This is a genomic window from Novipirellula rosea (assembly GCF_039541335.1).
Classification (GTDB): domain Bacteria; phylum Planctomycetota; class Planctomycetia; order Pirellulales; family Pirellulaceae; genus Novipirellula; species Novipirellula rosea.
This window is the reverse complement of sequence record NZ_BAABGA010000012.1, coordinates 1-57,671: the sequence shown is the minus strand read 5'-3', so window position 1 is coordinate 57,671 and position 57,671 is coordinate 1. Positions and strand designations below refer to the sequence as shown.

39 protein-coding genes (1 of these 39 running past the window's edge) are annotated in these 57,671 nt (G+C 56.7%); 16 read left to right on the top strand and 23 right to left on the bottom strand.

What is annotated here, in order from left to right:
• The 15 genes from ABD971_RS04760 to ABD971_RS04690 all read right to left on the bottom strand — a co-directional run.
• On the bottom strand, positions 1-419 hold the 5' portion of the coding sequence (locus tag ABD971_RS04760) for a DUF58 domain-containing protein (RefSeq protein ID WP_339944851.1). 463 nt of this gene lie to the left of the window's left edge; only the first 419 of its 882 coding nucleotides appear in the window; the start codon lies at positions 417-419; its stop codon lies off the left edge, out of view.
• Entirely contained in the window at positions 416-1,390 is a 975-nt protein-coding gene (locus tag ABD971_RS04755; protein WP_345319933.1) for an AAA family ATPase, read from the bottom strand. Before ABD971_RS04755 ends, ABD971_RS04760 begins: the two co-directional genes overlap by 4 nt.
• A 365-nt stretch (positions 1,391-1,755) precedes the next feature.
• The gene (locus ABD971_RS04750; RefSeq protein ID WP_345319931.1) at positions 1,756-3,270 is read right to left on the bottom strand and encodes a sulfatase family protein; all 1,515 of its coding nucleotides are present in this window, start codon (positions 3,268-3,270) and stop codon (positions 1,756-1,758) included.
• Positions 3,271-3,542: 272 nt separating this feature from the next.
• Entirely contained in the window at positions 3,543-4,865 is a 1,323-nt protein-coding gene (locus tag ABD971_RS04745) for a metal ABC transporter permease (protein ID WP_345319929.1), read from the bottom strand.
• Positions 4,862-6,328, bottom strand: a complete 1,467-nt coding sequence (locus tag ABD971_RS04740; protein WP_345319927.1) for a metal ABC transporter permease — start codon at positions 6,326-6,328, stop codon at positions 4,862-4,864. Before ABD971_RS04740 ends, ABD971_RS04745 begins: the two co-directional genes overlap by 4 nt.
• A complete protein-coding gene (locus ABD971_RS04735) occupies positions 6,325-7,131 on the bottom strand; it encodes a metal ABC transporter ATP-binding protein (RefSeq protein ID WP_345319925.1) in 807 nt (268 codons plus the stop codon). The genes ABD971_RS04740 and ABD971_RS04735 overlap by 4 nt, the downstream gene beginning before the upstream one ends.
• On the bottom strand, positions 7,128-8,129 hold the full coding sequence (locus tag ABD971_RS04730) for a metal ABC transporter solute-binding protein, Zn/Mn family (RefSeq protein ID WP_345319923.1): 1,002 nt from the start codon (positions 8,127-8,129) through the stop codon (positions 7,128-7,130). Before ABD971_RS04730 ends, ABD971_RS04735 begins: the two co-directional genes overlap by 4 nt.
• A 663-nt stretch (positions 8,130-8,792) precedes the next feature.
• A complete protein-coding gene (locus tag ABD971_RS04725) occupies positions 8,793-8,957 on the bottom strand; it encodes a hypothetical protein (RefSeq protein WP_345319921.1) in 165 nt (54 codons plus the stop codon).
• 85 nt (positions 8,958-9,042) lie between these two features.
• Positions 9,043-10,260: a DUF1559 family PulG-like putative transporter gene (locus ABD971_RS04720; RefSeq protein WP_339944836.1), complete on the bottom strand. Its 1,218-nt coding sequence runs from the start codon at positions 10,258-10,260 to the stop codon at positions 9,043-9,045.
• Between the two features lie 599 nt (positions 10,261-10,859).
• Complete coding sequence (locus tag ABD971_RS04715; RefSeq protein ID WP_345319918.1) at positions 10,860-12,371, bottom strand: DUF1559 family PulG-like putative transporter; 1,512 nt, start codon at positions 12,369-12,371, stop codon at positions 10,860-10,862.
• Between the two features lie 74 nt (positions 12,372-12,445).
• On the bottom strand, positions 12,446-13,972 hold the full coding sequence (locus tag ABD971_RS04710; RefSeq protein ID WP_345319916.1) for a hypothetical protein: 1,527 nt from the start codon (positions 13,970-13,972) through the stop codon (positions 12,446-12,448).
• On the bottom strand, positions 13,969-14,658 hold the full coding sequence (locus tag ABD971_RS04705; protein ID WP_345319914.1) for a hypothetical protein: 690 nt from the start codon (positions 14,656-14,658) through the stop codon (positions 13,969-13,971). The genes ABD971_RS04710 and ABD971_RS04705 overlap by 4 nt, the downstream gene beginning before the upstream one ends.
• A 4-nt stretch (positions 14,659-14,662) precedes the next feature.
• Positions 14,663-15,151: an RNA polymerase sigma factor gene (locus tag ABD971_RS04700; protein WP_339944829.1), complete on the bottom strand. Its 489-nt coding sequence runs from the start codon at positions 15,149-15,151 to the stop codon at positions 14,663-14,665.
• Between the two features lie 1,670 nt (positions 15,152-16,821).
• Positions 16,822-17,829 carry a 2-hydroxyacid dehydrogenase gene (locus ABD971_RS04695; RefSeq protein ID WP_345319911.1) on the bottom strand — a complete coding sequence of 336 codons (1,008 nt, stop codon included), beginning with the start codon at positions 17,827-17,829 and terminating at the stop codon, positions 16,822-16,824.
• Positions 17,830-17,954: 125 nt separating this feature from the next.
• Entirely contained in the window at positions 17,955-20,207 is a 2,253-nt protein-coding gene (locus tag ABD971_RS04690; RefSeq protein WP_345319909.1) for a TIGR00730 family Rossman fold protein, read from the bottom strand.
• A gap of 752 nt (positions 20,208-20,959) precedes the next feature.
• On the opposite strand from ABD971_RS04690, the gene ABD971_RS04685 reads away from it, so the two are divergent.
• Positions 20,960-22,660 (top strand): hypothetical protein, encoded by a 1,701-nt coding sequence (locus ABD971_RS04685; RefSeq protein WP_345319907.1) that lies wholly within the window; start codon positions 20,960-20,962, stop codon positions 22,658-22,660.
• A 44-nt stretch (positions 22,661-22,704) separates the two neighbouring features.
• On the opposite strand, the gene ABD971_RS04680 is transcribed toward ABD971_RS04685, so the two are convergent.
• Genes ABD971_RS04680 through ABD971_RS04670 form a run of 3 tightly spaced genes read right to left on the bottom strand, consistent with a single transcriptional unit; the run spans position 22,705 to position 24,836 of the window.
• On the bottom strand, positions 22,705-24,378 hold the full coding sequence (locus ABD971_RS04680) for a cation:proton antiporter (protein ID WP_345319905.1): 1,674 nt from the start codon (positions 24,376-24,378) through the stop codon (positions 22,705-22,707).
• A gap of 32 nt (positions 24,379-24,410) precedes the next feature.
• Entirely contained in the window at positions 24,411-24,650 is a 240-nt protein-coding gene (locus ABD971_RS04675) for a hypothetical protein (protein WP_345319903.1), read from the bottom strand.
• Between the two features lie 51 nt (positions 24,651-24,701).
• A complete protein-coding gene (locus ABD971_RS04670) occupies positions 24,702-24,836 on the bottom strand; it encodes a hypothetical protein (RefSeq protein WP_345319901.1) in 135 nt (44 codons plus the stop codon).
• Between the two features lie 709 nt (positions 24,837-25,545).
• On the opposite strand from ABD971_RS04670, the gene ABD971_RS04665 reads away from it, so the two are divergent.
• The 11 genes from ABD971_RS04665 (at position 25,546) to ABD971_RS04615 (ending at position 43,242) form a co-directional block, all read left to right on the top strand.
• Positions 25,546-26,889 (top strand): redoxin domain-containing protein, encoded by a 1,344-nt coding sequence (locus ABD971_RS04665; RefSeq protein ID WP_345319899.1) that lies wholly within the window; start codon positions 25,546-25,548, stop codon positions 26,887-26,889.
• Positions 26,890-27,085: 196 nt separating this feature from the next.
• Positions 27,086-28,111, top strand: coding sequence for an AAA family ATPase (locus ABD971_RS04660; RefSeq protein WP_345319897.1), 1,026 nt, complete (start codon positions 27,086-27,088; stop codon positions 28,109-28,111).
• Between the two features lie 43 nt (positions 28,112-28,154).
• On the top strand, positions 28,155-29,045 hold the full coding sequence (locus ABD971_RS04655) for a DUF58 domain-containing protein (RefSeq protein ID WP_345319895.1): 891 nt from the start codon (positions 28,155-28,157) through the stop codon (positions 29,043-29,045).
• A gap of 260 nt (positions 29,046-29,305) precedes the next feature.
• Positions 29,306-30,265, top strand: a complete 960-nt coding sequence (locus ABD971_RS04650; protein ID WP_345319893.1) for a hypothetical protein — start codon at positions 29,306-29,308, stop codon at positions 30,263-30,265.
• Positions 30,262-31,311, top strand: coding sequence for a vWA domain-containing protein (locus ABD971_RS04645; protein ID WP_345319891.1), 1,050 nt, complete (start codon positions 30,262-30,264; stop codon positions 31,309-31,311). Before ABD971_RS04650 ends, ABD971_RS04645 begins: the two co-directional genes overlap by 4 nt.
• Positions 31,305-32,300 (top strand): vWA domain-containing protein, encoded by a 996-nt coding sequence (locus ABD971_RS04640; RefSeq protein WP_345319889.1) that lies wholly within the window; start codon positions 31,305-31,307, stop codon positions 32,298-32,300. Before ABD971_RS04645 ends, ABD971_RS04640 begins: the two co-directional genes overlap by 7 nt.
• Complete coding sequence (locus ABD971_RS04635) at positions 32,300-33,388, top strand: hypothetical protein (RefSeq protein ID WP_345319887.1); 1,089 nt, start codon at positions 32,300-32,302, stop codon at positions 33,386-33,388. The genes ABD971_RS04640 and ABD971_RS04635 overlap by 1 nt, the downstream gene beginning before the upstream one ends.
• A gap of 122 nt (positions 33,389-33,510) precedes the next feature.
• Positions 33,511-37,566 (top strand): hypothetical protein, encoded by a 4,056-nt coding sequence (locus ABD971_RS04630; protein WP_345319885.1) that lies wholly within the window; start codon positions 33,511-33,513, stop codon positions 37,564-37,566.
• Between the two features lie 468 nt (positions 37,567-38,034).
• Positions 38,035-40,536, top strand: a complete 2,502-nt coding sequence (locus ABD971_RS04625) for a DUF1592 domain-containing protein (RefSeq protein WP_345319883.1) — start codon at positions 38,035-38,037, stop codon at positions 40,534-40,536.
• 76 nt (positions 40,537-40,612) lie between these two features.
• Entirely contained in the window at positions 40,613-41,968 is a 1,356-nt protein-coding gene (locus ABD971_RS04620) for a DUF1552 domain-containing protein (protein ID WP_345319881.1), read from the top strand.
• Positions 41,965-43,242 carry a hypothetical protein gene (locus ABD971_RS04615; RefSeq protein ID WP_345319879.1) on the top strand — a complete coding sequence of 426 codons (1,278 nt, stop codon included), beginning with the start codon at positions 41,965-41,967 and terminating at the stop codon, positions 43,240-43,242. Before ABD971_RS04620 ends, ABD971_RS04615 begins: the two co-directional genes overlap by 4 nt.
• An 834-nt stretch (positions 43,243-44,076) precedes the next feature.
• On the opposite strand, the gene ABD971_RS04610 is transcribed toward ABD971_RS04615, so the two are convergent.
• The 4 genes from ABD971_RS04610 to ABD971_RS04595 all read right to left on the bottom strand — a co-directional run bounded on the left by ABD971_RS04610 (position 44,077) and on the right by ABD971_RS04595 (position 50,811).
• A complete protein-coding gene (locus ABD971_RS04610; RefSeq protein ID WP_345319877.1) occupies positions 44,077-44,394 on the bottom strand; it encodes a hypothetical protein in 318 nt (105 codons plus the stop codon).
• A 74-nt stretch (positions 44,395-44,468) separates the two neighbouring features.
• The gene (locus ABD971_RS04605) at positions 44,469-44,891 is read right to left on the bottom strand and encodes a hypothetical protein (RefSeq protein ID WP_345319875.1); all 423 of its coding nucleotides are present in this window, start codon (positions 44,889-44,891) and stop codon (positions 44,469-44,471) included.
• 69 nt (positions 44,892-44,960) lie between these two features.
• On the bottom strand, positions 44,961-45,227 hold the full coding sequence (locus ABD971_RS04600; RefSeq protein ID WP_345319873.1) for a hypothetical protein: 267 nt from the start codon (positions 45,225-45,227) through the stop codon (positions 44,961-44,963).
• A gap of 130 nt (positions 45,228-45,357) precedes the next feature.
• Positions 45,358-50,811 carry a PAS domain S-box protein gene (locus ABD971_RS04595; RefSeq protein ID WP_345319871.1) on the bottom strand — a complete coding sequence of 1,818 codons (5,454 nt, stop codon included), beginning with the start codon at positions 50,809-50,811 and terminating at the stop codon, positions 45,358-45,360.
• Positions 50,812-51,599: 788 nt separating this feature from the next.
• Here ABD971_RS04595 and ABD971_RS04590 point away from each other — a divergent pair.
• The 3 genes from ABD971_RS04590 (at position 51,600) to ABD971_RS04580 (ending at position 55,614) form a co-directional block, all read left to right on the top strand.
• Complete coding sequence (locus tag ABD971_RS04590; RefSeq protein ID WP_345319869.1) at positions 51,600-52,028, top strand: Hpt domain-containing protein; 429 nt, start codon at positions 51,600-51,602, stop codon at positions 52,026-52,028.
• 718 nt (positions 52,029-52,746) lie between these two features.
• On the top strand, positions 52,747-53,832 hold the full coding sequence (locus ABD971_RS04585; protein WP_345319867.1) for an HD domain-containing phosphohydrolase: 1,086 nt from the start codon (positions 52,747-52,749) through the stop codon (positions 53,830-53,832).
• A gap of 15 nt (positions 53,833-53,847) precedes the next feature.
• The gene (locus ABD971_RS04580; RefSeq protein ID WP_345319865.1) at positions 53,848-55,614 is read left to right on the top strand and encodes an HDOD domain-containing protein; all 1,767 of its coding nucleotides are present in this window, start codon (positions 53,848-53,850) and stop codon (positions 55,612-55,614) included.
• 121 nt (positions 55,615-55,735) lie between these two features.
• Here the strand turns inward: ABD971_RS04580 and ABD971_RS36015 are convergent, their stop codons facing one another.
• Positions 55,736-56,158 (bottom strand): ankyrin repeat domain-containing protein, encoded by a 423-nt coding sequence (locus ABD971_RS36015; RefSeq protein ID WP_425571257.1) that lies wholly within the window; start codon positions 56,156-56,158, stop codon positions 55,736-55,738.
• Between the two features lie 192 nt (positions 56,159-56,350).
• Between ABD971_RS36015 and ABD971_RS04575 the strand changes: the two genes are divergently transcribed.
• Positions 56,351-57,671 (top strand): hypothetical protein (locus ABD971_RS04575; protein ID WP_425571252.1); only part of this gene is annotated, 1,321 nt, incomplete at its 3' end.

Here is a 57,671-nt window from a genome sequence, read left to right as displayed (position 1 = left end):
CCCTTTCCAGCCGGGATCACCATTTCGACACGATCGGTAAACAGGATCAGACTGACGCGGTCGTTGTTCCGCACCGCGGCCATCGTTAGCAGCGCACACAGTTCGGTGATCAGCGCGCGTTTGCGACCGCCGCTCGACTGGATCATCGACGCCGAGACGTCGACCAACAAATACAGAAACTGTTCTCGCTGTTCGATGTAGCGTTTGATGTGCGGTTCGCCCGTCCGTGCGGTGACCTTCCAGTCCATTGATCGCACATCGTCGCCCGGCTGATATCGCCGTACATCCTCGAATTCAATTCCTTGACCACGGAAAACCGAGTGATATTCGCCCGCCAGCAGATGTTCGACTGGGCGACGGCATTTCAATTCTAATAGGGAAAGTTGAGCGTCGGTGTTGGAAAGCGAATCAGGAATCATGACTCGACAACCGGCACCGTTGATAACATTTGATCCAGCAAATCATCGGACGTGATCGACTCGGCTTCCGCGCGATACGAGATCGCCAATCGATGCCGCAAAACATCATGGGCGACGTCCTTCACATCCTGAGGGACGGTGTAGTCACGCTGCTGCATCATCGCGTTCCCGCGGGCCGCCAGTGACAAGTAGATCGATGCGCGTGGTGACGCTCCGAATCGGACATAACGCTCGATATCCAGTCCGTACTTTGCTGGATGACGTGTACAGTCCACCAACCGAATAATGTAACGTTCGATCTTTTCGTCCAAGAACGTCGCGTCGAGTGTGCTTCGCATCTGCATCAATTCATCAAGCGACAACACCGGTTGGATGTTCACCTCGGAACGAGTCTTTGCCATCCGCTGCATGATCACGAGTTCTTCGTCCATGCTGGGGTAGCCCACTTTTAACTTGAACATAAACCGATCGACTTGGGCTTCGGGAAGCGCGTAGGTCCCCTCTTGCTCGATCGGATTCTGAGTCGCCAAGACAAGAAATGGCGACGGCAGATCAAAGGTCTCTTTGCCCAGCGTGACTTGTTTTTCCTGCATCGCTTCGAGCAGCGCCGATTGCACCTTGGCTGGCGCCCGGTTGATTTCATCGGCCAGTAGCAAGTTGGCGAACACAGGCCCTTTCTCAGGGGTAAAGACATGGTGCCGCGGGTCGTACACCAACGTGCCGGTGAGATCGCCCGGCAACAGATCGGGAGTGAACTGGATGCGGCTAAAGTCTGCGTCGATCGCCTTGGCCAAACAATTGACCGTCAACGTCTTGGCGATCCCAGGCACCCCCTCTAACAACACATGGCCATTACACAATAGCGCCAACATCAACCGGTCGATCAGCGGCTGCTGGCCGACGACATGTTTGGCGATTTCGCTCTTTATCTGGTCCAGCTTTTCGCTGGTTTCGGTCGATTGTGTCGTCAAAAGCCTGTCAAATCCTGGTTCAAGGCCACGTCAAGGGATGCGATCAATGTACCGATTTGGCGTCGAGGTCGCTACCATCGCTAACCTCGTTCCAACGTAGCGAAACTCGCCAAGAGTTTCGGGGAGCGAACGTCATGGAACGAAAGTGTTGACGACTTGTTGATTTAGTGAGCCGCGACGCGTCAGCGGCCGGGTCCCACGCGTTACCCGGTGCCTTACGGCCCACGGCTCACCATTTCGATTTGCAATTGGATTAATTCAACAAGCCGTTGACGACTTCCGCTACGGTAAAAATGCTTCACCGCGTTGGAGCGAAACGCTAACGCGGCATAGTCCCCATCCCTTTGATTCGTCGACGAACCCCCCTATTCCCCTGCGGACTTGTTGGCTTTGCGTTTCTTGCCGTTACCGCCTTGCTGCTTTCCTTTTTTGGAATTCTTCGTTTCCCATGCCTTGCGAGCCTGTTCACGCGTCATGCCCTTGTAGGCGTGTTGGTGCAGGATCGCGTCGTATTCGGTTTCGATTCCCTCGTCGCCTTGCGACGCCATCCACTGATCAAGGTTGCTCTTCAATTCCTTGATGACGCTGGCGTACTCGGGGTTTTCGGCCAGATTGTTCATTTCCAATGGATCGGCATTACAGTCGTACAGCTCTAGTTCGGGACGATAGTAGTAGCGATTGACCAGCTCTTTTGCGTTGCTGTCGCCGGCTTTGGCCGCCTCGACCATCGATTGAAAGTAGGGAGCCTGGGTGCACGCATTGGTGAACTTAGTTTCGTGATTCAGATTCCAAATCAACCGGTACTGTTGCCCACGCACCGTTCGGATTGCGTACGCGTCGCTGCCATTGATGATGCCTCGCGTCGTCATGATGCCGTAGCTAAACGATTTGTGCTGGTCCGTTTCGCCGGCCAACACAGGGATGAAGCTCTTGCCGTCTAAGTCAGGTTGCGGGGCCGCTCCGGCTGCGGCGATGAAGGTTGGCGTCACGTCGACATATTCGACCATCGCATCGGTGACCGTGCCCGGTTGGACCTTGCCCGGCCAACGGACGATCATCGCGGATTGCAGCCCGTTGCCGTAGCAAGTCCACTTTGCAAAGGGAAACGCGTTGCCCTGTTCCGACACCACCATCACCAACGTATTGTCGCTGAATTGATGCTTATCGAGTAGCTGCAAAATTTGGCCGACTTGGTCATCAAAATAGGTGACTTCGGCGAGGTAGTCGCTGAAATCCTCACGCACTTGCGGCGTGTCGACGATGTAGGGCGGCAGTTTGATTTTGGCAGGCGGGTATTGCGACGCGTCCCCCATGTTCCAAGGCGAATGAGGCTCGTTGGAACAGGCGAACAGACAAAATGGCGTTTCCGAATCACGACACTCCGAAAACAGTTTGTCAATCTGCTTCATATCCGGATTCTTTTTTCCGATGTATTCAAACGGGAATACCTGTTGGGGGCCAATGTGGGTTTTGCCCGAAAGTGCGACTCGGTACCCCAGCGGTTTCAAATAGTGAACGATGCTCTGCGTTCCATCCGCCGCGAACGTGTGGTTTGGGTACGCGCCCGACTTCACCGGGTAGAGCCCCGTGTACAAGTTGTGCCGCGTTGGCGAACACATCGGTGCCGCCTGGAAACAGCGGTTGAACTTCATCCCCGACTGGGCCAATTGGTCGATGTTAGGCGTGTGAGCCTGGCCTCCGTAACAACCAATGTCACGAAACGTACAGTCATCGGCAATGATGAAAACGATGTTGGGCCGATTCGCCGAAGCGTCGGCGGCCTCCGTCTTTGTCACCCCTGAAACCGAGAGCAGTAAAACAAGGCTCAAGGCAAACGTTCGCACTACCGTATGGGGAATCGCAAGGGTGGGGGGCCGCATAATGTCTCTCGTTGGGTTTTGTTGGGGAGGGGGGGGGGCGTGGGGACCGTCGCAGATAGTACTATGAATTCTAGCGTGGGAATCATGCGTTTTGCGTCATAATCAAAAGATTCCGGTAGTGGACGAGGCCACGAGTCCCGTCGCAATTCTACCTTCCTGCACGAACTCACGAGAACGCTCGCTGAAATGAGCCACACGGGATTCGTTGCCTCATCCACTACCGATAATTCGTGAGGCGGGCACCACTTGGCAGCATGCCCTGCCGCACGCTCTTACTCTTGTTCGCTCGGGATTTCGCTGCCGTGCGGGTCGCGTGAAGGCGATTCCGTGGCGTCGCATAATTGGTCACGCAATTGGCGGTCGGTAAAGTGCTCGAGTCGCTCGGCCTTGTCGTGAATTCGGGTTGCGTCCAAGCTGACTTCCGAAACCAAATACTGCTCCCACAAACGGTGCGAACGCACCAGCTCGCGGGCATGTTGCCGGCCGTCGTCGGTCAAGCAGTAGCCGTTATCGTCAAGAGCCAACTCGTTGCGCCGCCACAGTGTTAGTAGGGCCATGCGAAGCTGCCAGCGTTTGGCGAACAACTCGTCGGCGAGTTCACGTTCGTTTGTCGAGGGCACGGTGTCCACTGGTTCGGATCGCTCTTGTTGCCGATACAGATAGGCGACAATATCATCGCACAATATTTGCAATGACAACGCGCGGTTGCGAACCCAGCGGACGATCAATCCTTGACGCGGCGCAAACAGTAACGCGATCACGAAAAACACACCAACCATCACCGCCATCATACTCGCGGTGGTTGTGCTGTGATAGCCAAACCAAGTGGGAACGACGACGGCGGCGACATGACCGCTGGCCGCACCGACCGCCGCGATGATGCTTGACAGCACGATCATGCGGCCCAGTCGATCTGTTAATAAGTTCGCAGTCGCGGGAGGAACGATGAACATCGCGACGACCAAGATGTTGCCGACACTTTCAAAGCTCGCCACCGCGGTTACCGCCACCAATACCATCAAGGCGTAGTGCATCACGGTAGCCGAAAATCCCATCGATGTCGCTAGTGACGGATCGAATGAGCTGAGCTTGAGTTCTTTAAAGAAGATGACGACGAACAAAAGATTGACGATCGTCACGCCAAGCAGCACTGCCACCGCTCGTGGAATATCGAAGCCCAAAAGTTCGACGCGATCGAGATGCGTCGATTCGATTGCACCATACAGCACACAGCCAGCGTCCAAGTCAACGCGATCCGCTGCCTGCACAATCATGACCAACCCTAGCGCAAACAGCGACGTGAAAACGACGCCCATCGACGCCCCTTCATCTACCTTGCCGACACCGCGAATCCATTCGGTAAACAATGCGGTCAAAATACCGACAATCACCGCACCCAAGAACATCGGCAAACTGCTGCGGCTGTTGCTGATGAAAAACGCGACTGCCAAGCCTGGCAAAATGGCATGCGAAACCGCATCGCCCAGCATGCTCAATCGACGGAGTACCAAGAAATTTCCCAACAGCGCCGAAGCGATCGCGCACAACATCCCTGCCGCCACAATCCAGCCATCAAGTTGCCACTCCCAGATCATCGGCGCAACCTCCGCGTATCGGACGGTTCGCTGATCGTGGCGTGCGGACTTGCAGGAACGGAAATCTGCAGGGGCTCTTGATCAAGCAACGCCTCAAGTTCATCGACAAGCTCGGGTTCGAGGACATGTTCGATATCGTCGGCATCACGATCGACGCGGCCGGGAGCCACTTCTGCATACGTTATCAGATACAGTTCCCACAATCGGTGTTGCCGCGTCAAGCGAGCGGCTTCAGCGTAACCCGCTTGGGTTAAGCGAACGGTGCCATCGCGTTGCACCAGGTACTGATCGCTTTCTGCCTGAGCAATGGTGCGTCGCAACTGGGGGCTGGACCAACTGCGAATCGACAGCAGTTCCTTGGTCGGGACGGACATATTGCGTTTGGCTTGCTCCATCGCCGGTTTGGATTCCAGCAATTCGTAGATGCCTCTCAGTAAATGCTGTTTTCGCACCCGGCGATTCAAGCGATGTCGTCTCAGAAAACGCACCAACACGCCTCGCGCGGTCCCGAACATCATGCTAAACAAAAACAACACGGTACAGGTCAACACGATCATCGCGCCTGAGGGTAGGCGGGGGAATAATGCACTGGATGCCGCACCGACGACGCCGCCAATTCCCCCGAGTAACGCCGCCAACCCGGCGACCGCCCACATTTTTTCGCTCCAAAAACGCCCCGCAGCCGCGGGAATCACCATCAATGCAACCATCAGAATCAAGCCCACCGCTTGCAGTCCCACGATTGTCACGAGCACCACCAGTGCCATCAGCGTCATGTCTAGTAGCACGACGGGCATGCCCCTAGATCCAGCGAAATTCTCGTCAAAGCAAAGCAGCTTGAATTCTTTGAACAGCAGCAAGCATCCGAGGGTCGCGAAAGACGAGACAGCGGCGATCAGTCTCGCGTCGTAAGCGTTCATCGAAGCGGTCTTGCCATAGATAAAGCTCTCCAGTCCTGCGGCACTTCCCTTGTCCATTTGCTGGACCACACCCAGTAACGCCATCCCGGCGCCGAAAAAGACACTCAATGCGATCCCTAATCCTGCGTCCTCCTTTAGTCGTGTCTGACGCTGGATCACCACGACTAATCCGACACCAAGCAATCCAGAGACGGTGGCGCCGAACAGCAAGATTGGCAATGTTTTGCCATCCATCCCCATCACACTGGCGATGATAAACGCCACGGCGATCCCCGGCAAACTGGCATGCGAGAGGGCATCGCCCAGCAGCGCACGCTTTCGCAACAGCGTGAAGCTGCCGACCAAACCTGAGGCCACTCCTAGCACCGCGACACCGAAGATCACGACGCGAGTGTTGTAGTCCTCCAGCAGCACGACTCGTCGCCACTGCTCGCCACTAGGCCACTCGATACGTCGGTCGGTGATCGATTGGGCAGACGTTTGTGTCGGTGCCGCAAATGCGGAGATGAATGCGAGCAGCAAGAACAACACGATCCGATTCACAGCGATCGCTCCCGGCGCCGCATTGCCTCGCTGACTTCGTCCAATAACGTCAAGCGTCCCCCGTAGGTCTTGTTCAGGTTTTCCGAGGTAAAGGTCTCTTCCACGGGGCCGTGGGCCACGACCCGCATGTTCAACAGCACGACGTAATCAAAATATTCGGGGACGGTTTGCAAGTCATGGTGAATCACGACCGCCGTCTTGCCGCGTGATTTTAGTTCACGCAGGATCTCGACAATGGCCTTTTCTGTGGACGCGTCAACTGCGGCAAAGGGTTCGTCCATCAGATACAGATCGGCGTCTTGAACGAGGGCTCGCGCCAGAAAGGTTCGCTGTTGTTGGCCGCCTGATAATTGGCTGATTTGGCGACGCGCAAGGTCCGCGATTCCGACTCGGTCGAGCGCTTCCATCGCGGCTTGGCGATGTTTCTTGCGAACCGGAAAACACCATCCGATCTTGCTGTACAGCCCCATCGCGACCACGTCGAGTGCATCGACCGGGAAGTCCCAGTCGACACTTTCTCGCTGGGGCACATAACCAACGCGGTTCCGATTGCGACGGTAGGTATCGCCGAAAACTTTGACGCGGCCCGACGCGACCGGCACCAAATCCATGACCGCTTTTAGTAATGTGCTTTTGCCCGCCCCGTTGGGGCCAACCACGCCGATCAGCGAACCAGCGGGCAAATCGAAACCGACATCCCAAATCACCGGTTTGCGGTGGTAAGCGACCGTCAAGTCATCGACCGACAATGCAATCGATGACGGAGGGTTTTCTGGTTTCGGCGTTGCGGCAGCTTGGCTCATGGGCTCAGTTTACCTTGGAAACCTTTCTCGGGGGCCTCGCCACCTAAGCCGCGAGCCACCGCGGTCATGTTGTGGTCGAGCATTCCGATGTAGGTTCCTTCATAGGTCCCGGACGCTCCCATTGCGTCGCTAAATAATTCTTTGTCACCGACGCGAACGTCGTGGCCTCGCGAATGAGCTCCCTCGACTAACGAGTCGATGCTCTTTCGAGGCACGCTGCTTTCGACGAACACCGATTTCACTTTTTTATCGACTAGTAGGTCAACCAGTTCATTGATCTGTTGCAGTCCCGCTTCGGATTCCGTCGAGATCCCTTGCACTCCGATCACCTCCAAGTCATAGGCACGACCAAAATAATTGAATGCGTCGTGCGACGTCACCAAAATGCGACGGTCCTTGGGGATCGTCGCAATCACTCGTTTGCCGTAGGCATGGAGCTCGGCAAGTTGTTCTTGCAATGCTGCGGCCCGCTCTTGGTATGCCGAGGCTGACGGAGGGTCGATCGCAGCCAATTCGTCCGCGATCACCGTGGCACATTTCGACCACGCCGACACATCCATCCAGACGTGCGGATCGTAGTGACCGGCGAAATCATCGGGTTCCAGTAGGGCTGCCGGATCGATGGCTTCGGTGACCGCGACGACCGGCTTGTTGCGGGCCATTTTGACCAGTGTGTCGGTCATTTTGCCTTCCAGCATCAGCCCCGAATAGAAGATCACGTCGGCTCGCATCATCGTTGCGACGTCGTCACGAGTCGCCTTGTACAGGTGCGGATCGACACCCGAGCCACAGATTTGCGTGACGTTGACGCGGTCGCCGCCGACGCTGCGGACCAGGTCGGCCACCATCCCGACCGTCGTCGTGACGGCAATCGGTGAATCGGGATCCACGGTTGCGGTGGCTCGATTCACATCGGTTGGCGCGGAGGTTTCATTCGAGCTGTCACAACCAAAAGTCGCCGCGAACAGCAGTAAGACGAGAGAGAGGGAACGTTTCACAGCAGTTTAGGCTCCAAGTATGACGCAACCGCACACTTACAACGATCGACGCAATCTTCGGCAATTAGCTGCGGCTAACTTTTGTCCAGTCTAACAGTGGCGATGCTAGCCAACCAGTGCCCATCGCTGAACCGTCGCGTCGGAGCAAGCGGTGATTCGAACCCGGGGGTGGGGATCGCCGGGGCGAGCAAGTTGGCGTCGCTAGCCCAATGCCATCTGTTTTGGCACTAAACGGGTGGTTTTCTTAGCGGAGCGGCGCGGGGCCTCGCCCGGTCAATTTCGAACGCTTTGCTCGCTGCAACCGGGCGGGCCCTGCGCCACACCGCTACCCAAAGTAGATGGCATTGGCCGCAAGCAATGCAGGCCGTTAATCAAAAAGGCCCTTCAATTGAGAGGGCCCCGGCCATAAGAGAGCGTGAACGCCAGCGGTCCGTTTCACACTGCAGCGAAGTTTGTCATCAGGATCATGCGACCATATCGATGTGACTGCGTATCAATGTGACTGTGTATCAATGTGACTGTGTCGCGACTCGAGCGATCGAGTCATTCGCTTTCCGTCCGCATGCTTGCCTGCGGAGCAATGGCTCCGCGACAAGCAATAATGATGGCCGAGACAAACGATGGCGAACTCAATGTCAACGATACCGCCATCGATGCCGAGTGCTACTCATCCGCAACGGGGACCGTCGGAGGTGCGGGGTTCTCTTCGGCAAATTCATCAAACGCACCTTGAGGTGTCTGAGATGTCGAAGAGTCCGAGCCACAGCCGAGGGTGAATCCCATGACGGTCGCAGCGATCAGGAGGCTAAAGAGTTTAAGCGTATTCACGGTAAGTCGACCTGTTGTGAAGTGGGTGAAATTGGTCCAGAAAAAAACGGGGACGAGAGAAAGGGAGGTGGGGGAATCGAGACCGTTATGGAATCGATGATTCGGTTTCTTTCGCAGCGCGTGTTCCCAACGCACCCCACAATCCATATGGACTTTGCGTGCCTGGGGGCAACGATCCTGACACGTTGCCCACATTGGCACTTGTCTGGTTGCCGGCTTCGATCGATTCGGTGACGAACTTCACCGCGCCGTCGGCCATCAACACATGGCATCCGCCTTGATGGCGACTGCTTGGTGGACAGAGCCCCGTATTGAAGTTGTTGTTGTTCATGCACAACGGGCTGTTCGGTGGACTGATGGTGTGCATGTGTCCCCACAGTGTTCGCATCATGAACCACTTGTAGCCACGACGTTGCTCGGATTCGGTTCCGCCACCCTGGTGAAGCGCGAAGGCGGCTGACGCACTCCAGAACTGAGGACGCTGAGGGTCGATGTGGGCATCGCATGCCTGAGCACCACCCGCAAACCCAGGGTTGGTTCCCGTCGTCATCGCCGCACGCGTGGTTACGTCGTTGTCGCCCAGGTCGGTGTTACATTCGCCTGCGGCGATCGTATTGGCCAAGCCGTCCAAGATATCACGGAAACCCATTTTCGCGCGAGGGACAAAGACGCCTCGGTTTGCCGCTCGCGATTCTTCGAACGTCGCCGAGCTCGAGGAGCCGTCATCACTGAGCGGTCCAGCGGGCCGGAACACCGAGTCACCAACACAGGCAACGTAGTTGGTCCGTGCCGCCGCGGGTAATCCAACGCCGGGGTCGCTCGGGCATCGCAGAGCCGCAACTTCGGTCGCCCATGGCTCGTAGCGAGCGATCGCTTGCTCACCCGCCCATCGCCGAGGGCTTGGCCCCATGGATGGAAAGATTGCGCCGGTAATTGGGTCCTTTAGCGGATTACTGATCTGTTCCCACAACGCTTGTTGTTCGATGAACGGCATCAGCCCAACAAGCCAGCTCAATTCCAGCCGGTTATTGGACGTCGGCACCTGAGCCGCGCTGGTGGCGTCCGGCGTTCCGCCGGAACGATGGTTCGTCCCGGTGCCGTGGGTGGGCAGTTGATTGTAGGCCGAATGGTAGTTGTGGATTCCTAAGCCAATTTGTTTGAAATTATTGCTGCAACTCATCCGGCGAGCTGCCTCGCGGGCTGCTTGAACGGCGGGCAACAACAAGCCAACAAGGACGCCAATGATGGCGATGACCACCAATAGTTCCACCAGGGTAAAACCTGGGCGTTTTTGAGCGGACATGGGAGACTCCGAAAAAGGAAAGTAAGGACAATGGGATCCGGTCGCTTCGCCATCCCGAATGGATTCGAGTAACCTCGTTCGGTAATGCGAGGTCGGCTTGGCAAAGGGAAAGGAAGGTTCGGTAAAACGAAGCTACGCTCCGCAAGAAGCAATGATCTCCACACGCGTGAGGCTACGCTCATGACAAAGGGGACAGAGGGGGAGTGGCGCGGACGTCGCTAGACTCCACCGCACATCACTACACACCGACGATCGTCGCTGATTTTTAATTCTAGCTGTCCATTAGGGAGTGGAAAGCCACGTTCGCGCCGCGGGAGGGGAAAATGTGACACAATTTGTCGCTTGGGATCATCCGGATGGGGGACAGGCAGGGTCCGGCGTGTCGCCTGATTCGAAAACTGTCACTGGTGTAGGTGGAGTTGCTGCCCGCCGTTGGGTGGGCGGCGACGTTTCTGAAAGTGGAACCGAGGTTGGCTGTTCAGCGAAATACTGGATACGATGAGCCAATTTGGCCAGGCACGATCAGGTCAAGCCAGGAATCGGCTTGATGATTTTCGCAGTAAATCAGAAGACCATCTGAGAGCTCAGCGAAACCGATGTCACTTCACATCGTCTTGCTGAACGACTTCTCTACCTGCCATCGTCAGCAGGGCTTTAAGTGTCTTGGCGGCGATGGCGGGCGTTAGAACGTGCACCGAGCCGTCGGCGTAGCCTGACACGGCGTAAGGTTGATCCCCAAAGAACTGTTCTTTCAACTTGGCTTCGTCCAGTTGCCAGTCGTCCGGTTTCGTCCAGGCAACCGCCGCCGATTTGGGGGCAGTTGCGATCCAAACCGTTGCGCTCGTGCCGTCGGTGATGTCTCGTAAGGTGCGTGGCGGACCCTCGCCCGACCATAGACCGCCCGCAATCACGGGCAGCCGAATACGGCTCTTGCCTGCTGGCAGATCATCTCCGGCGATACTGAACACCTCCGGCATCTGTTCGGCCAACGGGCGATTGTGCTCGCTGTCCCACGGTTCATCCAGTTTGAACTTGGCATACAGCGGTGCCTGTTCCAAATAGGGCAACAGAGCGACGCGCCAACTGAGCAGCGGCCGACCCTTAGCATCGACCGTGTACTTGCCAGGCAGGAAACCTTGCTTGGCGTGAAAGTTATGCATCGCCAACGCCAACCGTTTGAAGTTGTTCATCGTTTGCTGTCGGTGGGCATCTTGCTGGGCCTGCTTGACCATCGGTGCCAAAAATGCCTGCAGCTTTTCGGGGTCGGCTTTGATGACCACGCTCGCCCCATCGACACTTAGCGTAGGGCGTGGCAAGCCAGGTGGGATCGCCTTCAGCAGCTTGGACGTCTCTTGTTCGCAAGCGACCGCTCCAGCAGGGTCGACCGACTGGATTCTCAATTCAAACGCCGTCTTCGGTGGTAATGACCAACCGATCGCGATCGAGCGAACCGACGCGATCCAGCGGCTTGGCGAAAAGTCGGTAGGGTCGTGGTTGCCGAGTTTGTCGGGCCACAGGTTCGCTAGTTCTTCATGGATATCCTCTGGCAAACTGACCACGGTTTGGTGTGGAAAGTGAGCCATCGACTGCAGGCTTGCATTAAATTCGGGGCGATCAATCGAGCGGGAATCAGGGACGCCTTTCTGGAAATGTTCCGCCATCATTGCCGGACAAACGACGACCGCTTGGTCGGTGGTCACGACGCGAAAATCAAACGGCAACGAGACTGAATCCAGCAGTTTCGTTAATCGTTTGCTGACGGCATCTCTGTCATCGCAGGGCACGACGATACACACGCCGCCTTGTATTAGCACACGGCCGGGAACGGAAACGTACAAGTCGTTCGCGCCGGCGTCACGCAGCGATTCGATGACGCTTTCGGCCAACGAAACAATCGGTGATTCTCCAGGGCCGCCAGCGAACTGCGACGTAAGTTGCTTGATTGCTGGAACGTCGATCTGCGACAAATCCAGGTGTGCCGCTAGGATCGTGTCATGCATCACAATGCCAACTGGAAAAACCTTTTGCGAAGCGGCAGAATTCTCCTGGGCTGTGGCAGTGAGCGGCAGCGTCGTGAATAGTACGACTGCGATCCATTTTGGGTTGAACATGAGGACGGGTTCCTTGTCGGGGGGAGATGTTTGGTGCGATCAACCGATGGGTGACAACACGCGGGCGAGTGTGCCTATTGACGAAGCAGTTCCAACACGATGGTGGCGTTGGGATCCGACGAGTACGCCGGTTCGGCAATCAGCTTGGCGCGCGTCGCGGTTTCTCGTTCGTACCCAAACGCTTGCTGCGTAAACGGATCAGGCCAAGCTGGCAGATGGGTAAGCTCTTCGAGCGATTCCGGAAACTCGCCGTGAGCGGCCGCGTAGTCACGGATCGCTTCGATGGTTGCCAGGCGAGCGATCGTTTGCCGCGTTCGCAGTCCAGCCTGGTTAGCCGCCTTGATGCCTGGCATCAGAATGCCCGTGGCCATGGCAGCTAAGTTTATCGTCGCCGAGCCAGCACGCGTGTTGGATTCCAAACTTGCTTCGGATCGATCGATATAAGTCATCCGAATCGGTTCAGGCAGGAACATCCACTTGGCAAAGTCATCTTGGATTCGAGTGATTTGTTGGGCGGTCGCACGCACGACCGCTTCGCTGGGGCTCATCGCTTGCACGTATTCTTTGTCCATGCCACTTGCGATCAACTCAGCTCGCGACGGTTCGGTCAGCGCGATCATCAGAGCGCCTGCGATCAAACGAGCGGGTGCATCACCGTTACCGAATTCCGAGCCGCCAAGCGATTGCATGTCTTTGACCGCTTGTGTCAATCGGCTTCGCCAGACGGCGGGTTCGACATCATCGGCCGGCAAATGGGACAGTCCGGGAAACACACGCGAGGCGATCGATACTTCAAACTTCAATGCCTCGTCCATCTCGGCGATCGAATCCGGCAACGTTGCAAGCGCCCAGTAAACATTCGGACTGTCCTGCAGCTGCATCAGCTCTTCGACTTGGTTCAGCATGATGCCGCTGATTGCCACACCCACCAATCGCGAGATCAATAGGTCCGACGCGTTGCCGGTGGCTTCGCCCATACGGAAGCCGACCCGGATGGAACGAATCGCGTCCTCCGTGCGTCCTTCGGCGAGCGCCAAACGGGTTTCGAGCACCAACAATCGAGCCAGCTGACGCATGTGCTCAAATTCGGGCAGCAGCAGCTGAATGGTTTCCAGACCTCGCAGGTCGTCGATGCCCAATTCGTAATGGGAATCACGCATCCGCATCGCGCGATGAAGCTCTGACAACACGTTTTGCTGACTGTCGAGATATTTCGAGACTTCCTGCTTGGGCAGCTCGTCCAGCGAACCTTCCATCCATTGGTCATAGTTTTTGAAGAACGGATCCTCCGCACCAGCGGAACGATTCTTTTCCAGCGACATGATCGTGGCACGCTGGAAAGGAACAAAGGTATTGCCTGCGACCATTTCGAAACGGTCCGGCCAAAATCGAATCTTCAGTGCTGGAACCGGTTCGGCAGCGGGATGAATTTTCAAAACCTTCGGTGCGATCTTCGCCGCGTTGGGGGCGGATGGATCCGCCGATGCTGATGCCGCCGGGATTTTGTAATCAAGCGGTTGCACTTGCGCCACGGCGGGGAGCGTCGTTACCGAGCCCATGCAGCCGATCCATGCGAGTAACGTCAATGTTTTAGCGTTCATGATTGGAACCATGTTTCCCAGATGTGCAAAGTTTTTCGAGAGGGTAACGAGGGCAAACGATAGGGGCCGGAGTCCTCGTTGCGGATTTCCGGTGATTCATGTTTGGTAGCGTCCTGCGCCGGATTCGCATGATTGGGGTGCGAAGCGATCGCCACAGGTGACTGTTCCAACCACGCCATCATGTCCGCCGAAGGTGGATGCGACGTCAACACCACTGCGCTACTTGCAGAAGCGTCCGAGTACGGTTCGAGCGGCGACGGTACCCCGATCAGCCAGCTGGCAAAAATCGACGGTCCTGATTGGGTCGCAACGTTTCGCTTGCGAGGCTGGTCGTTCGGTGGCTCCGGGGGATCGCTCGGGGCTATCGGCACTGATTCCGCGGCGACGACTGATTCGTTGCTGGGGGCCGTTTGATGGGACTCCTGTTCGGCTACGGTGATGCCCCGATTGGGATCCTCGGACTTTGAATGGCCCAGCCGATACGAAGCGGGGCCCACCAGGATCGCCGTGACGCAGGCCGCCACCGCTAACTGCAGCCATTGTCGACGCGTGGTGGTGTCCGAGGTGGATCGACTCGCCTGTCCGGCAGCGAACCCGCAGCGGTACATCATCGTCGAGGCATCGGTTTGGATCGAGGCGGGAACCAACGCGGAAAGCTGTTGTTCAAAATTCGATTTGTCGTTCATCGCATCATCTCATTTGGTTTTGGTTGGCACGCGCTTGCAATTGTGTCAACGCGTTTTGGTAGCGACGGTTTGCGGTCGCTGCGGATCGCCCCATGACGTCGGCAATTTGGCGAAACGTCAGCCCACCCCACAGGTGCATCACGATGACTTCGCGATCGGCGGCGTCGAGTTCCTCTAGCCACTCGGTGACATGCTGGCCGTCGAGTTGCTGGTCTTGGTATTCACTGGGCTGAACGAACCAGCAGCGATGGCGGGCCGCCACCTGTTCCCTGGCCGCACGCCGCTGTTTGCCCCGATTGACTTGCAGGATTTCATTGCGTGTGGTTCGCACCAGCCACGCCAGCGGCTCGTCGGGCAGCGTCGACTGCTGGGCCAGTGCCACAAAGGCTTCCTGCACTGCATCTTCGGCCGGTTCGCCGACGGCGCGGGCGATCATCAGCAGACGATTGGCATGCTGTTGCCACAGCTCGGAAAGGGTTTCCGCATCGATCACGCGCTGTCTCGGGTTGGGACGAACTCGGAAGTGAAGTCGATCGACGTGTCAATCACGTCCTCTTCAATACAACAAGGATGCCGCCAGCCGCCCCCTGTTTCAAAGAATTTCCGATTAATTCTAGTTCGAAAGCAATTTTGACGAGGTTTGCAGGCGTCCCGACGCAATCGCTTCTTGCGAAGCGATAGCTGGTGTCGCTACGGTCAACCCAGAGTTGTGCAGAAAACACGGTTGGGCAGGAAAATAGAGAGGGGGCAGGAAAATGTTCGAACTTTAATACGATGCTGCATTTCCATAAACAGGTGTTTTGCGAGGGGAAATGCGATGAACGGTAAAAAAAATGGTAGGTTAAAAGATGGGAAAGGGACGGATGGTTTGAGCTCGGGGCGCCGATAGCCACCGCCATCTTAGTCGTTCTGTCGCACCCATTTTTCTGACGAGCCGTCCGCATGACAGTGACCGAACGAAAGTCGCTCGGGGACCCATACACCTCGCATGCCGTCAATCGGTAAGTGTCGGCCACGCGTCGTTGCGGTACACCGCGTTTAATCGGTACAGATTTAAAGACAGAAAGATTGGTGTGACAGAAAAATTATAAGCAGGGAGATTGGAAAACCTATCCTGTGGTCATTCAAGTTAACCGCTTTAACTTGTCTTCTCGCGTCGCAACGTGACGTCACGTGATCGTTGCCGAGCGTGAGTCGGCGCCGCAGTCGGGGCAGCATTGCGAAGCGATGGCAGGTGTTGCTACGGTCAACCCAGAGTTGGGCAGGAAACACGGTTGGGCAGGAAAATAGAGAGCGGGCAGGAAAATGTTCGAGCCCCAATACAATGCGGCATTTCCAAAAACAGGTGTTTTGCGAGGGGGAATGCGATGAACGGTAAAAAAAATGGTAGGTTAAAAGATGGGAAAGGGACGGATGATTCGAGCTCGGGGCGCCGATAGCCACCGCCATCTTAATCTTTCTGTCGCACCCTTTTTTCTGTCGAGCCGTTCGCATGACAGTGTCCGAACCAAATTCGCTTGGGGACCCATACACATCGCATGCCGTCAATCGGTAAGTGTCGACCACACATCGTTGCGGCACACCGCGTTTAATCGGTACAGATTTAAAGACAGAAAGATTGGTGCGACAGAAAAATTATAAGCAGGGAGATTGGAAAGCCTATCCTGTGGTCATTCAAGTTAACCGCTTTAGCTTGTCTTCTCGCGTCGCAACGTGACGTCACGTGATCGTCACCGAGCGTGAGTCGGCGCCGCAGTCGGGGCAGCATTGCGAAGCGATGGCAGGTGTCGCTACGGTCAACGCAGAGTTGTGCAGAAAACACGGTTGGGCAGGAAACACTGTTGGGCAGGAAAATAGAGAGCGGGCAGGAAAATGTTCGAACTTTAATACGATGCTGCATTTCCAAAAACAGGAGTTTTGCGAGGGGAAATGCAATGAACGGTTAAAAAATGGTAGGTTAAAAGATGGGAAAGGGACGGATGATTCGAGCTCGGGGCGCCGATAGCCACCGCCATCTTAATCTTTCTGTCGCACCCATTTTTCTGTCTACCCGTCAGCATGACAGTGTCCGAACGAAATTCGCCGGCAACGAAACTCAGGAGTAAAGCCTCTCTCGTAACGAAACTCGCCAACCGTTTCGGATATCGTCGATTCTTCCTGCCGCTAGGGTTGTGAATGGTCTCCGGCGACTTCATTTTTGCTGCTGCCGACACGGTCGATGTCGGCGATGTTTTGTAACGTTGTTTCGGCAATGCACTGCAATGCTTCTCGCGTGAAGAAGGCTTGATGGCCGGTGATGATGACGTTCGGGAAAGTCAACAAGCGAGACAGAGTGTCATCCGGGATGACTTCATTCGACAAATCTTCGAAGAAGAAATCGGCTTCTTCCTCATAGACATCGAGGCCGAGATGGCCGATCTTTCCGCTTTTTAATCCCTCCACGACTGCTTGCGTGTCAATCACGGCACCGCGGCTGGTGTTGATGATCATCACGCCATCTTTCATACCTGCAATCGACTGGGCGTTGATCAAATGATGCGTCTGCGGCGTCAGCGGGCAGTGCAGCGAGATGATATCTGATTCGGCGAATAATTTGGTTAGATCGCAATACTCCATGCCAAGTTCGCGGCATTTCGCATTGGGGTATTCGTCGTAACCCAATAACCGGCAACCAAAACCCGACATGATCTTTGCAAACACGGTGCCGATTTGTCCTGTCCCGATCACTCCCACCGTGCGACCGCTGAGATCAAAGCCAAGTAGCCCACCGAGATAAAAATTGCCGTCGCGGACCCGTGCGTAAGCACGATGGATTTTTCGGTTCAGCGTCAGGATCAAACCGGCCGTATGCTCGGCGACCGCGTGCGGCGAGTAGGCGGGGACGCGAACCACTTTGATGCCCACTTCGCGAGCAGTCGGGAGGTCGACGTTGTTGAAACCGGCACATCTCAAAGCAACGACGCGCACGCCTTGCTCGGCAAGCGAGCGAAGCACCGCCGCGTCGAGTTGATCGTTGACGAACACACAAACAGCTTGATGGTCGTTTGCCAATTGGACCGTTTCGGATGTCAAACGCGGCTCGAGGAAGGTGAGTTCGTGCCCAAGGGGTTTCGCGGCAGCACTGAGAAACTCGCGATCATAGGACTTTGTGCTAAATACAACGATCTTCATTGATTCTCTTTATTGCGTCTTAAAAAAAATGGTCCGGGATCTCAGTTCGCATTCACAGTGTGGATGACGCTGCTATTTAACCACGCGTGGAGACTTGTAAATCCAGTCAGGGATTAAACACGTCGCTAAGTTTTGGTGGAAGCAGACTGTCCGTCAATGATTTGGTCGAGCCAGCGAGCGATTTCTTCGGGATCGTCCATGACTCGGAATCGTTGAACGTCTTGAGAGTCGATACAGCCTTTCTCAAGCACGGTGGTTTGTAACCAATCGACGATAGGACGCCAAAACTCGCTGCCCACCAGTACCACGGGGAACTGCGCCAGCTTGCCCGTCTGGATCAACGTCAGTGATTCAAAGAACTCGTCGAACGTGCCGAATCCGCCAGGGAAAATCAGAAAGCCACGAGCGTATTTGGCAAACATCATCTTGCGGACGAAGAAGTAGCGGCAGGTGTAGGACGCGTCGCAGTAGGGATTGATCGTCTGTTCGTGCGGCAGTTCGATGTTAAGCCCAATCGAGGGGCTGCCAGCGTCACGCGCCCCGCGGTTGCTGGCTTCCATGATTCCGGGGCCGCCGCCGGTAATGATCGCGAACCCTCGTTCGCCCAACCGCTGACATGTTTGATGGGCGAGTTGATAAGAAGGATCGCTCTCGGGCAATCGTGCGCTTCCAAACACGGCCACCGATCGATGGCGACCTTCCAAGGCACGTGTCATGATTTCGATGCCTTGGATCAGGTCGCTTTGGATCCGTAGGACTCGCCAAGGGTCCTCGTGCAAAAAGCTAATCGGACGGCGAGTTGCGCTATCTAAGAATTCCAGATCTGGGTCTTCCGCCGCAACCGGGAAGATTTCGTCGACCTTGACCGATTCAGTCGCCGCGTCACCCGTTGCTTCGCTTTCGGGGGTATCGCTGATCGCGTCTCTTTTAACCGCCACCGCATTCGGTTGGCCGGCGTCGACAAGACTAGGTCCCTGATCATTGAACTCGTGCACCTCACCGTACGAGGGAACAGATACATCAAACCCGAACCGCGTCTGGATGCTGCGTTTCAGTGCGAGTGCCGAGCTTTCCTCGCCGTGAGTCAAGAAGACCTTTCGCGGTGGTTGCTCGAAGTGATTCAGCCACTGCAGCAATCCGGTGCGATCGGCGTGCCCCGACAATCCGAAGACCTGCTGGATCTTGGCGTCAACGCTGTACTGGCGACCGTGAATCCGGACTTCTTTTTCGCCCGCCAGCAGCCGACGTCCCAAGGTGCCTTCGGCCTGAAAACCAACAAACAGGATGGTGGATTCGGGGCGACGAATGTTGCTTCGCAGGTGATGTTTGATTCGGCCCGCGTTACACATTCCCGCCGGCGCCATGATGATGCAGGGCTTCTTGTGGTGATTGATCGATTTTGATTCATCAACCGTTCGCGTCATCGTCAAACCGGGAAAGTGAAGCGGCGGTTCGTCACACTCCACTGCCCGCACGGTCTCATCATCCAGCCAACTGGTGAATCGGCGGAAGATATTTGTGACGTCGTACGCCATCGGACTGTCAAGAAAGATGGGCACGTCGGGAATGCGATTCTTGTGGACCAAACGACTCAGGAAATACATCATCTCTTGAGCCCGTTCGACGGCGAACACGGGGATAATCAAATTACCGCCACGCTTGGTGGTGTCGTTGACAATCGTTATAAGCTGTTCTTCGACATTCCCCCTAGCTTCGTGGTCGCGGTCGCCATAAGTCGACTCCATCACGACATAGTCGGCACGCCGAAAATAGGTGGGATCATGAATCAGCGGTTTGTCGTGTTGCCCCAAGTCTCCTGAAAAAAGGATCGTTCGCTCGCGGTCAGGCTCTTGGACTCGAATCTCTAATGACGCCGATCCAAGGATGTGTCCTGCATCGTGCCAAGTCACGGTGATACCGGACACGATTTCGGTGGCAACGCGATAGTCGACTCCGCGAAACAGCTCAATCGCTTTCTCAACGTCCTTGTCTGTATAGAGAGGCACTATCTCGTGCGGTCCGGTGCGTCCCTCCTTGCGATGACGTCGCCGCTTGTATCTGGCGTCTTCGGCTTGAATCTTGGCCGAGTCCTTGAGCATCACATCGGCCAGTGCGACGGTCGGTCTTGTGGCAAAGATTCGGCCTCGGAAACCATCCGCTACGAACTTGGGAACGAGTCCGATGTGGTCGATATGAGCGTGCGTGAGAACCAAGGCATCGATACTGCCCGCGGGAATCGGACAGGCATCCCAATTACGCGACAGAAAATCGCGTTCTTGGACCATGCCGCAATCAATCATGATCCTTTTGCCGCATGCTTCCAAACAATAACGTGAACCGGTTACGTTTCGATTGGCGCCCAGGAATGTGATTTTCATCGTCGGACTCCATTTCTCGTTTGGCGTTATCCGCGGGCAATGAGATGGCATCCCCACCACGATTTCCGTTTCGACCCAGGTCGATTATATCACAACTGGGTTGATGGCCGCTGTGAACCAGAACGGCGATCGTTTCGCAGTCCGCCCTGCGAAACGATCCGATGCGAGTCATGCTCCTCGCATCAAACGTTCAAGATGCTTAGGATGAACAGCAGGGCCGCGATGATACCGATTAGCAAACCGGCAACGCGGTTGTGATGCTTGTCAGTGGCAGAATCCATGCGAGTGCCGAATCCCAAGGGGCTGCCAACAGCGACCACGGTGCGGCGAATCCTCCAGATAACCGATCGCGTAAACGGTTGGCAAAAACCACAACACCCCCCACAGCATCATCGCCACGAGGAACAGTTTCGCCGACGCACTACCGAGATTGAGAATCGTGCGGGCCCGTCGGTTTTCATCGCCGATGCTAAAGTTGAGGGGAGCCGCACCCAGGCTGCGCACCTACGGCATGTCGACTGGAGCGTTTGCAACGAATTGGCATGCGTAATGCACGCATGTTTGCTCGGTCGGTCGGCAGCTTGGTCTTCCCCGCATTGGGCTGCACAATGAACTCAACGTGTCTCGAACCCCGCTCGCAACGTTTTTAACGTGAATTAGTGACGAAAAGTCCCATGCGACAACTAGAATCAAAGGGGCGGGGTCTGTGTGACACGCTGCATCGGGGACTCAATTTACATCTTGGATCAAACATGTCTCAACACCCACCCTCTGCCATCACCACCCTTCGCACGCTGGTCTTTGCCACAATGGGGCTATGCTGGATTGGGAACGTCGATCCGGTGCTGGCCCAAATCGAAAGCGGCGTGGTCCAGCCGCCGCCACCCCCGCAGGCTACCGCTGACAATCCGGCAACAGTCGCGGCAGGCAACGTGATCGATAGGGACGCTACGAACGAACTGGAATCGAATGAGCTGGAGTCGAACGAACTGGGGTATCGGGCGTTGCTCCAAGGCCCCGTGCACGAGGCATTTGCATCGCAGGCCGATTCCGGTGCGATCCTGCATCCTCGCGTCCACTCGGAAAAACCGCCAGCGAATGTTCGCGAGCAACCACCAGAAGATGGTCCCGTTGGCGATAATCTGTTGTGGATCCCCGGCTATTGGTCTTGGGATGATCAAGCCGCAAAGTATGTCTGGGTGAGCGGCGTCTATCGCAAGGTGCCTCCGGGGCGAACGTGGGTGCCCGGCTATTGGAGTACTCGCGGCGAGGGCTATCAATGGACCAGTGGCTTTTGGTCCAGTACGCGTGCGGGCGTTGACGACCAAGTCTATCTGCCTCCGCCTCCCCAATCGATCGATAACGGACCGAGTGTTCCTCCGCCCGATAATGATTTCTTTTGGCTGCCCGGGTCGTGGGAGTATGGCGATGGTGGTTACTGGTGGCGCAGCGGATACTGGACCCGTCACTACGAAGGCTGGGTCTGGCAACCGGATTGCTATATCACGACACCGCACGGTTACGTTTACAACACCGGGTATTGGGATTTGCTGCCGCCTGATCGCGGGGTGCTGTACTCACCCGTCGAATTCGATCGACCGGTGTACCTGAATCCAGGCTTTGTCTACCGACCGCGCTTGCCGCTAGCGAATTCCGCCGCCTTACTGCTGAATCTGTTTGTTCGGCGAGGACATCCTGGATTCTACTACGGTAATTACTACGGACCGTCGTATGCTTCGCAGGGATACCAACCCTGGTATGACCTGGGCTATGGATCCGGTGGGTTTGGATCACGTTATGCGATGCCCTGGCTTTCCTATTACGACTGGAACTACGGTCAACGTGGATTCGATTTCCGAGGCAGCATGGGACGCTACAAGAATTATTACGGCAAAGCGGATCGCGGCGGTCCCAAATCGGTGAAGATCGATGTCGACATCGCCAAGTTTACTAAAAACGGAAAACCAGAGCGTCGATGGGGAGACAATGCGGTCAGGGGTTCGCTGGACGACATTGTGCTGCGAGATTTCAATGGGCAATCACCGCCTCGTGTCGACCGCCAGGCGAAGGGCAAATCGTCGAAGCACGTTGACAATCTCAGTACCGCGAAACCGAAAAACAATTTTGATCCGCAGCGCGGATCCAATGCGGTTTTCACACCTCCTCAACCCAAGCACGACAATCCCAAGCATTCGACCCGTGGCATGACAGTTGAGAATCAAGGCAAGAAATCGCAAGCGACGTCAAACTCGACGCAAGCGTTTGATCGCGGACGTTCTCCGTCCTCTATCGAACATCCCCAGGCATCTCGCGGCCCGGGTTCGTTCGGCCGACCTGACAAAGGCAACGGCAAGTCGGTTGGCGGTGGTAACAGCGGAAAAGGCGGGGGCGGTAAAGGCAACAGCGGAAAAGGTGGTGGCAAGGGAGGTGGCAAAGGCGGTGGAAAGAAGTGAGCTGATCTGTCACGGCATCATTCTTCCAGCGTCTTACTGCTCACTTAAATTCTGTCCTGTGGCTGGTCATGTGGTTCTGCCCGTTCAGGCCCGCTGAGTTGGTCGATGGCTTCCTTGGCGGCGTCCGCGAATGGCAACAGGATCAAGTGGACTCCCGCGTTTCTTAAGGTTGCGGCGTCACGTTCATGGTGCGCGGTTGCGGCAACCGATCCGGTATAGCCGTAGCGTGACAGCGCGTGCAGCAAGGCGAGATTTACCGATACCTGTGGCACCGAACTGACCACCCAACGCGCGTGCGAGAGCGGCAGTGTCGATGCAAACTCGGGGTCTTCTGCATCGCCGTAGACGACCGAGTGTCCCGACTCGCGAAGCCGATGCACCACATCCGGATCAAAGTCGACTCCCAACACTCGTTGCCCGCGCTCGGTCAGTTCGCGTGAAAGATGATTCCCAAAACGCCCCAGACCAAACACGATTGTGTCAAAGCCTCGCGAGGGCTCGGCGGTTGTTTCCAGTTCAACTTCGCGAAACGGATTCTTCTTTTCGGACCAGGACAGAAAGGGGGCAAGCCAGTCATACAGCGGGTGCGAGTAGAGAATCAGGTAGGTCGATAGGGTGATCGTGATCAATCCCACCAGTGTGATCAGCCCCAAGACTTCACCGGAAATATGTCCGAGCTCTTTCCCGAGTGCACCAAGCATCAGTGAAAACTCGCTGATCTGAGCGACCGTCAATCCTGCCAGGAAGCCGGTTCGTTTTCGGTACCCCATCCGTCCCATGATGATGATCACGATCAGCGGATTGCCGACCAGCACGAACAACGATAGAGCCAGCGACGGCATCAGTTGCGAGCCAAGCAAGCTGAGTTTGAGATGGGCTCCTAGATCGACAAAGAAGAACAGCAGCAAGAAGTCGCGTAAGCCTACCAGACGCGACCCGAGAGCTTCCCGGTGCGGTAACCCAGCAAGCGACACACCTGCTAAGAACGCACCGACTTCTTTGCTGAACCCCAGCCAATCACCGATCGCCGCCATCGCGACCGCCCAGCCGATCGCCAACGTCGTCAGTAATTCGGCCGAACGAGCTGCGTGATGATACAGCCTTGGCAGCACGTAACGCATCAGCAGACCGACGGCGACCAGCAAACCGATGCCTTTGACAACGACCAACGAGATGCCCTGCACCCAGTGCACCCCGGTGCTGGCCCCGAACGCGGTCAACGCGATCATCACCAACACCACCACCAAGTCTTGGACGATCAAAAAACCGATGGCAATGCGTCCATGCAGCGAATCGATCTCGCGTTTGTCCGACAACAATTTGACGATGATGATCGTGCTGGAGAACGTCAACGCAACGGCCACGTAGAGCGAGGCCAGATGCGAAAACCCCATGACAAGGCAGAGCAAGTAGCCAATCACCGAGGTGAACGTCACCTGTCCCAAGCCGGTGGCTAGCGACACAGGCCCCATCGTGCGAATCACGTTCAAGTCCAGCTTTAAGCCGACCGTGAACAGCAACAGTGCAATGCCAGTCTTCGCCAGCAGGTCGATCTCGCTGCCGATGGAAACCCATTTCAAGCCCGCCGGTCCGACCAGGATCCCAACCGCGATGAAGGCGACGATCAGCGGTTGTTTGAGCCAATGCGCAACAAAGCCCAGAACACCGGCTGCCGCCAGCAATAATGCAAACTCGTAAAAGACGTTTTCAGATCCCAATCGCACACTCCGGGGAGGTCTTCATTCATCGGTTAGTCGAACTTCACCGCCGCAATAACCGCCTTCAGTTGCGACTGATATTCCTTGATGACCAGATCTTGCAGTTTTAACGCAGGACTGCCCGATGACGTGATCAGCTGGGTTTCGGCCAGCACGCGTTCCACTCGCAGCAAGGTCAGCTTTGCATGGTTGGACTTCGCCAGCGAAGTGGCACGCTCAAGCGCCCCATCATTGCATGGATACACCAGCAAGATGTTTTTAAACCGTTTCATAGAAAGCCTCTCACGCGAATTGAGGCGATGGTGGTCCACGGCAATGGAAATTCAATCCGTTCGCTCGTGATCTATTATGGACGGTCCCAGCAGTGAGGGAAAGTCTCTGAACGGATACGCCACTTGCGGTGGACCAGCGAGGTCGCTGCCGTAGCGAAACTCGCCGGGAGTTTCGGAGGTTGTCATTTGAGTTTCGACAATCGTGCCGTCATCCAAGCTACTCGCTTCAACTTGTCTCCCTCACGCCGCAACGCGACGTCGCGTGATCGTTACCGAACGTGAGTCGAGCGAGATCTGGCGTCGCAGTCGCAATCGTGTTGCGACGTGATGCAAGTGTCACCAAAGGTCAACCCACGGTTGGGCCGAAAAATGGTTGGGGCAGCAAGATGTTCGGCCCCAACTACGATGCTGCGTTTCTGAGCTCCAGTGTCTCGTGTTGTGGGTGCGGCAGGAGGTCAAAAGGCAGGAGGTTAAAAGATGGGAGGTTAAAAGATGGGAGGTTAAAAGATGGGGATCGCGATAGACGGTTCAAACTTGGAGTTCCGGTAGCGACAGCCCTCTTCGGCTTGTTGATTTATTGAGCCGCTCGCGCGTCAGCGGCCGGGTCCCACGCGCTACCCGGTGCCTGACGGCCCTCGGCTCACCGCTACCTCTTTTTTGTTTTGACGACATTCACCGCCACCCGCGATGTTCCGCTATAAAGAACAGCTCTCCTGTTTTGTTGTTGAAGGAGATGGCATTGGAGCAGCGGTCTTGGGTGGGGGCAAGGCGTCCAGGAAGGGGTTCCGGTAACCTCGCGTCGGTTGTTTGCCATCGGTGACCGATGAGTTTATAGTCAGGTGAGTTGTCATCAACAGAGCAGCTCCGTAGCCCCTTTCCCGTCGGCGAAATCAACATGAGCACTCGTTTTCAAAACCCAGGCTGCTGTGGCCTGAGTCGTCAGCCGAACGTAGCAAAGCTGCTTGGACGAGTCGTCAAAGGGGGCATCAAGCGGATCGTGACCCACGCCGCCGTTGCGGTGGGTTTAACGGTCCTCTTCGCCGCACCGCTACGGGCCGTCGAATCGGAGTTTTCCGACGAATGGTATTTTGATCCTGAAGGGGCCGTGCGGACGAACCTGGAGGGTGGCCCGGCGATCGAACTATCGACCGATACCTGGATTGGTGAATCGACAACGCTGGACGAGTGCCGCGGCAAAGTGGTGGTACTGGATTTCTGGGCCACCTGGTGCGGTCCCTGCGTGGCCTCGATCCCCAAAAACATCGAACTGGTCGAAACCTATCCGGACGAACTGGTCTTTATCGGCATGCATTCAGAGACCTCCGGCTGGGACAAAGCCCCGCAAATGGTCGAAGATCGCGAAATTAATTATCCGGTCGTGCTGGACACCGGAGAAACGGCCAAAGCCTACGGCATCAACGCCTTTCCCACCTACATCATCATCGACCGAAGCGGCATCGTGCGGGCCGCCGGCGTCAAACCCAGCCACATCAAATCGATCGTCAAACAGTTGATTGAAGAGTCTGGTTCCGGCGGCCAGGGCAGCCAGCTGGTCTCGTTCCAACGCGACTGGTTCTACAGCGGAGCCGAATGGATGCGGGCTTGGCAAGAACAACACGGCCAGCCCGCTCCGCCAATCAAAGCGACCGCTTGGTGGCTGCCCGGCGATGACAACAAAGCCGCCTCCCAAACCGACAACGACGCCGCGGCCGAACCCGCTGACAGTGAACCTGCTGACGGTGAGACCGCTGATGAGGAAGCGGTCAGTGAAGAGCCTGTCGCCGACGCACCCGAGGGGTTGCAGGAAGTCGACTTGGACGGCGTCGTACGCGTGCTGCACTTTACGCGTCCGGGGATGAAGATCACTCAACAGCAACTGAAATCCTTTAACGAGACGGCCGCCAAGTACGCGCCGCAGGGCGTGGCCTTTGCCGTCGTCTGTGATCGGCAGAGCGACTGGCAGGCGACGCAGGCTTTTGCAGCGGAAATCGATCTGGCCATCCCGATGGCATTGGACGCCGCCCCCCAACCCGCTAGCGACAAAGACTCAGCAGCCCAACCCACCAGCGGCCCAGCTGCCGCCCCCCGCGAAGCTGGCCGGACCGCCCAGGCCTACCATGTCCGCATCGCGCCGGTCACGGTGGTCGTCGATCGCAACGGCCGCATCCGGGCCACGGGGCTGAAGCTGCAACAGCTGGACGACGCGCTGAACGTATTGCTGGCCGAACGTGCTGAATAACCTCGGGTGCGGGGGATTGCTTCTGCAAGCCGGTCTCCTCGAAGGCGGTGGCGACGGTGACGGACAATCTTCCCGCAAAACGTTCGAACCGCGAAAACGACCGCCTAACGCGATGGGGCGGCGATTAAAATGAACCCGCTCCACCGTGCTTCGTAATCACCACCGCAGCCTCTCTCTCACCACCAACGACGGCGTCATGACCGAAACTGCAGTCACTCCTCCCCCAGCCTCGGACGCCCTGTCCGCCGAAGGTTTTCCACCCTCCGCCGCGTTTGCCAAAGCGGTCATCGAACAGGTTGGCAAGACCGTCGTTGGCCAGACCGAAGTCGTCGAACGGGTGTTGATCGCCTTGCTGACTGGCGGTCACCTGCTGCTCGAAGGCGTGCCCGGGATCGCCAAAACGCTGCTGGTGCAATCGGTCGGCAAGGCCATCGACTTGCAATTCAAACGCGTCCAGTTCACGATCGACCTGTTGCCTTCGGACATTTTGGGATCGGAAATTCTGGACCAAAAATCGGGCCAGTTCCACATTCACAAAGGCCCTGTGTTCACCAACCTGCTGTTGGCCGACGAAATCAACCGCGCCTCACCCAAAGTGCAGTCGGCACTGTTGGAAGCGATGCAGGAACGCAAGGTATCGATCGGCGACGAAACCCACACGCTGCCCGCTCCGTTCCTGGTGATTGCTACGCAGAACCCGGTCGAGCAAGCCGGCACGTTTGAATTGCCCGAGGCGCAACTGGACCGGTTCATGATGTGCCACCGCCTGCGTTACCCCACGCCGGTTGAAGAAACCGAGGTGGTGCGGCGGGCATTGAAGCTGAAACTGCAACGTCAGGGCGATGGAGCGGTGCCGCAATCGATGTTTGACGCTATCGAAGACGAACACAAGCTGAGCGTCAAAGACTTGACCGAAGCGATGACGCAGGTCCAGGCCGTGCACGTCAGCGAAGTCTTCATCCATGACTGCGTGAAACTGGTCAATGCCACCCGAGGCCACCAGGACTTGGTGCTGGGTTGCAGTCCGCGGGCGGTGCTCAGTCTGGTGCAGGCCGCGCGTGCTCGGGCGTTTATCTATGGCCGCGACTACGTGGTGCCGGAAGACCTATTCACGTTGGCCGAAGACGTGATCCTGCACCGTGTGCGGTTGAGCTACGAGGCGCTTGCCGATGGTTTGACGCCCGAAGTCATGCTGGAACGCTTGCTGAACGAAATGCTGTAGGAAGTAGTTGTATTAGCTTAGCAACGCCGAACTGTATGAACGCATGAATCACGCCACGCATCCCGCCGAAACGCTGCCTCGCCCTGACATCCTGTCGCGGGCCAATTTCGAGCTGGTGGTCCGCCGCATCGCCGACGATATCGCTTTTGGAACCGACGATTCGCTGTTCGTGGGCTCGGGGCTGGAATACGCTCAATCGCGTCCCTACGAACCCGGCGATCCGGTCCGCCAAATCGACTGGAAGTTGAGTGCGCGGATGCCCGTGGCCTACGTCAAGCAGCACGAAACGCTCAAACGCGTGGCGATGTACCTGATCGTCGACACCTCGGCCTCGATGAGCGTTTCCTCGACGACGCTCAGTAAACATGGGCTGGCCGTATGGGCCGCGGCCGCGATCGGACTGGTCGGCCTGCGGCGGTTGAGTCCGGTCAGTGTGTTAAGCGCCGGGACACGACATCAACACAGTCGTTCGGATGGCAACCCCAGCCTCTCGCCCGACGATCTGTGGCGCGACCTGGAACCGCTGCGAGCCCACGACGTCGACGAGGAAACCGAACTGGGCGAACGTCTGACCGCGCTTTCGGCGCGACTGACCCGCCGCAGCCTGCTGTTTGTGTTCAGCGATTTGCACGATCCCGAAGCCCTCACCGTGCTCCGCCGCCTGGGGCATCAACACGATGTGGTGGTGCTGCACCTGCAGGACCCCTCGGAAACCGGAGCCCTGCGAGCCGGCTATTTCCGCGGTAGCGAAGCCGAGAGCGGGCAGGCGTTTCTGGCCGGCGGACAACAGCGGTGGCGGACCACCTGTACGCTGGCACGCGATATGGCCGGCGCCGATGTCAGCTATTTGAAACTGGTCACCAACGGTCCGTTGCTGTCCCCGCTGCGTCAATTCCTGCTCACCCGCGCGGTGCGGATGCGAGGCCAGCGATGAAATTACGCGACGCTTGTCGTCCCGAAGGGACAACGGGATGTAGCCATGGACGTCAGCCCATGGTGGGACGAACTCCATTCGCACCAAGCCCCAACGGGAAACGCTCTGAAGCATTTTTATGCTGTGTTTTGTGGTGTATTAACGTAGCGGAAGTCGTCAAGACTTTCGTCGAACGAACCCAAGTCCCGAAACTCTTGACGAGTTCCGCTACGAGAAAATGCTTCACAGCGTTCGATGCAACGTGTTGTTTCAACGGTTCCATGGGCTTTCGCTCATGGCTACATCATGCCGCCGCTACGCGGCTGAACTCAGCTCGTCGAAAATCGCAGCTGCAAACGGTTGTCTTCATGACGCTGCTGCTGACCTGGCTCGGCCTACCAAACTTGGCCGCCGCTGCCGAACCAGACGCCGTCTTGCTGACCGTCAAACGCGGGCTGACGGCGCAGTTAACCTTCACCCACCCCAGCGCTTCGCTCCGCGCCCTGCCGGATCAATCCACCGACGCCGCCGTGCTGGTTCGACTCGAACGCACCGGACCAGCTCAGCAAAACGCCGCCCACCGTTACACGCTGTGGTTCTTTGGTACCGTCGCCGGACAATACGACTTGTCGCAGTGGGTTGTGCAGCCAGACGGATCGCCACTGGCCAGCGAGGAAGCGCTGCCGGCGATGCCGGTGCGGGTCGTGTCGGACCTGCCCCCAGGACACGGCACCAGTTTGTACGAGATCGACGATCCACTGCTGCGAGCTCAGGGTGGCTACCGCGCGGCATTAATTTTGTTCGGCTGTGTGTGGGCCGCGGTGCCGATCGTGTGGGCCTTCATCCGCCTGCGATCCCGGAAGTCCCAACCGACAACCACAATCGTGGCACCCCCAACCTTGTCCGATCGCCTGCGTCCTTTGGTACAACGGGCCAGCCAAGGACAGCTGACGGTGGAAGAACAGAGCCGACTGGAAATTCTGCTGTACGTTTTTTGGCAGCGCCGCTTGGGCTTGCCCGATTCGTTGGCCGAGGCGCTGCCGGTATTGCGACGACATCATGAAGCAGGCGGCTTGCTGCGAGCCCTGGAAGCTTGGATCCACGCCGACGGCCCGTCGCAATCGTCGCTCAGCCCGACCACGTTGGATGCCTTGTTGGCTCCCTACCATGCGGAACTGGCTCAATTGCAGGCCGACGCCTTTACCGAACCGGCGAACGCCACGGTGGGAGGCACGGCATGACGTTTGTTCATCCCCAGTGGTTGTTGCTGTTGGTGTTTCCCCTGGCACTGGGCTTTTGGTCGGTGCGGCGGCGGGGCACGGGGTTGCGAATGCCCTTTGACCACCAAACGCACGCTTCCCGTCCGTGGTTGGCCGGATTGCTCCGAGGCGTGGAGTTGTTTCCAGCGGTGATGCTGGCGGTGGCCGTGGTGTTAATCGCCCGGCCCCAGGTGCTGCGGGTGCCCGAACAGGACCGCGTGGCCACCCACATCACGGTATGCATGGACGTCTCAGGCAGCATGAGTGTGGGCATGGGGGAACAGAACCGTTACGAAAGTGCCGCAGCGGCCATCGAATCGTTCACCTACGCACGCGAGGGCGACGCTATCGGACTGACGCTGTTCGGATCCTGGCCGCTGCGTTGGGTACCGCTGACCAAAGACCTACAAGTCCTCCGCAATGCCCTGGCCTTTGCCAACCCCCGCAACCAACCCAACGGCATGGGCGGAACCATGATCGGATCGGCCCTCAGCTACTGCGCCGACAATATGCAACGCGAAGCCGCGCGGCTTGATGGCACCGACTCCGGGCCTCAATCGGTCGACCAGTGGCGGCAACAGCGGGCCGCCGAACAACTGTTTCGTTCCGCGTCTTTGCAGGGCTCCGCTGCAGGCAGCGGGCTGGCAGCGGCACCGTCCACCGATCGATTGTTGATACTGGTCTCCGACGGGGCCAGCGGAGACCTCAATGGGCAAGACCAGATCGACCGTATCTCGGATCAGTTGAACGATGCGGGAATCACCATGTACCACATCCATATCGGCAGCGATACGATCCCGCCGGCCGTGTCCAGCATTGCTCGAGCCACCGGCGGTGACGCTTTTCTTGCCACCAATTCCGATGGGCTGCGTTTGATTTTTAATCATATCGACCAGATGCAACCGGCTCGTTTTGTCGCCAATGCCTCGCTGCCGGTCGACTACTTCGAACCCTTCGCAGCGATCGGTGCGGTCGCCTTGTTGCTGTACGCGCTTAGCCTGCTGAAGTGGAGGTATACGCCATGGTAAGCAGCCCCTTGTTCACGGCCAATCTGGTGGCGATCGCCTGTATGGCCCTCGTGGCTTTGGCCGAATGGTGGCAAACGCGACGCACCCAGCGGGTGGCCAAGCTGGCCTTTGGTCCCAGCGGTCGACCGGCGGCTTGGGCTCGCGGTGTGCCGGTCGTGCGCGTGCTGACGATGAGCCTGTTGGCCTGGGGGCTGACCATTCTGTTGACTGAACCGCCGCAAGTAGCCGAAGTGGAACCGGCCCCGGAAGCTTCTAAGCATGTGCTGGTCTGCTTGGACGCGTCCCCCAGCATGTTTCTGGAAGACGCCGGGCCGCGCCGCGACGAATCCGGAAAATACCAACAACGCATGGTTCGCGGCGGCGAAGTGATCCAAGCGGTGCTGGACCGACTGGACGCCGAAAACACTCGGATCACCGTGTTTGGCGTGTATACGAAAGCCGTCCCGATCGTCGAAGAAACCTTTGACAAGGCAGTCGTGCAGAACCTGTTTGATGGGCTGCCAGTTTTCAGCGCCTTCGAACCCGGCCCCACGCAGCTGTCGTCCAGTATCTCTGATGCGATCGAATACGCGCGACGTTGGCCCGATGGTTCAGCCTTGTTGTTGGTCGTCAGCGATGGCGACAGCACCGACACCACGCCGATCCGCGCGATCCCCAAAGCCATCTCCGATACGCTGGTGATCGGGCTGGGCCAAACCGGGCAAGCGACGACCATCGCCGGACACGCCTCGCGACAAGACGCCGACTCGCTGCGAACCCTGGCCGGCCAACTGCGCGGCACCTACATCGACGCCAACACGCGGCACCTGCCCAGCGACTTGCTGAACCGGCTGTCGATCATCCAGCCGCGGGTCGCCGAGGGCGTGGGGCTGCGCGATGCGGCCGTGCTGGCGGTTATAGTGGGAGCCGGACTATTGTCGCTGCTGTTGCCCGCCCTGAGTTTGTGGGGAACCCCGCGGCTTGATTCCCTCTCCGGAGAGCTTGCCTGATGCGCAGTTCACTCCTCTGGTTGCTGTGGCTGGTGCTGCCGGTGTTTGCGTTGGCCTACCATTACGGTCCGGGACGAATCTGGCTGGCTCGTGATCGGGCGGCCAGCATGATTCGCCAAGCAGAGTCTCTCGCGGGGGTCGCCAGCGAAGCCCAATCCGCCGCCTACGAAGCTCAGCTGCATCTGCTGGACGCACGCCGCGCGGCCTTTGCCGCGGGTGTCGACTGGCAAACGCAGGTCAAACACCCGCTGGCGCAAGCCGTGCTGACCGCCACCGAAAAACAAAACTCTGCCTACGCCGACGCTTCCGAACGGTGGCACGCGACGGCCGAGCGGTATGGCCAAGCCATCGAAACGTTGCTGAACGTGGAAACGGTCGCCAACCAGAAACACAATCGCGCGGAGTTGCCCCAGTCCGATCGGCAACTGCTCGAATCGCTGCGTTGGGCCGAAGCCCGCGCGATGGTCCGCTCAGGCGAAGTCTTTAATGGCATCGAACAACTGCAAGCCCTGCTCGACCTGCGTGTCGCCGAAGCCCACCAACGGGCGGCATCCTCCGTGCAGCCGACCTCCACCGCCGGCAACCGCTCGAATGGCGATCACGACGCTCACGCCTTGCCCACCGATGCGATTCGCGAAGAGCTGGCAGCGGCGCAGTACGTCGGCGCCCGGCTGCTGCGTGAAGAAGGCCGACCGCCGGAAGTCTGGCGACCGGTGGCCAACGCCGCCCGCCAACATTACCGCTACCTAGCCGCTCCCGAACACGCTCCTTCGGCCGACGCCGCCTCAGCCCAAGTCACAGCGCCGCCGGTCGCCGAGCATGTGGCGGCTGCCGAAGTCGCCCCCACGGACCTCGACCGTAGTCAACGGATGCAGCGGAACCTGGAACAGGTCCTGAATCTGGAACAAAGCGTCTCCGACCAACTGGAAGGCTTGCCCTTGCCCCGCAACGCTCCGTTGGCCCGCCGGCCGGGCGACGGGGAACCGGGTGACCAGCCCGGCGGAAAACAACCCGGCCGTGGCCCGCTGCAAGACGGACCGCCCGCCGCCGGTGCCGGTATCCCCGGCCCCCGGGGCGTCGGATGGTAATGCACCGCCCGAGCGAAATTGAAATCGAATTTTCAAAGAGTATTCAACACGTCGCGACGCTCGCTAGAGCTTGGAACACAACCCAACCGTTGCCCATCATGACAAACCGTTCGATCCAACCCATGACCTCCACGCAACCCGCTCCGATTGTCGCGAAACTCATCGTAGCTACGCTCGCCAGAGCGTGGTCTGCCCAAAACCGTACGGTCGCCATGGCCGCGATCTTGGCCGCAATTGCGTTCACCCAGCGCACTCCCGCCACGGCTCAGACGCCTCAAAAGTTGCGTTCCGCGGTGCAAGCCATCGCCGACCCCTTCGCGTCCTCAGGACAAGCGGCGGCACAAAACACAGCGGCGCAACAAGCTGCGGCACAAGGAGCCGCCCAGCCAGCTCAGGCCACTCCCAAAGCCGACGCGGACACGCAAGCCATCCTGGACACCTTAAAAACGCTGCCCGCGACCGAGCGGCGGGCCATGGTTGTCTACTACAAAGACCTGGGGCTGGATCTCAGTCCCTGGCTGCAGAACGGCGGAAGCGGCAGCGGCACCGCCAATGGTCGCCGCCGTCAACTGGTGCGTCAGATGCGGACGGTCAACTTTGTGCGACGTCCCGAGGCCGTCCTGGGAGCGCGCAGCCAGATCGGCATGGAATCGCAATCGCTGCCCGCCGAAGACGCCGATGACCAGGAAATCATCCAGTGGTTCCATCGTCACGCCATGGCCGCCGAATGGGACGCTGTCAAAGCTTTGTTGGTGCTGCGAGCCGGCAGCGAAGCCGAAGGCATGTACGCCGCGTTGATCTCGGGTACCAACCATGCCGATTCCGAACTGATCCCCGAAGACGTGCTGGGGCTGTCCGAAGCGGCTCCGGCGGAACTGACCGACTGGCAGATCGACGCGCTGGCGGGGTTGCTTAAAGCCGCTGCGAAGAAAACCAGCACACGGCCGTTGATCGAACGTTTTCGCCGAGGCACCACTTGGTTCGGCACCGAGACCGAGGCGCATCGCAACCGCACCATGCGGTTATTGCTGGCCGCCGGCCTGCCGATCGAAGCCTTTGAATTCATGCCGTCGCTGGAGGAAGCCCGCGAGACGGAAAACGCGGCGGTGATGAAAGGCCACGCCGAATACCTGATGGCCCGCGCCGCCGAAGCCAAGGGGGCCGCCAGTGATCGGATGCTCGAAAACGCCTGGTCGCTGTTTGGCGAAATCGCTTTGCTCGACAGTGCCGATACGGCCCTCCGCTCCGAGTGCCTCAGTAGCGCCGTCGACCTGCTGCCCCGTGTGCCCCCGGGCCCCGGACTGGCTTGGCTGCGGAGTCTGTTCGAACATCCCTCGTTGGCTCCCGCAGGACTGCAAGCGGTAGCACTAAAGGCGCTCAAACTGGAAGACGAAAAATTGCCCGAAGCCGTCCGGGCGCAGGCGATCCTGACCATGAAAGAAGCGGTCGATACGCTGCTGGCTCAACAACACCTGCAACTGGATCAACTGACGATCCCTTTGCGGATGCTGACCATCGGTCTGTTGTCGCGAGCAGAAAACGCCATCAAGGAACAAGCCAAGAAGAACGGGGTTTCGGAAGTCGCCGCCTTGCTGCTGCGTTCGATGCCCGACGAAGCTTGGCGGAAACAGATCGAACCCAGCCTGGTCGGCCGCGCCTACAACGCCTTCATCGGCGTGGCCCTGATCGCCGACGAAACCGATCTGGCGCTGGAACTGCTGGCTCAGGGCGTCCAACGTCAACCGGCAATGAGCACCGAATTAGCTACCGGATTCTTGGACCTGTGGGTTGACCGCATGCAGGCTCGCACGCAAGAGCCGGTGGTGAATAACAATGCCTGGTTCTACGCCTTCAGCCGACGCGTTCGGCCGTCGACGCCGGTCACTCGCGGTTGGCAACAACGCAACCTCGATCGTTTGGCCGAATTGTTGGACGTGCTGGACGGCATCGGCATCGACGGCCGCAAACTGCCGGGCGTGGTGACGGCGCTGAGCGCCTGCTATGGACCCACCCAGGCCTACGAACGCGAGACGGTGCAGCGCATCCTCGGGCCCATCGAACAAATCGATGCCTCGGTCGCCGGCCAGTTGGCGTCGACGATGCGTCAGGGCTTAAGCGGTGATTGGCGAAGCCGCAAGGCGCAAGAAGACGCGGGGTTTGAACGCAGCGAATCCGAACTGCGAAAAATCGTCGAAACCGGCTATGACCTGGCGACCGCGTTGGCCGAATCCGCCGTCGCCAACAGCCAAGACGAGCAGGACGCGTGGCAACACGCCATCCTCAAAGCCGCCCTCAGCTTTGACCGTATGCAGTTCCGCGGCGAACGAGAACAAGACGCGGTGGCCTATCACGCCGCCCGCAAATTGGTGTTCAGCGCCTTCGAAGACGCCGCCTCGCGGTACCGTGAAGCTCTGGCCGACGGCCGCGTCCGTCCCGACATGCAAATCTATAACGTGTGGTTCAGCTTGGCCCTGGGGGCCAGCGACCTGGGGGCGTTGACGCTGGAGGATTTGATGACCGAAGGCATGGAAAACGCCGATCAAATCGACCGCATTCGCGACGACATGCTGAAGATGTCGCCGGAGCATTCGGGCTACCACATCGGCGAATTCGCGCGGGGCATCATGTCCGGTTTGTCGGAAACCAAACCCGAAGTCAAGCCGCGGTTGCTGCAAGCCGCCGCCCGTGTGGTGGGACAAGACCCGGCCGGGGCACCGATCCGCCGCACATTGGATCTTTATCACGAACTGGTCGAAGATGAAATCCATTTACAGCTCACCATCGACGGCAGCGACCGGGTGGGCACCGAGCCTTTTGGCGCGATCCTGACGCTGCAACACACCGCTTCGATCGACCGCTCCTCCGGTGGCTTCGCCCGTTACCTGATGGACAGTTTCTCGCAGTTCAACGCCGGGCAATGGCAGACGATCAACTATCAGGAACGTTTGCAGAAAAGTATCGAAAAGTCCTTCAGCGGCACCGTCCAATTACTGGGCATCGATTTCTTTCAACCGATGAACCCCGCCGTCCCGATCCGGTTGGAAGGCCAGACCGGATGGCAGGAAAAGCCGATGGCCTACCTGGTCTTGCAAGCCGCCGACCCCAGCGTCGACCATTTGCCGGCCGTGCAGATGGATATGCATTTCAATGATGCCTCGGGACCGATCGTATTGCCGGTGTTGTCCAACACGGTGTTGATCGACGCGGCCGCCGACCCCGCGCCTCGGCCGCTGGACGATTTGGTGATCGAACAAACACTCGACGCCCGCCCCATGTTGGATCAGAAAGAGGAACAAACCGTGCGGCTGGAAATCGTCGCGCGGGCCACCGGGGTGCTGCCGGAAATCAACCAACTGTTCGACAACTTGGCCGACGCCTTGCCGGGCTACGTTCTGGACGAGACCCAACTGGTCGCCGATCCGTTTGACGTCAGCCAAACCCATCGGGCTCAACCCGAAGAAGAAGACACCACCACCAGCAATCGCAATCCCTACATGGCGTACTCCAAAAGCCTGCCGAATCTGGACCCCGACAGTGATGGTCTGTTCCGCTTGGGTACAATGCGAAAGTGGAGCCTGACGTATGTTCCGGAAGCCTCCGTCACCGCCGCCAAACCGGATCGGTTTATCTTCCCGGCCGTCAGTGACGCTCGAGCCGAAACTCTGGTTTCGCTGACGGTCCCCAAAAAGTCGCCTGCCGAAACCAACGATGACGCCGCGAACACCGAGGCCGAAGCCCAAACCGCCACTGCAGCGGACTCGCCGATATCGATCAAGCGGTTCACCTACGAAGACTACGATCTGGTGCCGGTCGAAGGTCAGACGCTACGATTCGACTCACCGGGGATCCCTGTGATCGTATGGTTGGCCGGCGGCTTGGCGGCGTTGTTGTTGGTGGCTTTGATTGTCTGGCGTTTACGACACGCCAAACCAGAATCCTTGGCAAGCACGACGTCGATCGCGATTCCCCAGTCGCTCACGCCGACCGGTGCGGCGTTATTGCTGCGGCGGATCGAACAGACGCAAGCGGTGGCTTGGCCCAGCAGCGAGCGAGCCGAATTGCGAGCCGACATCAACGCGCTGCAGCGTCAACACTTCGCCGACGCCGAGCCGCAAAACGGCGACGCCGTCAAGCTACACCCCACGGTCGAGCGCTGGGCCCGACGAGCCGGCACCTAAGTCGCTGGGTGTCGCCTGGATCGTTCCACTAGAGCTTTACCGGAATGGGCGTAGGTCGGCCAGCTTTGAGGTAGTGGACGAGGCTACGAGTCCCAGCGACTTAGTGGCACGGCGGGACTCGTAGCCTCGTCCACTACAGAGAAAACACTTGACCCGCGTGATTTGTAACAAAATTCGAATGACGAAGGTATTTCCGAACGGTTCTTAAACCTCCTCTCCCACATTTTCCGCGGTCAAGCTTGGGGATGATGGAGGACGTCGCATGCGAATGATAGGGGCAAGAAAAGGACCGGAATTCGAGTGCCGCATCACTCGTGATAGTCAGGGGAAAATTGTCGAGGGTGGTCCGTTCCGCGGTCTTTTGCGTGATATTGGAACACACCACCAATCCACGTGCTAAAATGCGAGGCTCTATATACCTGCAAGTTCGGGGAACTTGATGCGGATTGAACGCAATTGAGAGGATCGATGTCCAATAGTTCTTCGCGACCACGATGTCATGCACTGCCTCAGGCTGGCCGCGGCCTGTGGACAGGAATTGTTACCAAAGTCTTTATTGTTGCTTGCACATTTTTTACTGTTGCGATGCCGGTATCGGCTGCGGAACCGATCGAAAGCTTTCTGCAAAAGCACTGCATTCGCTGCCATGGTCCTGAGCAGGAGGAAGGTGATCTTCGCTTCGATCGTTTGTCACGCGACTTCAAGTCGGGCCTTGATACGCACCACTGGGCCGAGACGATCGACAAGGTCAACAGCGGCGAAATGCCTCCGCAGGACGAGCCGCAGCCGACGCAGGACGAGCTCTCGGCGTTTGTCTTGCATCTCGACGCGCGACTGAAACAAGGCCGGGCGGCTCGGATGGCAGCGCGTCCCGCGATAGCCCATTACCGACTGAGCCGCCGCGAGTACCAGAACACCGTCTATGATCTGTTAGGCGTGCGATATGATCCGGCGAAACCGGGAGAGTTGAACGAGGATACGCTGTGGCAAGGGTATGAGCGCATCGGCTCGCAGTTGTCGCTGTCGCCGTCCCATGTGGACCGCTACTATGGGGCCGCAGAGATCGTGCTGGACCGCGCCCTCCTGCAAGCGGCCAGCGAGCCTCGCAAGGTTCGCAAGACGGCGGCCGAATTGCGGTACGGTGGCGGCAAGCAACAACAAGAGGCGTTGGACCTGTTTGGCATCAAGCGGCCGCTGCGTTACCTGCTGTTCCCCGGTCGGGTTCAGCCTGCACTGTCCGCAAACTGGCTCGGACACACCGGACCCGAACACAGCGGCTTGTACAAACTGCGTCTGCAGGCCAGCGGAATTCGTCCCCCTGGCGGTCAACCGGCTCATCTGAGTGTCGGCAATCAAACCAGTGAAGAGACCGTGGACGGCTTGATCGAATTCGACATCACCGCGCCGGAAGACAGCCCGCAGGTTTATGAGTTCGAAGTATTTTTGGAGATGCCCACCCAGCTGCATTTCTGTGTGGTCGCCACGGACGGGATCGATCGCAGGGGCGGTGCCGCGTTTCGCAACGCCTTGGTCAGTCGAGACGGCTACCTGTTCACGCACAGCAGCGAGACCCGGTTGCTGAACCCCAACGCCCCGCAGATGTTTGACGACCAAGGCAACGGGATCTTTTCCACCGTGCTGCTCGATTGGGTCGAATGGGAAGGGCCACTGGTCACCGAAGCGGAAAAATCGCGGCGTGAGGGCGTGATACCTCCGGACGATGCGGCGCCCGCGGAAGTCGCGGAGTATCTGCAGCGGTTTGCCGAGCGTGCTTGGCGGCGAGCGGTGCAGCCGGACGAACTGGACAACTACATGCAGTCCTACCTCGGTGAACGCGAGGCTGGCGAATCGATGACCGACGCCTATCGGATCGCCCTGCAAGGTGTGCTGACCTCGCGAAACTTCATCTATCTTGTCGAAGGCGATCCGACGCCACGGCCCCGACTGAACGACTGGGAACTCGCCTCGCGGCTGTCGTATTTTTTCTGGAGCTCGATGCCCGACCAAAACCTGTTCGCCGCCGCCAAAAGCGGCAAGCTGAGCGGTGAGGTGCTGAGCAACGAAGTGGATCGGATGCTGTCGGACGGGCGTATCAACCGCTTTATCGACGATTTCTCTCGGCAGTGGCTGCAGCTGCATCGTGTGGGGATGTTCCCGCCGGACAAAAAACTGTACCCCAAATACGACGACTGGCTCGAAGCCAGCATGCGAGCCGAGCCGGTGGAGTATTTCCGTGAGACGCTGGTGAACAATCTGCCGATCGACAGTTTTGTCGATTCGGACTGGACGATGGCCAACGCTCGGCTGTGCGACTTCTACGGTTTGCCCGAGCCGAAACGGGATGGCTTCCAACGCGTCTCGCTGAACCCCGACGATCACCGCGGCGGTCTGTTGACGATGGGCGCGGTGCTTGGGTTGACCTCCGATGGCACCCGGCATCGTCCGGTGCATCGTGGTGTTTGGCTCAGTGAAGCCCTCTTCAACAAGACTCCGCCGCCGCCTCCGGCCAACGTCGACCCGATCGAGCCGATTCCACCCCAAGGCAACAAAATCACGATCCGGCAACGAATCGAAGTCCACGCCAGCAATGCCAGTTGCGCCGCCTGCCACCGCAACATCGATCCCTTGGGCCTAGCCTTTGACCAGTTCGATGCGATCGGTCAGTGGCGGGCCCGCGAGCACGTGCCCACGGGCGTCGGCGAAGATCCGCTGGTGGACGCTTCCGGTGTGCTGCCCGATGGCCGACCGTTCGGCGATGTCGCCCAGTTCAAGCAGTTGCTGTTGGAGGACCGCGAACGAATCGCGCGGGCCTTTATCGAGCACTTGTGTACTTACGCTCTCCGCCGGGTGCTGACCGTGGATGATCAGGACGCCGTTGAAGCGATTGTCGATGAAGCGAAAGCCAGCCAATACGGTGTCCGAGACATCGTGCGAGCGGTGGCTTTGTCGGAATTGATCCGAACCCGTTAACCCAGCGGCGGCCCGGCAAACGCCGCCGCTGCCCGCCAACCGCACACGCCCCTCCTTCGTTACAAAAGGCTGAACCATGGGAAACTTCCTCTCCCAATCCTGGCTGCTCGATCGCCGACACGCACTGCGGGCCCTGGGGACATGCATCTCGTTGCCCATGCTGGAGTGCATGACTCCGCTGAACGCGGCCGAGCCCGCGGCGATGCCACGACGCAGCGCCTTTATCTACTTAGCCAACGGCGTCCATTCACTCAATTATCAGATCACCACCTCCGGCCTCGATTACGAGTTCTCTCGATCGCTCAAGCCTTTGGAAAAACACCGCGAAGTGATCACGCCGATCAGCGGGCTGCATCATCCGGGAGCCATTAGCCACCACCACAACTGCATTTCGGTTTGGTTGACCGGCGGAAAACTTGGCCCTACCGACCGCAATACGATTTCGGTGGACCAGCAGATGGCGGCCGTTACGGCGGAACATACCCGCTATCCGTCGATGGAAATCGCCATCACCCAAGGCTCGCTGGCCTGGACGGCCGACGGCGTGCAGTTGCCCGCAATGCGTCGCTGCAGCGAAATCTTTGCCTCGCTGTTCGAGGAGCCCAAAGGCGGCACGGCAGTGCAGCGGAGAGCCCTGCGGCGCAAGGCCAGCGTGCTGGATGATAACTTGGCCGAAGTCCGCCGGCTGGAACAGAAAATGGGCACTGCCGATCGGGGACGCCTGGACCAATACCTGAGTTCGGTACGCGAGGCAGAGATCCGCACGCGGCGGGCCGACGCCTGGCTCGACACACCGCTGCCGGAGATCTCCGAAAGCGATCGCAAGCGTACCAACCGCGACATACCTCAGACCCAAGCGGGCGACTATTTTCGGACCGTCTATGACCTGATGGTGTTGGCCTTCCAGACCGACGTCACCCGCGTCGCCACGTTCAGCCTGGGGGGCGAAGGCCAAGCGATCGCCATTCCGGAAATCGGCATCACCGAATCCCGCCACCAACTCAGTCATCACGGCGGGGATGAAGGCTATATGGAAAAGCTGACCAACTACGACACCTTCGCCATCGAGCAGTACGGCTACTTCCTTTCGCGGCTTGAGGAAACCAAAGACCTGAACGGCCAGCCGCTGCTGGGAACGACGATGTCGCTGTTTGGCAGCGGCATGTCGTACGGCCACAGCCACGGCAACGCCAACCTGCCGCTGGTGCTAGCCGGTGGCTCGGATCTGGGACTTCGGCACGGCAGCCACCTGGACTTCAATCAAGGGCACTTTGGTGGCTACGAACTGGACCAGCCCGGCAAGCACTACAGTCTTTGCAGCCGTCCCGCGAACCCGGACGCCCACATGAGCAATCTGCTGCTGATGATGGCCCAACGGATGGGAGTCGAGACCGACCAGTTTGGCGACAGCAACAAGGTGATCGAACTATGAATCAGCTCCGATGCTTCCAGATGATCGTCATGATCTGCCTTGCCGCGTTCCTGCTTGCGCCGTTTGCGGCGGCCGAGGAAGAACCGTTCCGCCCCCAGCCCGGGAAGTTTCCACCGATCGAAAAGGCGCATTCCTACCGGGGCGAGTTGGTGTTCGTCGATCACGCCAACCGTCGCGGCAGCATTCGCGTCGAAGGATCGGGGATGTTTTACCGCAACGATCCGCACCCCTTCGCCATGCTGCCCTACGGCATGGTCCGCTACCACGGGGCGCCGGCGGACCTGCGCGACATCCCGCTCGGCACCGTGCTGCACGTCCGAGCCTTTCTGCCGCCTGACCCCAAGCTTTCCCCCGTGCCGGTATTGCCGGTCGACAACAAGACCAAAGACGCGAACCACAATCGCGGCGCCGGCATCTTTCCCGCCGAAAACCATGTCCTTTTGCTGGAAGACGAACCCAGCCACTGCCAGCGGGAAGGCAGAGTCTGGAAGCTGCAAGAAATCGACATTCAGAACAACCAAGGGACGATCGTGGCTCGCTGCGAACCGCACGATGGCGGTGAAACGGAGGCCGCTGCGGAAACAATGTCCTTCGATGCCGCCACTCGTCTCTGGCGCGGACGCGAACGGCTGGAAGTCGAGGAGCTGGTCGCCGAGGGCAGTTGGCCTGCCAGCGGAAAGAAGAGCCTTGACGACGAGCAAGTGCTTTTGGGGATCAGCTGGAAACCGACGCCCGGCGGCGTGTTCGCTCGGTTTCATATCTCTGACATCTGGCTCGATGAAACCGCGATCAAGCGTGCCGCTCGCAACCAGACCGAGACGCACAAGGCCTTCATCCGCAGCCGCTGGATGCCCGCCTGGGTCGACGCGGTGGAATACGGCACGTTCGGCAGCGCCAAAGTCACCGCGACGCTGTTCGGCGGCATGGACGAATCCCTGTACGCCGATTTCAAGGCTGGCGAACACGCTCTGATGAATGCGGTCGAGAACACTTTGAAACATACCCACGGTGCCTACGGGCCCGCCCACATGGCCTGCAAGGGACCGATCCTGGACGTGGTCCGCATGGATGGACAGCCGCCGCTGGGCAGCAGCGGCATCCAAATCCAATTTGAGACCGACCTGATCATCGAAGGCATCCGCCCAGGCCGAGTCGTGCGAGTGCGTCCGGCTGACTGGCCCCAGGTCAACGTGCCTCGCGAGGAATACCTCAACATCGGATCCTCCAGCACCGAAGAACGTTTCCCGACCCCTGCCATCTTCCCCAAATATTGACCGCCAAGCCATTGTCCCGCCGTAACTTGACCGTTCCGTCAAGCGATTGATCCAACAATCGGTTCGCTGAAGTCATTCAGATGCAAAGAGATGCTTGTAAAGAACATAGGAAGTGTGGTAGCAAATCGATGGTGACCGCGATCCGACGCCGAGGTTATCCACCCCGCTTCCGCAGCGACAAGCCCCGGTCGGAGCGGCGAGCCTGGCGGAAATACTCGTGACGGACACCTCCCGACCGGGCCAGACCTTGTCGTAGAGGGAGCCGACGTCCGACGCGCATTACCAACGAAAAAAGGCCACAAAACACTAGTGTTTTGCGGCCTTTTTGAGAGTGGGCAATACAGAACTCGAATCTGTGACCTCCACGATGTCAATGCCGGATAGACGCTCCAAAAGTGCGGTATTTACTGTGTTTTAGACGCTTTTCAATTCCAGGAAATGCACGGTATGGCACCGTTTTGCACCCATTCCGTGCACAATACCGTGCACGGGTCGCATCGAAAAATAGGAGGTTTTTGCACGACACTTTTGCGGGTATCGTGGAGGTTGGCGACAGCATCCCAAACTTCGCCGTTTACTTCCAAACATGGCAACGCAACGGGAGTTGCTTTCAACCGATCTTCGAGACATTGCGGCCGTTGAAAAAGAGGTCACTGCTCAGATCGCACTCTTACCTTCTCGCGGCACTGACCGTCAAAACAGCTATTCCCAGAAACGTAGCTATGCCTGGTCGAGGTACCACTTAGACTTCGAGAAGGCAAATGACCGCACTACTACTAGCCTGTTCGGTACGATCGTTTCGATAACCATTTACGTCCATGGTTCACCAGAGGGTCACCGTGCCCCAATCAGCGACGCAATTGTCAAAAGCAAGAAGCCAACGAGCAGAACTGCCAAACCGAAAATCATTACTAAGAAAAGGATGTTTCGCATGTCAGAACGTGCCGGTAGCGGTCCTTTGAGCGGTGGCGGCTTTACTGCAGTATCCGCCCCTGCCCGTCGTAAAACCTCATCTTCGGGATAGAAGTGAATCACTTTTCCCTGGGCTTTATCGCCGGCTAGCAAAGCTGACCTGCGTTCGTCCAACTTGCGGTAATGTTGTGCCTCGTAATGGAATTCTTCGCCGACATCGACGTTAAAGTATTCGTCCATTATTGCTAGTCTGCCTTTGGTGCCCTTCTGGGCTTGCAACTCTGTCCAACTTAATCAGCGTGCCACGCGAGAATTTACCTCGCGTCATCGGCATCTGCTATCAAGCTCCATTTATGTTTTACGGACATCTGGGAGAGCCAAGTGACGGCACACCTTCGCAGGATGTAATTGTTACCAAGGCTCGTATAAACTAACCAACGGTCTCCATGGCGTGCCACTTCTGCATGATTTCCACAAATTGAAAGAATCGCCCCGATAATGATCTCTAGACCGTTCTCTTTGCCCAAGTCGTCTTCGTGCCCAGAAAGCGGACGAAGAATTAAACGAGTAACTTGCGACTTATTTGCATGCTCACCGAGTGATTCTTGCACCCGTTGACGAAGATGTTCCTGATGCGATCGCTCATCTTCATTTCTTGCGTTTCGGATCAACATCCGAGCAGTTTCCAGCTTTTCGCGGCAGGGCTGATCAGGGAAACTGAAGATATCGTGTTGCATTGGCATCCTTGCAATCGCGGGTAAGCGGCTATTGATGGGACGTTTTCTGTAAGATTACAATCCGACGCATTAGATTGCTTGAGGTTCCCAAATGCATTCAAAAATCCTTATGGATGATTGGTTACATGTGTGGAGATTACCATCGACAAGCAGCACGTCGACGCGTAATTCAGTTTGCTTGCCGCTAAGTTTGTGTGATCCGCCGAAGTGATTTTTGATTTTTAATCCAGATAACGCTGTCAGTGCCTTCTGTTCATCGAATTCCGAAGGATCTTTTTCGCAAACCGTTCCACCGTCGTACTGTTGAACATCCTCGGGCGGAGTCCCGAAATTCATAAATTAAGTCGTTTTTCAGCTTTGCCAAAATTGTCGGTCGCGAGGCCCTGTGGCATTACCGTCAATGACGTCATCGATGGCAATTTTGACCACGGTTGAATGAGATGGATTTGCAAGCCATTGGGTGCCGCTAGGGGACTTCGTCGAGCAAAGGCGATGACGAAATCGCGGGACTGAGGAACTTGCTAAGGGTCATTCGTAACTGATCGCCATCGATCGGTTTCTGCACGTAGTCGTCCATGCCGGCTTCCAGGCAACGTTCGCGATCACCCGTAAGGGCATTGGCCGTGACAGCCACGATCGGTATGTGTTTCGGTAAGTTTGCGTTTGCCTCGCGACGGCGAATTTCTTGCGTGGCGGTAAATCCGTCCATCTCAGGCATTTGGCAATCCATTAACACCAGATCATAAGGCCCGTGCTCCAGTATCGATAATACCTCTTCCCCATTGGCGACGATATCGCAGGTACAGCCCAGCATTTTCAGCAACTCCACCACATACAACTGGTTGATCCTGTTGTCTTCCGCCACCAGCAGATGGCCCGTCAGTTTTGCGGGCATCAGTGCCGACGACACCAAATGCGATGGCTCGCGTTCTGTCCCTTCGTCGGCATCGGACGGAAACAGCAGCGACGTGATCACATCAAACAAATCGCTGGGACGCACGGGTTCCTGAAGCGTTGCGTCCACGCTGCGGGACAGCATACGTTGCGCGGACATTTCTTCATCTGGCGTTAAGAGTGCAACCAATCGCCCGGAACAGAGATCTATTAGCGTTTGCGATGCATCAGGTTCATCTTTTATCGCTTGAAAGCTGCTGAACACGACAACGCTGGCCGTGCGTTCGACCGTCAAACTCTGGAGGATCTGAAGTGATTCCTGGAAAGTGTTCACATGTACGTAATGGCAGCCCCAGTTCGTTACGCACTCGATAATCTGGGCGAGGCTGCCAATGCCGTCGACGACCAATATCTGCGTCCCTGCTAGGGACTGCCGTCTTGCGCTCTGTATCTCAGGCTGTGAGATCACCTCCAGAGGAATCTCAAACCAGAATGTCGACCCTATGCCAACTTGGCTTTCAACGCCAATTTCGCCACCCATCAATGCGACGAGTTGCCGGCATATCGAAAGCCCCAGCCCGGTTCCTCCGAAATTCCGCGTGGTTGAGCTATCAACCTGCGAGAAAGGCTTGAACAGGCGATTCATTCGCTCTGGTGGGATGCCTATTCCTGTATCGGTGATCTCGATCCGCAAACGCGATTGACCAGATGAATGTTTGATTCGATCGCCAGCGATTGAAACACTACCGGACGAGGTAAACTTAATCGCATTACCTATTAGATTGACAAGGATCTGTCGTAGGCGATTGTCGTCAATGCGGGCCGTGACGCAGGCTGCTTGCGAGAGCTGACAAGAGAGGCTGAGCTCATTTTCCTGAGCTGAACTTGAGAAGAGTTCAATCACGCCGTAGACCACCCGTTCGAGTTCGCACTCTCGCGAATCAAGTTCCAGTTTGCCAGCTTCGATTTTTGAAAGGTCCAGCACGTCGTTGATGAGTTCCGCCAGTAACTTGCCGCTTGATGCGCAGGCCTCGACAAACCGGCGCTGACGGTCATTGAGATCCGTTTTAAGCAGCAAGGTATTCATTCCTAGAATACCGTTGAGGGGCGTCCTTAGTTCATGGCTCATCGCGGCCAGGAATTCACTCTTGGCGAGACTCGCCTGCACCGCCTTCTCTTTGGCTTCATGCATTTCAACTTGTGCCTCCTTAATTTTGGTGACGTTCTCATGGGCGATCACAGCGTGCGGTTGCTCGTTGATGTAAACGAGTTTCATTCGGCAGATAAACCAGAGTCGCCTATCAGGCGTATGACATGCATACTCCTGATCCCATGAAGAGCGTTTGCCTGCCAATATTTCACGCAACGCTTTGGCGACGGAACTGGCGTCGCTATCGCCTCTTTTTGCTGCGACACCACACACATCCAAATAGTTGACGTCTTTGCTGACGGACTGGGGGGAGGCCTGATTTTCCTCGGCGAACTTCCGCCAAGCGGCGTTCGTAGTGACGATGTTCCCATCGCAGTTGACCACCGCGATATGAGCCGAAAGCGAGTCTAGCGTGACCTGGTTAAACCGTTCGCTCTGCTTCAGTTCCAGAGACCTATCTCGAACGCGATGCTCTAGGGTCAAGTTTAAATCAGCAAGCATGGCTTCGGACTGCTTGCGAGCAATGCCTTGCGCAATTGAGTCGGCAGCCCTAGCAAGGCAATCCAGGGTTTCCTGCTCTAAGTTCTCGTCAGACTCCATTGCGATGACACCGACACAGCGATCTTCGACCATGAGCGGGTATCCGGCGAATGCATCCAATCCTTGAGAAGCTATCGAATCCGGAACGCTGTCAAATTGATCGCTTGCACCTGGGTAATCTGGCACCAAAGTCGTTAGGTACGGAGCCTTCTCCACCGCAATCCTGCCGACTTTGTGGCGACCGAGCGGCACGCGGGCGGATGCTACACCCAAACGCGTGTTGGTACCTGCACTCGCTTGCAGTTCCAGCAAACCTTCCGACTCGTTCAATGTCCAAATCTGCGCACTCGATGCGTTGAGACATTTCACCATCGCCTCGGTACAGGCTTTCAACATCTCTGGCAGCGTTGTCGCCTGGGAAAGGGCAATCCCCTTGGCTGCACTGAATTCCGTGTGCCGAATATGTCGTTGTAGTTCCCGCTCGCTCCGCTTCCGCTCGGAAACATCACGGCACACGACCTGAATCTCCAGCTTCGCGCGGCTGTAGTAGGACGCCCCCTGCACATCCACGTCGATGACGCGTCCGTCCAACGCGAGGATCCTGGCTCCAATAACCGGCACGCTCCCCGGCTCCGATAGCAACTGTGCGACTTGTTGGCGGACATACTGCTGGTCGTCCGGGTGAAAAAATTCTGTCGGAGAACGTCCGATGATTTCCTCGTCCGATGACGCCCCGAGCAAATCGACGCCAGCCTGATTGATGAATGAGACACGATTGTCGCGGTTAATAAATATCATGTCCGGAGATTGTTCGACGATGGAGCGATACCGCTCTTCGCTTTCTTGCAGAGACGATTCGATAAGTTTGCGTTCCGTAATGTCGCGAGAGACACCAATCACTCCAATAACGCTGCCGTTCGGATCCCGAAGAGGCGCCTTCATCGCCAGGTAACTGCGAGTAACGCCTCCTGCAGTTAATTTCTCTTCGATCGTATGTGGTTGATTGGACTGCATCACCATGCGGTCGTTCTCCATCGCAACCCAACCGTGTTCTTCGCCGAACAAAAAAACATCATTCTTCCCTAGTACTTCATCACTGATGCGTCCGGTGAGTTCGGTAGCGGCTTTGTTAAACAGTAAATACCGTCCCTGCAGATCCTTGACAAAGATCGCATCCGTCGTTCCATCAGCGATGGCCTGCAGCAATTCAGTCGTTCGGTGCAATTCCTGCTCGGAACGCAAAGTCAGGGTCAAATCGCGGAGGTAAGCAGCAAACAGTTGTTCTCCGTCTATTTCCGCCGGAACCACGGTTAATTCAATTGGAAATGTTTCTCCATTGGATCGCTGGGCAGTCGTTCGAACGCGCCGGCCAACGATGCGTTCTTCGCCAGTAGCCAGATAATGAGCCAGTCCGCGTTTATGTTCTGCACGGAGGTCGTTAGGAATCATCAGTTCCTCCACCGAGCGTCCCAGGGCCTGCGCCCGCGAGTAACCGAATGTCTGCTCTGCGGCACGGTTGAATTCGACAATCTCCCCAGCAGCATTCATGGCAACAATGCTATCGAGGGACGATTGCAATAATGCTTGGTTGAGAGATTCGCTACGGCGAAGCGAGTTCTGGATGCGAAGCTTTTCGGTGACATCTGTCGCCAGGACAATACAGGCGCTGCGTCCCTCCAAGTCCAGCCCATGCGTCATAATTTCGACGTCGATAAGGCTGCCATCTTTCTTCCGATGCCGCCACAAGCCACGATGTTCGAATGCCGCACCTGATTCGTCGAGCATTTTTCGCAACTCTGGCACATCCTCCTCGGGACGAATGTCCAAGATCGTCATCTGCATCAATTCCTCGCGGCTGTATCCATACTCGCAAACGCTCCGGTCGCTGGCAGCTAGATACTCAAGTGACTCGCGGTCATAGACAAATAGCGGCGCTGGAACGTGTTCCAACAGCGTCCGATATCGTCTCTCGCTCGCTTTCAGCTCAGTGCGGGCCTGATCCCGCGAGATCGCGATCCTTGCAAGTCCACAGGCGCATTCAACGCATTTCAATTCGTTCTCATCAGGTGAACCGACCTGTTCTCGCAATGCCACGAAGACCCCCTGCACCTTGCCATCGCTACCAACGATAGGTTCGGCCCAACCTGATTTCCATTCGCGACCGCTGGCGTGCAGGCGTCGCTCCACAGCCGATTCCGCTGTGTCCAAGTCGTTGATGACGACCCGTCGTCCTAATTGGACGGCCTGCCGAATCCAGTCGACCTGCTTGCCACGACGAGGAACATTGAGCGTCTGATCGAAGTCGTCTGGCAAATTGCGTTGCGAGCCGAATTCAAAACTGTCGCTCGTGGCGTCGTACAACAGTATCCCGAAATAAGTCACCGCAACTTCCTCAGTGACAAATCTCGCGATCAGTTCAGCCGTATCCGAGAATGTCGATTCGGAGGCGATCGATTCGAGAACTAAGTGGCCGCTGCGCAGCCACCGTTGCTCTTTGGCCAATTCCTTGGTCCTCTCAGTAATCCGGCGTTCCAAATCGTCATTGAGTTGCTGCAGTTTTTCTTCTGCTCGCCGTAGTTGCGTAACGTCTCTCGCCGAGGCAAACATTAATCCATCATGCTGCGGCGAACTGGTCCACGAGAGAATCCGCCACGAACCATCTTTGCATTGATAGCGATTGTCGAATGCTACAACCGACTCACCGTCTATCTGTCTGTTAACGACCTGTTCGGTGGTCTTCCGATCCTCAGGATGAACAAAATCGAGAAAGCGACGGCTGAGCAACTCCTTTTCGCTCCAGCCAAGGATACGACTGAACGCAGGATTGACACGTTTGAAGTAGCCGTCGATGCTGGCGACGCATAGAAGATCGACCGACAGCTTAAACAGTTGGTCACGTTCACTTTCGGCCTGTACTCGGTGACTTATGTCCTGCGCTGTTCCTAGAAAGCCGGTGACCGCGTCCGATGTGTCACGAATCGTTGAAACAACAAGCTGAACTGGAAAACGGGTGCCGTCTTTGCGAATGAATGTCCACTCTCGCGGCTCCTCGTTGTGGCTCATCACCTTCCTTGAGAACACCTGAAAATCAGCCGAGATTTCTTGGCCCAATTCCTGTGATAGTTCCGCCGCGCGCCGTACGATCTCGTCGTGGTCGTGCCAAAGTTCCGGAGTATGTCGTCCGACAACCTCCCCGGCGTTCCACCCCAGTTGTCGTTCGGCCGCCGCATTAAACATGCGTACAGTGCCGTCGAGATCGCAGGCAATCATCATTGCGCCCGCCGCGTCGAGTATTGCCGTTAAATCGGGAGTGAACGGCTTTTTCTTGGAAGGCATGCTTCTATTCTTGTTGAGTAAATCATTGTGCGGTCTGGTTTGAGCCAGCTCTTTCTCAATAGCAGCGAAGTCATAGTCGCAGGATTAGATCTTCAGCGTTGAGGTTGCTCCCCACCCGCAAAAAAAGCTAGGCTGTTCGTGAACTCGTATTCGTAGTATCGCCACCGTGAGTGGGTTGATGTGGATTCGTGAAGATGACGACTGCCCCGAAGCCTTCGCGTCCGTCTCTCAAGCCGCTTTCCGCGTGGCAGTCGAGCGCATTGACGCCAGCACGGATACAGGCATGAGTTGTCGACTTGGCGAACATTGAAGTCAACGGGTACTTTCCGGTATTCACTTTGCGAAGTTGGGGAAACTCGAAACAGCGTGGGCTCACAATTCGAGCTCTGTGGATCACCGATCAACACAGTCGCAAATATTAGCCAGCAATCGTAATGCCAATTCAGACAAAAGGCATTTGCGATGGGCTTCCATTTCCAGCGCATGAGGTTGAATCCCAGCATCCGTTAAGTTGCCATCCAGTCTCGACAAGAATCATATTGCTGGTTTGAGGATTCTATTCGACTCCGACTAAGTCGAAAGTTTTGGTGGCTCCTGGCGGTCCACCTTGAACCCGACTGGTGACATTCCTCCTGCTTCGATTTGCGATTTATTTTAGTTTCTTACTGCAAACATGCGTGTGCAAACAGGCATAAGCCGCACAACAGGCACATCATCATAACAAATGCTCCCGATCCATCTAGGGTTTCCGGATTGTCCGGAAAAGGAAGCCTATCGTTGAGAACACGATGAATCTGTTTTACACGGTGAGCAGGAGAGAGCTACCGATGAGTTCAATTACTTTATCATCAGCTGCAGGCGGTCCCACTGAGGTAGCCATCGACCAAAAGGCCTTACTGGCCCGGTGTAGTGGAAATCTACATTTCGCTGCGTCTCTTCTTTCCGAGTTAGAGCTCACTGGAGAACAATCGGTTCGAGAAATTGCTGAATTAGCCAACTCAGGCGACCATCAAGAGGTGGTCCGGGCCGCTCACGGCTTGAAGGGGGCGGCAGCCATAATGGCTGCAGAGCCTCTGCGAGCCGTAGCTGCGGCAATCGAAGAAGCTGGAGAATTTGAAACTCAAGATACTATTGCGTCCCTTGTCGCGAATTTGCAGCAGGAAATGGCAAGGTGTTTGGAATTCGCCCGGGATTTTCGCGAGCGGGTGATGGTATGATGCCAACCGAAGTTCAGGCAGTAGTGCGCAACATCGTCTACCTTGAAAATCTTTATCGGTGATCAACGCGATAGTTTGCTGCAGCCACCTTGCGAGAAAAGTCGTCTTTGACGGCGACAGTTCAGTGGGAACATTGCTTTTTCTCGCCGTCTAAGTCAAGATCGGGTGTTGGAGATGGCTGTTTGAATGGGGGCCGCCGTGGCAGCCAAGCGTGCGCTATCGCAACTTTGCTTACCGATCGGGCGGGCAATCGCCAAAGCGGTGCGTTTTATTGCTAGCAACCTCGTCTTATTGCTTTTGGAAATAACGCAGAAAAGATGCACGCAACTCCCTATTTAAATGTCGACAAAATTTGCTAGCTCACTCAATCACCAACAAGGCGTTGCTAAAGATGTCCCTCGAGAGATAGGCACGGTAACGTACCAAATCAGCCAAGAGTCCAGTGTGAGATCACCTGTGATCTGCATCTGACGGGGCAAATAATTGAGCGAGAGAAATAGCTGGGCGAGGCCCTCCTAACAGTAAACGTCGATTGTCGATCACTTGGCGTTGCAGTTCCATGTCTTCTGTATTTTAAAAGCACTTGGGGTGACCAGGAAACTTCGCGTAAAATGAATAAAGAGAGCCTTGCGGAAAAAGAGTTTAGTTGCGCCTTTTTGCACCAGGTTTTGGCTCCGTAGCAATCTAAGCTGAGCTATACTCACTGTAGGAGATTGTAATGAAAGTTCTAGTAGTCGAAGATGATGCGATCTCGAGGGAGGTTGTAGCTCACGTTCTTGCTAGTGCAGGATACGAAGTTGTCACTGCAAATGATGGGTGCGAAGCGATTCAATCCATTGACACGAACGGGGATTGTCAATTGGTGATTTCGGATCGTGACATGCCAGGAATGGATGGCATTGAGCTGTGTCGTGCGCTACGTGCAAGGAATACACGAGGCTATATCTATTTCATCATGTTGACCAAGTTAGATCAGCCGAATGATAAGATTAAAGGTTTGGCATCCGGGGCGGACGATTACATATCTAAGCCCTTTAATTCAGCCGAACTGTTGATGCGAGTAAACACTGGGCGAAGGATCATCGGTCTGGAAACGCGTGACATGGCGATCTTCATGTTGGCCAAGCTTGCAGAATCTCGTGACCCTGATACAGGAGAACATCTAGAGCGAGTTCGTAATTTTGCAAAAGTTCTTGCCACTCGGATGCGCGAAAGGCAACCTCGGCGACAAGAGCTAGATCAGTTATTCATTGACCTTATCTACGACACGAGCCCACTGCACGACATCGGGAAAGTTGCGATTCCCGACAGCATATTGTTGAAACCAGGCAAACTTACCGCTGCAGAATTTGAGATTATGAAGCAGCATACGATTGAAGGAGAGAAAACCCTCCAGGCGGCATTGGATGCGTACCCCAACGCACGTTTTTTGCAAATGGCAAGGGATATTGCCGTCTCACATCACGAGAAGTTCGATGGCACTGGATATCCATATGCCCTTTCTGGTCAAAAGATACCGCTGTCGGGACGGATCGTGGCGGTCGCGGATGTGTATGATGCGGTAACATCAAAACGTGTTTACAAAGAAGCGTCTTCGCACGAAGTAGCGAGGTCTCTCATTATCGAGGGCTCGGGGTATCATTTTGATCCAGAGGTTGTTGACGCATTCTTGGAGTCCGACCGCGAATTCCTGGCGATTAAGTCACGGTTCGCGGAATCGCCAGCAGAGCGATGCAGTTCGTTAGGCACTAAGGCTATTGGAGATCCGGCGAACTCAATCGCACTTCCGGCGAACTCGACGTAATGACATCAAAATAAAGTGGGTATTGAAATGGGTGGCACACAGATGCAATGTCGTGCAGTTGTTGTCGACGACGATTCAATTGCTAGGAAAATGATGGTCTTCGCGTTACAACAGGAGGGCTTTGTTTGCCATTCTGCTAGTGACGGGGAAGAAGCGTTGCAACTGCTTGAGGATCGAAGGTACGACCTCGTCGTGACGGACCTAATCATGCCGCACAAAAACGGTCACGCTCTCGTGGTTGAAATGCTTGGGCTTTCTAAACGGCCATTCATCGCTGTGCATACCTCGGTTGTAGTGCCCGCAATCACAAAGGACTTGGTGAATCGAGGTGTCGATGACATTGTTTTTAAACCTACCGACTACGCTGCCTTCGCAGCAAAAATGAAAGTCTTGGTTGAAAAACGTGTCAATCATCATCGGTTGGAACTGTCGGGGAAGGCCCTTGAGTCAAGCGATGATCTTGAGCGGAAAGCGGATCCGACTTTAGACGCTAACGCTGGCAGAACGAAGGAAATAGTCGGAATTGCTGGTGTGAATGAGTCGACCACAAGCGTTCCGCGATTAGACAAATCTTCAGCTGTGAAATCCCTGCAATCTACGGAAATTGAATTTCTACCCTTTTCGCATTTCGCTCTGGAAGCGTGTCGGGTCGCCTGTGAGGAAGACTCCGAAGCTGAAGATATTGCTGCAGCAATTGAGCAAGAACCGGCACTTACAGCTGCGCTTCTGCGATTAGGGAACAGCAGTCTTTACAATCGTACAGCCAGCAAAATTTTAAATCTAGAAGACATTATTGTTCGAGTGGGGCGACGCTCGATAGGGGAGTTAGCGCTAGCGTTAGATGCATGCGATGCATTGCGTGTAATGGGCATACCTTTCTTGGATGTAAAGCTTGCTTGGAAACGCAGTCTTGCGGCTCGAGTCGCTGCAAAACTTTTGATGTCTCAGAGAGTGGGTATGAGCACGCGTGCTGGAATCTCGCTAAGTTCAGCGATGCATCTTCTTGGCCGAATGATGCTTGCTAAAAAGTTTCCAGAAGAGATGGTCGCTTTAATCGAGCTCGCCAACCAGACCGGGGACGCATTGACAGAACTGGAACGACAGGCGTTTTCTGAGAGTCAGTCGGCAATGCTTGCGAGACTATTGTCAACTTGGAATATCCCGCAGGATATCATTGGTCCCTTGGAGCATCTCGATTCGAATTATAGCGAGTTGGTTTCGTTAAACCGCGTCGATCGAGACAATGCTGAATTAGTGAAAATCGCTGTATTAATTGGCTGGCTTGCCGTAGGGAAATGGGAACCATGGGACCTTGTAGAGATCCCACCATCAAGCGTATTTCGACATCACTGCAGCACTTCGCTACGGGAAATTGTCAATCGAACTCGCGATGGACTTGCCGAAGCGTTGGCGGGATTAGGAGAAAAGTCGTCGCCCCAGGTCCGTGGCACAAAAGAGATAGCATTCAATTACCGCTGCGCCGGAGGAGCCGACATCGATTTTATCCGGGAGATGCTGCCCTCATTGGGGGTGGTCGCAGGACCTAGCGGTCGGAGTGACCCGACTGTTACCTTGGTTAACGGTCTCGATGCATCACCCGAACGAATAAACACGCTCATTCAAGCCAGGGAGCGAAATGAATGCGTGTTATTGACGGTGCCCGAGTTACAAAAAAGTCTGACAAGCGGGCCTGCCGTCGTGCTTTTTCCATGTACATTTGGCCGTCTGGCTAAATCCATACAAGCACTGAATGTTCAGAGAAGCGAGGCCAGAACTCACTGATTTGAAAACGTTAGGGGCGGTTCGTTTTCTAGTTTGACAGGCACCTTCATATTTCTTCAAAAAGTCGGGCAGAAATATAATTGTCTCGCTGTACAGAATATCGTGGCAGCATGATCCGCGTCTAACAAAGTACTGGTGGGACTCTATGAGCGCCAACTAAGAATTTCCCGTTACGGAATCTGTGGTTGCAACGGAAAAGACAGTGAAAGGTCATCATTCGTCTTGATGCACCACGTGTTACTGGTCCTTGCAAAATGCACCGGTGAATGAACGTCTTCATCGACTGCTCGTGGTCGAGCATTGTCCTGACAGCTATGGTGTGACCTTCGGCGGCGGCGTTGTGAATTGGCGTGTAGAGCTGATTGTTGCTGATGGTTGCGGTTGCGTGGTTAGTCAGAAGCAGGCGGATCACGGGCATGTAGCCTTTCGACGCGGCGATATGGAGTGGCGTGTTGCCTTGATCATCGGTTGCATCAGGGTTTGCGTGATGATCAAGGAGGATCCGAGCCATAAACTCGTATTTCTCTTTTACAACGTGGTGCAAAGCCGTGCGTTCCAGTTCGACAGCGGCGCCGACCAAGGAGACAATAACCTTACGAGCCAAACGTCTTACGTTGATAACACAAGCTCGCGGATCACGTCATTTACGTATGACTGGCGAAACCGACGAGTAGATACCGATGGAGAACTTGATGCATTTCAACGCGTCACCTACGACAACCTCAACCGAGTCGTCATGTCGGAGCGATTTGATGCCTCGGCAGCCGGAAACTTAGTAGCACGCAGTGAAACCAAATATGACAATCTAGGGCGGATTTACGAATCCATCCGTTACGGGGTCGACCCAAGCACAGGTACCGTTGGCAACCCCATTACCAGCAACTACTGGTTCGATGCCGCTGGCAATCCGATCAAATCTTTGCCGGGTGGCGCGAAGAAATTCACCAAACAGTCCTACGATAGTCTCGGGCGAGTCGTCATCTCGTACGTTGGCTTCGGAGATGACACCACCTATGCCGACGCGGCCTCGGTGACCGGAGATGTAATCCTCACACAATCCGAAACCACCTACGATGACGCCGGAAATAGTATCCAGTCGGACACCCGCCAACGTTACCACAATGCACCGGCCGCTCAGACCGGAGCCCTTGGCTCCCCGACCGTCACCCCCAATGCCCGGATTCAGTATTCGGCAAACTATCCTGACGCACTCGATCGATTGGTCGCGACGGCGGAATATGGAACCAACGGCGGTGCAAGCTTGACTCGCTCTGCCACGATTCCGGCCAGTAGTGACACCACACTCGTCTCACGCCAAATTTACAACCATGCCGGAGAACTGCGTGATTCAATCGACCCAGCAGGCAAAGTGCTGCGAACCAGCTACGATGCCGCCGGACGCCTGACCGAGACGATCGATAACTACGTCGCCACGGTGCCGTCATCCAGTTCCAGCAGCGGCGGTGGCTGTGCCGACTCGGACGACCTAAATCAGACGACTCAGTTCACCTACACAGCCGATGGGCAACTCAAAACGCTCACAGCTATTAACACATCAACCGGCAACCAGGTGACGCAGTACGTCTATGGCTCGACACTCAGCGAGAGCGACATCGCATCCTCAATGCTCCTGAAAGAGGAGATCTATCCCGATTCCACGGGACCAACCGACCAAGTTTCTTACACTTACAACCGCCAATCGCAGCGGACCAGCCTAACCGACCAAAACGGCTCAACCAGGCAATTTGATTACGATGCCCTGGGGCGGCAGACGCAAGACTGCGTGACCACGCTTGGGGCAGGCGTCGACGGAGCAATCCGAAGAGTCGAGCAGAGCTATGATGTTCGCGGCAATGTCTCGGCAGTGACCTGCTATAATACAGCAGCGATCGGTAGCGGATCGATCGTGAATCAAGTCACTCGTGAATTCGATGATTTCGGAAACGTGACGGCCACCTACCAAGCGCACAGCGGCGCGGTCAATCCCGCCTCCACACCTAGCGTCGGTCGCTCGTATACCGATGGCAGTGGAAATGTGCTTCGCCCCACCGCCACGC

Bases quoted from the DNA above. Each gene is read 5' to 3' on its own strand.
- ABD971_RS04750 (WP_345319931.1), bottom strand. From the start codon at position 3,270: ATGCGGCCCCCCACCCTTGCGATTCCCCATACGGTAGTGCGAACGTTT.
- ABD971_RS04745 (WP_345319929.1), bottom strand. From the start codon at position 4,865: ATGATCTGGGAGTGGCAACTTGATGGCTGGATTGTGGCGGCAGGGATG.
- ABD971_RS04735 (WP_345319925.1), bottom strand. From the start codon at position 7,131: ATGAGCCAAGCTGCCGCAACGCCGAAACCAGAAAACCCTCCGTCATCG.
- ABD971_RS04720 (WP_339944836.1), bottom strand. From the start codon at position 10,260: ATGTCCGCTCAAAAACGCCCAGGTTTTACCCTGGTGGAACTATTGGTG.
- ABD971_RS04715 (WP_345319918.1), bottom strand. From the start codon at position 12,371: ATGTTCAACCCAAAATGGATCGCAGTCGTACTATTCACGACGCTGCCG.
- ABD971_RS04710 (WP_345319916.1), bottom strand. From the start codon at position 13,972: ATGAACGCTAAAACATTGACGTTACTCGCATGGATCGGCTGCATGGGC.
- ABD971_RS04705 (WP_345319914.1), bottom strand. From the start codon at position 14,658: ATGAACGACAAATCGAATTTTGAACAACAGCTTTCCGCGTTGGTTCCC.
- ABD971_RS04695 (WP_345319911.1), bottom strand. From the start codon at position 17,829: ATGAAGATCGTTGTATTTAGCACAAAGTCCTATGATCGCGAGTTTCTC.
- ABD971_RS04690 (WP_345319909.1), bottom strand. From the start codon at position 20,207: ATGAAAATCACATTCCTGGGCGCCAATCGAAACGTAACCGGTTCACGT.
- ABD971_RS04685 (WP_345319907.1), top strand. From the start codon at position 20,960: ATGTCTCAACACCCACCCTCTGCCATCACCACCCTTCGCACGCTGGTC.
- ABD971_RS04675 (WP_345319903.1), bottom strand. From the start codon at position 24,650: ATGAAACGGTTTAAAAACATCTTGCTGGTGTATCCATGCAATGATGGG.
- ABD971_RS04670 (WP_345319901.1), bottom strand. From the start codon at position 24,836: ATGACAACCTCCGAAACTCCCGGCGAGTTTCGCTACGGCAGCGACCTC.
- ABD971_RS04665 (WP_345319899.1), top strand. From the start codon at position 25,546: ATGAGCACTCGTTTTCAAAACCCAGGCTGCTGTGGCCTGAGTCGTCAG.
- ABD971_RS04660 (WP_345319897.1), top strand. From the start codon at position 27,086: ATGACCGAAACTGCAGTCACTCCTCCCCCAGCCTCGGACGCCCTGTCC.
- ABD971_RS04655 (WP_345319895.1), top strand. From the start codon at position 28,155: ATGAATCACGCCACGCATCCCGCCGAAACGCTGCCTCGCCCTGACATC.
- ABD971_RS04650 (WP_345319893.1), top strand. From the start codon at position 29,306: ATGGGCTTTCGCTCATGGCTACATCATGCCGCCGCTACGCGGCTGAAC.
- ABD971_RS04645 (WP_345319891.1), top strand. From the start codon at position 30,262: ATGACGTTTGTTCATCCCCAGTGGTTGTTGCTGTTGGTGTTTCCCCTG.
- ABD971_RS04640 (WP_345319889.1), top strand. From the start codon at position 31,305: ATGGTAAGCAGCCCCTTGTTCACGGCCAATCTGGTGGCGATCGCCTGT.
- ABD971_RS04635 (WP_345319887.1), top strand. From the start codon at position 32,300: ATGCGCAGTTCACTCCTCTGGTTGCTGTGGCTGGTGCTGCCGGTGTTT.
- ABD971_RS04630 (WP_345319885.1), top strand. From the start codon at position 33,511: ATGACCTCCACGCAACCCGCTCCGATTGTCGCGAAACTCATCGTAGCT.
- ABD971_RS04625 (WP_345319883.1), top strand. From the start codon at position 38,035: ATGTCCAATAGTTCTTCGCGACCACGATGTCATGCACTGCCTCAGGCT.
- ABD971_RS04620 (WP_345319881.1), top strand. From the start codon at position 40,613: ATGGGAAACTTCCTCTCCCAATCCTGGCTGCTCGATCGCCGACACGCA.
- ABD971_RS04615 (WP_345319879.1), top strand. From the start codon at position 41,965: ATGAATCAGCTCCGATGCTTCCAGATGATCGTCATGATCTGCCTTGCC.
- ABD971_RS04610 (WP_345319877.1), bottom strand. From the start codon at position 44,394: ATGGACGAATACTTTAACGTCGATGTCGGCGAAGAATTCCATTACGAG.
- ABD971_RS04605 (WP_345319875.1), bottom strand. From the start codon at position 44,891: ATGCAACACGATATCTTCAGTTTCCCTGATCAGCCCTGCCGCGAAAAG.
- ABD971_RS04600 (WP_345319873.1), bottom strand. From the start codon at position 45,227: ATGAATTTCGGGACTCCGCCCGAGGATGTTCAACAGTACGACGGTGGA.
- ABD971_RS04595 (WP_345319871.1), bottom strand. From the start codon at position 50,811: ATGCCTTCCAAGAAAAAGCCGTTCACTCCCGATTTAACGGCAATACTC.
- ABD971_RS04590 (WP_345319869.1), top strand. From the start codon at position 51,600: ATGAATCTGTTTTACACGGTGAGCAGGAGAGAGCTACCGATGAGTTCA.
- ABD971_RS04585 (WP_345319867.1), top strand. From the start codon at position 52,747: ATGAAAGTTCTAGTAGTCGAAGATGATGCGATCTCGAGGGAGGTTGTA.